The organism is Streptomyces sp. NPDC048636, assembly GCF_040650655.1.
GTDB lineage: Bacteria > Actinomycetota > Actinomycetes > Streptomycetales > Streptomycetaceae > Streptomyces.
Genome location: NZ_JBEZHR010000004.1, coordinates 115,344 through 173,014 on the forward strand (window position 1 = coordinate 115,344; position 57,671 = coordinate 173,014).

Here is a 57,671-nt window from a genome sequence, read left to right on the forward strand (position 1 = left end):
CGGCGGCGGCCGCCGTCGTGGCCGGCGCGGCAGGAGTCGTGCTGGACAGCCAGCTGGCGCTGCTCGCCGACTGCGGGCTGCCCGAGGAGCGGGTGGCCGCGCTCCGCTCCATGGACGGCTCGGAGACCGTGGTGACGGAGGGCCACCGTGTGCTGCGACGGCGCGTGTCCGCGCCCGGGACGCGACCACTCCCCGTCGGCCAGGACGGCTTCCTCGCGGCGCGGTTCGCCGAGCGCTGGCGCGACACCGCGCGGACGGTCCGCGCCATCACCGACGCCATCACCGACGCCATCCGGGACGCGGGAGCGGCGACGGGCGGGGACGAACAACTCCACGGTGGCGCCGGGGCGGCGGTTCCGGTGCCCGGGGCCGCGACGGACCCCCGGTGGGCGTTACGGCCCGGGGCGGTGCTGCGCCCCGGTGCGCCGATGACCCGTACGACCGGGACCCGGCTGCCGCTCGCCCAGGGTCCGATGACCCGGGTCAGCGATCAGGCCGGTTTCGCGTCCGCCGTGGCCGACGGCGGTGCGCTGCCGTTCATCGCGCTCGCCCTGGCCGGACGCGACCGGGCCCGCACCCTGCTGGAGGAGGCCGGGCAGGCACTGGCCGGACGGCCCTGGGGTGTCGGGGTGCTCGGATTCGCACCCGAGGAGATCAGGAACGCCCAGCTGGAGGCCGTGCTCGAGGTCCGGCCCAGCCACGCCATCATCGCCGGTGGCCGGCCGTCCCAGGCCGTGGCCCTGGAGCGGGAGGGCATCACCACCTTTCTGCATGTGCCCTCACCGGGGCTGCTCGGGCAGTTCCTGCGGGCCGGGGCCCGCCGGTTCGTCTTCGAGGGCTCGGAGTGCGGCGGCCATGTGGGCCCGCGGAACAGCTTCCCGCTGTGGGAGGCGCAGTTAGGGGTGATCGAGGACTTCCTCGACGGCACGGACGGTACGGGGGGCACAGGAGGGAACGCGGGCGGGGCGGCGGCGAGCGGACCGGACAGCAGGGACGGCGCGGACGGCACGGGCCAAGAGCATCGCATCGAGGTGTTCTTCGCCGGTGGCATCCACGACGAGCGGTCCGCCGCGATGGTGGCCGCGCTCGCCGCCCCGCTGACCCGGCGCGGTGGCGCCGTGGGCCTGCTGATGGGCACGGCCTACCTGTTCACCGAGGAGGCCGTGGCACAGGGCGCCGTCCAGCCGCTGTTCCAGCGCCAGGTGGTCGCCGCGCGGCGCACCGCGCTGCTCGAGACCGCGCCGGGACATGCCACCCGGTGTGTGCCCAGTCCCTACGCCGACAGCTTCCACACCGTCCGGAACGGGCTGCGCGAACGCGGCACACCGGACCGGCGGCTGTGGGAGGAGCTGGAGCGCCTCAACGTCGGTCGGCTGCGGATCGCCAGCAAGGGTGTCGAACGTGACGCGGGCGGCGCCCTGGTGGCGGTCGGCGAGGAACGTCAGCTCACCGAGGGGATGTTCATGGCCGGGGATGTGGCGGTGCTGCGCTCGGCCACCACCACCGTCGACGCGCTGCACCACTCCGTCACCTCGGCGGCGGCGGACTTCCTCGACCGGAGCACGGCCGCGCTCCGCGAGCGTCTCGGCACCGGTACGGATCGGCGGCGCGAACGGCCCCAGGCGCCACCGCCGCTGGACATCGCCGTGATCGGCATGGCCTGTATGTTCCCGCAGGCGCCCGATCTCGCCACGTTCTGGGGCCATGTGGTGGGCGGTGTGGACGCCGTGACGGAAGTACCCGTCGAGCGGTGGGATCCCGCCGTCCACTACCGGGGAGACGGCGACAAGGAGGGGGGCGGAGCCTCCAGCGGTACCAACTCCCGGTGGGGCGGCTTCCTGCCGCGGATCCCCTTCGACCCGTTGCGCTACGGCATCCCGCCGGCCTCGCTGGGCAGTATCGAACCCGTACAGCTGCTCGCGCTGGAGGCCGCGCGCCAGGCCCTGGAGGACGCCGGATACGGCGACGGCGAGGACGGCCGCGCCCTCGACCGCTCCCGCACCTCGGTGGTCTTCGGGGCCGAGTCGGGCAGCGACCTGTCCCACGCGCAGACGCTGCGTGCCGTCCTCCCCTCGTACTTCGGCGAGGTGCCGCCTGGTGTGGCCGAGCAGTTGCCCGCGCTCACCGAGGACGGTTTCCCGGGCATGCTCGCCAATGTGATCGCCGGACGGATCGCCAACCGGCTGGACCTGGGCGGCGCCAACTACACGGTGGACGCGGCGTGCGCGTCATCGCTGGCCGCCGTGGACGTGGCGTGCAAGGAACTGGTCGGCGGCACCAGTGACACCGTGCTGTGCGGCGGCGCCGATCTGCACAACAGCATCACCGACTACATGCTGTTCTCCTCGGTCCACGCCCTCTCCCCGACCGGGCGCTCACGCACCTTCGACAGCTCCGCCGACGGCATCGTCCTCGGCGAGGGCGTGGCGTGTCTGGTGCTCAAGCGGCTGTCCGACGCCGAACGGGACGGCGACCGCGTCTACGGCGTGATCAAGGGCGTGGGCAGTTCGAGCGACGGCCGTTCGCTGGGGCTGACCGCGCCACGTCCCGAGGGACAGCGGGCGGCGCTGGAACGCGCGTACCGCAACGCCCGTGTCTCACCCGCGGACGTCGGCCTCCTCGAGGCCCACGGCACGGGAACGGTGGTCGGGGACCGCACCGAACTCACCGTCCTCACCGAGGTGTTCGGCGCGGCCGGGGCCCGTCCGGGCAGCTGTGCGCTCGGCTCGGTGAAGTCCCAGATCGGGCACACCAAATGCGCCGCGGGGCTGGCCGGTCTGATCAAGACCATGCTGGGACTGCACACCGGAGTCAAACCGCCGACCCTGCATATGGAGCGGCCCAACTCCGCCTGGGACGGCGACAGCAGCCCGTTCGCCTTCCCCGCGGAGGCTCGGCCGTGGGTGGCGCCCGCCGCCGAGCGCGTCGCGGGGGTCAGCGGGTTCGGATTCGGCGGCACCAACTTCCATGTGGTGGTGGCGGCCCATGACAACGGCGCTCCCCCGCCACAGGGGCTCCGCGCCTGGCCCGCGGAGCTCTTCACCTTCCGTGGCGCCGATCACGCGGCGGCACTCCGCGCGGTGGCGGACACCCTCAGGCTGGCGACGGCGGCCGACACCGGCACCGCGCGGCCGTGGCGGCTGCGCGATCTGGCGCTGGCCGCGTCCCGGCGGTCGGACACCGAGCACACACCGGTGCGGGTGGCGGTGGTGGCCGAGGACGTGGAGGGGCTCACGGCGCGGTTGCGCCGGGTGCTGGCGGGCGAATGCGACCCAGCGGCCGGGATCCACGTATCGGGAGCGCCGGAGGCCGACAGCCCCGGCGAGGGTGGCGGTCCCGGCGGAGCTGACGGACCGGGCAAGGTGGCGTTCCTCTTCCCCGGCCAGGGCAGCCAGCGCCCCGGGATGTTCGCCGGACACTTCATCGCCTTCCCCGAGCTCCAGCGCCATCTGGAGCTCGGCCGCCGCCACGCCGACGTGCTCTATCCACCGGCGGCCTTCGACACGGCGGGGAGGGCCGCGCAGCGCGCCGCGCTGACCGACACCCGGGTGGCGCAGCCCGCCCTCGGCATGACCGGGCTGGCCGCGTACGACCTGCTCACCTCCGCCGGTGTGGTGCCCGATATGGCGGGCGGGCACAGCTACGGAGAGCTGGTGGCGCTCTGCGCGGCGGGGGCCCTCACCCCGCGCGCCCTGCTGGAGCTGAGCGCGGAACGCGCGGCGGCCATCGTGGCGGCCGCGGGCGACACACCCGGCGCCATGGCGGCGGTGACGGCACCGGCCGAGGACGTCGTACGGGTACTGCGGGACACCGGGCTCGACGAGCGGGTCGTCCTCGCCAATCACAACGCCCCGCGCCAGGTCGTGGTGTCCGGACCGGAGGAGGCGGTGGCCGAGGCGGTGGGTGCGCTGCGGGACGCCGGACACTCGGCCAAGACCCTCCCGGTGGCCTGTGCCTTCCACAGCCCGCTGGTGGCGGACGCCTCGGACCGCTTCGCCGACGTACTGTCCCGGCGGGAGCTGGCGCCACCGGAGTTCCCGGTCTGGGCGAACCGCACGGCCGCGCCGCACGGTACGGAGCCGGATGCCATCCGGGCGGAACTCGCCGCCCAGATCGGGGCGCCGGTGCGGTTCGTGGAGCAGATCGAGGCCATGTACGCGGCGGGCGCGCGGGTGTTCGTCGAGGCGGGCCCCGGCACGGTGCTCACCCGGCTCGTCGGGGCGATCCTCGGCGACCGCCCGCACCGCGCCGTCGCCTGCGACGGCGCGCGGGGCGACACCGTTACGGACGGACTGCGCGGTTTCCTCGACGCGCTCGCCCAACTGGCGGTGGCCGGGCTGCCGGTACGTACCGGCTGGCTGTTTCACGGCCGCGACGCCGTGGACGCCGGACGCGGCGATCCGCCGCGCCGGGCGGGCTGGACGGTCGACGGGCAGTTGGTCCGCACCGCCGCCGGTGACTTTCTCCCCGGTGCGCTCGCACCGGCCCGACGTGTTGTGGAGGCAACGGTGAGCCAGGTGGAACACACGGAGGGGGTGCGGGGCGGCCGGGACGCCCTGATCTCCGAATTCCTCAGGACCAGCAGGGAGATGGTGGCGGCGCAGCGCGATGTGCTCCTGACGTACCTCGGCGCCGCGCCGGAGACCCGGCCGATCGCTCCGGACACCGTTCCGGCGCTGGTGTCGGCGCCGGTGGCCGCACCCACTTCCACCGCGGCCACCGTACCCGTGCAGACGCCACCGCTCGCCGCCGATGACACCCCGTCCGTCCGGGAGCACACCGTGCCGGATGTGCTCCGCGCCGTCTCGGACATCATCAGTGAACGCACCGGATACCCGCTCGACATGATCGAGCCGGATCTCGACCTGGAAGCCGATCTGAGCATCGACTCGATCAAACGGGCCGAGATCGCGGGAGAGCTGGCCCGGCGGCTGGGCATGGCCGGTGCGAGTGCCCTCGGTGACGAGGAGCTGGAAGAGCTGGCCAAGGCCCGTACGGCCATGGCCGTCGCCACCTGGCTGACCGCCCGGCTCTCCCCCGCCACCGCCGAACCCGCGGAGCCGCCACGGCCCGTCGCCACCCTCGAAGCGACGGACACCGAAACCACCGACGCCCTCACCGGAACGGCGCCCCGCCGCTTCCTGTTGCGTCCGGTGCCGCTCGTCGCTCCCGACACCGCCGCCACCGCGCCCGCGCTGCTGTCCGGCACCCGCTTCGCCCTGCTCGGGGCCGCCGGTGAGGTGGCCGAGGCGCTCACCGCGCGGCTGACCGGATACGGCGCCGAGGCCGTGGTGTTCGACGCGGAACACGAGCTGGACGAGGCTGATGGCCGGGTGGACGGAGTGGTCCTGCTCGACCCGTTCACCGGCTCCGGCGCGCCCGTGCTGCCCGCCGCGTTCCCGGCCGTCCGGGCGGCGCTGCGCCGCCGCCCACGATGGCTGCTGGCCGCCCGCCGCGACGATCCGCTCGACCTCCGCGCGGCCGGGCTGCGCGGGCTGTTCCGTACGGTGGCCAAGGAGTACCCCCAGGTCGCGGCGGCCGTCGTCGACTTCCCCGCGGACGGGACGGCCACCGCGGCCACCGTCGCCGACGCGCTGATCGACGAGCTGGCCGCCGACGACCGCGCACCGGTCGTGCTGCGCACCGCCACCGGGCGGCAGGGTCTCGAGGCCGTGGAGTCCGCGCCGGGGGCGCTCGCCACCTCGGGCGCGGGCCCCGCGGGCGAGGGCGCTGCGGAGGCCGAGGCCCTGGGACTCGACCAGGACGCGGTGGTCGTGCTGGTCGGCGGTGGCCGCGGTATCACCGCACGTTTCGCCGCCACCCTCGCGACGGCGTCCCGCTGCCGGATCGAGCTGCTGGGCCGTACCCCCGAACCCGTGGGCTCCGAGGACCCGGCCACCGCCGGGGCCCGGGACGAGCCCGCGCTGCGCGCCGCGCTCGCCGCCCGCGGCGGCGGCACACCGGCGGAGATCCAGCGGGAGGCGGCCCGGATCCTGGCCGCACGCGAAGTGGCGGCCACGGTCGAGGAGTTGCGGAGCCTGGGCAGCCGGGTGCGCTACCGGTCGGTGGACGTACGCGACACGGCCGCGGTGCTCCAGGCCGTCAAGGAGATCCAGGCCGACCACGGACGGCTGGACGGCGTGGTGTACGCGGCCGGTGTGATCGAGGACCAGCTGATCGAGGAGAAGTCGGCGGAGTCCTTCCGGCGGGTGTTCGGCACCAAGACGGACGGGGCGAGCGCCCTGTTGGACGCGCTGGACAAGGTCTCGGCCGAGCCCTCGTTCGCGGTGCTCTTCGGCAGTGTCTCCGCGGTGTCGGGCAACCGCGGACAGGCCGACTACGCGGCTGCCAACGACGCGTTGGAGGCCATCGGGGCGCGGTGGGCGGCCCGCACCGGACGCCGGGCGCTCACCGTGCACTGGGGTCCCTGGGCACCGGCGGGCGCCCACCATGGAATGGTGACCCCGGAGCTGGCGCGGGCGTACGCCCGGCGTGGTATCGCACTCATCGACCCCGAGGAGGGTGCGCTGGCCCTGCTGCGCGAGCTGGCCTGGGGCGAGGAGTCCGTCCGTGCCGTCGTCCGCACCGCCTCGCGCTGGTGACCGCGGCCACGGACCGTGCGACGGACGGGGCCGCCGGGGCGGGCGGTGCCCCGCCGGTGGCCATCGTGGGGATGTCCGTGCTGTTCCCCGGCGCCCCCGGGCTCGACGCCTACTGGCGGAATCTGCTGGGCGGGGTGGACGCCATCACCGATGTCCCGGCCGGGCGGTGGGACGCGGCGTACTACACGCCGGGGAGCACGGGTGGCGGTGCGGCGGGCCCCGACCGGGTGTACTGCCGACGGGGCGGGTTCGTCGATGAGTTCGCCGAGGTGGAGGCCGTACGGTTCGGGATCACACCGTCTTCGGTGTCCGGCACCGAGCCCGATCAGCTGATCGCGCTGAAGGTGGCCGCGGAGGCCCTGGACGACGCGGGCGGCCCGGACCGGCTGCCCGCTCCGGAGCGGGTCGGTGTGGTCCTCGGACGCGGTGGCTATCTCACCCCGGGACTCGCCCGGCTGGACCAACGGGTGCGTACCGCACACCAGTTGACGCATACGCTCGCGGAGCTGCTGCCCGGACTGCGGGACGAGGTGCTGGACCGGGTCCGGTCGGCGTTCGTCGAGCGGCTGGGGCCCGACCGGCCCGAGGCGGCGATCGGTCTGGTGCCCAACCTGGCCGCCTCCCGGGTGGCCAACCGTCTCGATCTGCGCGGCCCGGTGTACACGGTGGACGCCGCGTGCGCGTCCTCGCTCGTCGCCGTCGACCAGGCCGTCGGGGAACTGGCCTCCGGCCGGTGTGACGTGATGCTCGCGGGGGGTGTGCACCACTGCCACGACATCACGCTGTGGAGTGTGTTCAGCCAGCTGCGCGCGCTGTCGCCGAGCCAGCGCATCCGCCCGTTCCACCGGGGGGCCGACGGTGTGCTGATCGGTGAGGGCACCGGTGTGGTGGTGCTCAAGCGGCTGGCCGACGCCCTGCGTGACGGGGACCGTGTCTACGCCGTCGTACGGGGCACCGGGGTGGCGGGCGACGGCCGTGCCGCGGGGCTGACCACCCCCGACCCCGGCGGCCAGACCCGGGCCGTGCGGCAGGCGTGGCGGACGGCGGGGCTGGACCCTCGCGAGCCCGGTGTGATCGGGCTGCTGGAGGCGCATGGCACCGGTACGCCCGCGGGGGACACGGCCGAACTGGCCACCGTTTCAGAGGTGTTCGGCCCCGGTGGTGATCCCGGCGGCAGCCGCGGCCGCCACTCGCCGGTCATCGGCTCGGTGAAGTCCATGATCGGGCACACGATGCCCGCGGCGGGCGTGGCCGGTCTGGTCAAGGCCGCACTGGCGCTCCACCACGGGCGGCTGCTGCCGACACTGCACTGTGACGATCCGCATCCCGCGCTGGCGGCCACCCGTTTCCGTACCCTCGACAAGGCCGAGCCCTGGGAGACCGGGCCCGGTGCGCGGGTGCGCCGGGCCGCGGTGAACGCCTTCGGCTTCGGCGGGATCAACGCGCATGTGGTGCTGGAGGAAGCGCCGTCGGCACCTCGGCGTCCCACTCCCACCCCCGCTCCGGCCACTGCCACCGCCGCCACCGCCGTGTCCGAACCCGAGCCCGTGCTCGCCCTCGCGGCCGCCACCCCGGAGGCCCTGGGCGAACTGCTCGCGGCGGACGACACCGCGCTGCGTACCACCGGTGCGGACGGCCACCGCACACCGGGCCGGGCCCGGCTCGGCATCGTCGCGCCGACCGCCAAACGGCTGGCCCTGGCGCGGCGGGTGGTGGCGGGCGGCCGGGCCTGGCGCGGCCGTGGCGACCTCTGGTTCACCCCGGCCCCGCTGCTCGGCGAGGGCGGCGAACGGCAGGCCGGTGGCGCACGCCGCGACGGCGGTACCGCAACGGGCGGTCTGGCCTTTGTCTTCCCCGGTCTGGAGGCGGAGTTCGCACCCCAGGTGGACGGCGTGGCCGCCTACTTCGGTCTCCCCGGCGCGGTCGCCCGCCACTCCGCCGAGACGGCGCGGGTCGGTGATGTGGGCCGCCACGGCGTCGGGGTGTTCGCGGTCGGACGGCTGCTCGACCGCGCACTGCGGACGATGGGTCTGGTGCCAGACGCGCTCGCGGGCCACAGCATCGGCGAATGGACCGCCATGGCGGCGGGCGGGCTCTGCTCCGGCGAGGCCATCGACACCTTCCTCGACTCCTTCGACCCCGACGCGCTCCGGGTCCCCGGTCTGGCCTTCGCCGCGCTCGGCGCCTCCGCCGAGCGGGTGGTGGCCGCCCTCGACGAACGGCCGTACGCCGGAACGGTGCTCTCGCACGACAACGCGCCCCACCAGTCGATGGTGTGCGGACCACGGGCCGCCGTCGAGGAGTTCGTCACCGCGCTGCGCGCCGAGGGTGTTATCGCGCAGGTGCTGCCGTTCCAGTCCGGCTTCCACACCCCGATGCTCGCGCCCTATCTGGAGTCCATCAAGGAGACCGTGGGCCGGTTCGAACTGCTGGCCCCGGCCACCCCGGTGTGGTCGGCGACCACCGCCGCGCCGTATCCGCGGAGTGAGGTGGCGGTACGTGAACTGTTCGTACGCCATCTGCTGGAGCCGGTGCGGTTCCGCGCCTTGACCGAGGCGCTGTACGCCTCGGGTGTGCGGGCGTTCGTCCAGGTCGGCACCGGGCAGTTGGCCTCGCTCATCGGGGACACCCTGAACGGCAGTGACCATCTGGTGGTGGCGGCGGGTTCGGCCCGGCGCGACGGTGTCGCCCAGCTGCGCCGGGTGGCCACCGCGCTGTGGGCCGAAGGCGCGCGCGTCGACCCCGCGTTGCCGCGGCCCGCCACGGTCGGCGGCGGAGAGCGACGGGCCACCGCGCCGCCGCCATCGGTGCGGCCCGCATCGCTGCCACCGGTACGGCTCGACCTCGGCGGTTCCCTGGTCTCCCTCGGCCAGCGGGACGCGGCCGCGCTGCGCGCGGAGCTCTCCGCCGCCCGGCCCTCCCCCGCACCGGGCGACGGCCGGTCCGGACAGCACGGGCTCACCGCCCTCGCCGGACACCACCCGCTGGCCTCCGAGCTCGACGCCCTGCTGCGCGAGACGGCGGACACGGCGGCGGAGGTCATGGTCGCGGCCGCCACCCTCCCTGCCACGTCGCACCACCTCCCGGCCGCGCCCGCCGCGCCCCGGAACACACGAGAGGTCGCGGCACCGCGCGACGCGCCCGCCACCACACGCGCCGTGCTGAGCGTGTCCACCCGGACCATGCCCTATCTGCTCGACCACTGCTTCTTCCCGCAACGCCCCGGCTGGCCCGACGAAACGGACCGCAGACCGGTGGTCCCGGCCACCACGATCCTCCAGCACCTCATGGACGCGGCGGAGCGGACCGCCCCCGGACGGCTGGCGGTCGCGGTGCACGGAGCGCGGTTCGACCAGTGGGTGGCGGCGGCGCCACCGGTCGAGGTGCCCGTCACCGTGACGCCCGACCCCGGCCGCCCGGACCACTTCGAGGTCACGTTCGGGGACGGCGCGCGCGGCACGGTGGAGACGGCGTCCGCCCATCCGGCCGACCGTCCCACGCCATGGCGTACGGATCCGGCCGACGAGCGGACACCCGACCACACCGCGGCCGAGCTGTACGACGAGCGGTGGATGTTCCACGGCCCCGCGTTCCAGGGCCTCACCCGGCTCACCGCCATCGGGGCGTCCCACGTACGGGGCACGATCACGACACCGTCGGCGCCCGGCGCGCTGCTGGACAACGTGGGTCAGCTCCTGGGCTACTGGATCATGGCCACGCGCACCGAGCGCACCGTGGTCTTCCCCGTCGCGCTGCGCGGACTGCGCCTGTTCGGACCGCCACCGGCGGTGGGCACCGCGGTGGAGTGCGTGGTGCGGATCGTGTCGCTGAGCGACACCGTCCTCGAGGCCGATATGCAGCTCCTCATCGATGGCGTGGTGTGGGCGGAGCTGACCGGCTGGCAGGACCGCCGCTTCGACAACCACCCCAGCACGGTGGCCGCCCAGCGCTTCCCGCAGCGCGACACGCTGTCCGGGGTGCGGCCCGGCGGCTGGGTCCTGGTCCATGAACGCTGGCCCGACCTGGCGTCCCGTGACCTGATCATGCGCAACCACCTGGGCGCGGCCGAACGCGCCGAGTACGAGCGCCATGCGCCACGCGGCCGCAGACAGTGGCTGCTCGGCCGGATCGCGGCCAAGGACGCGGTGCGGCAGTGGCTCTGGGAGCACGGGGAGGGCCCGGTCTTCCCCGCCGAGATCAGGATCCAGGAGGACGAGCGGGGGCGGCCCTGTGCCACCGGTGTGCACGGCCGGACGGTGCCGGAGCTGGAGGTGTCACTCGCCCACCGGGACGAGGCCGGGGTGGCCCTGGTGCGCGCCCGACCGCCGGGCGGGCGCGGTGTGCTGGGCATCGGTATCGAGGCGGTCATGGAAGCCGCCACCGGGATCCCGGTGGCGGGACGGGAACGGGAGGCGCTGGCCGCGGTGTGCGACGCGACCGGTGTGCCCGAGGACCGGTGGGCGGCTGCCTTCCGCGCCGCGCACCGGGCCGTGACCGCGGCTGAGGGGACACCGGCGGACCGGACACCACCGGAGACGGCCGTGGTCGAGGCCGGCCCCGGGTGGCTGGTGGCCGAGGTGTCCCCGTCCTCCGGTCCGTCGCGCCGCTACCGGATGCGGTGCGCGGAGACGGCCAACCCACCCGGGTTGCCGGTCAGGTACTACGCCGTGGCCTGGACGACCGGCACGGTGGACGACTACGAGGAGAACGCACTGTGACCATCGGTGAGCAGACGGCCCCACCCGTGGCGGACGAGCGGTCCGTCCTCGCGGATATCGCGGGGATGCTCCGGACCATGCTCGACGAATACGGCGTCGACCACATCGAGATCACCATGCAGACCCGCTTCACCGAGGACCTGGAGCTGGAGAGCATCGACCTGGTGGCCCTGGCGGGCAGCCTGGAGGCGCGTTACGGACAACATGTCAACTTCGCCGAGTTCGTGGCCGATCTGGAGCTGGACGAGATCATCGACCTGAGCGTGGGTCGCCTGGTCCACCATGTGGTGCGCACCCTGCGGGCCGCCGAAGGGGGCAGTTGACGATGGCGATGGTCCATATCGGCGGCCCCCGCGACGGTATCGAACTCCATGTGCAGCGGCTCCCCCCACCCGGGGGCCGACCGCCCGCCGCCACCGCCGTACTGCTGCACGGACTGCTCACCGACAGCCTGGCCAGCTACTACTTCACCGTGGCACCCGCTCTCGCCGCCGCCGGGATCGATGTGGTGATGTACGACCACCGGGGCCATGGGCGCAGCCGTCGCCCGGCCACCGGCTACCGGCTGGAGTCGTTCGTCACCGATCTGGAACGGCTGCTGGACCGGCTGGAGATCGCGGGCCCGGTCCATCTGGTGGGCAACTGCTTCGGCGGCACGGTGGCGTTCGAGTACGCCATCCGCAATCCGGAACGGGTCGCCGGACTGGTGGCGATCGAGGCGAGGCCCGCCACCGCGGCATGGGCCGTGGAGATCCAGAGCATCTTCCGCCGGATGGTCGCCGAACTGATCGAGCACGAGGCCGAGTCGATGGCCTGGATCACCGCGCACCGCGGTGCCCACACGGCCCGGCTGGCACGGACGGCGGCACGTCTGGTGCGGGCCACCTCCATCGCCCGGGACGTTCCGGGGAGCCGGACGCGCCATGAGGACCAGGTCCGTGCGGTGCGGTGTCCGGTGCTGGCGGTGTACGGCGCCGAATCCGAGCTGGCCGGGGCCGGGGAGTGGCTGGAGTCCGTACTGCCGGGCGCGCGTTCGGTGGTACTGCCGGGCCAGGGCCACTCCATCCTGGCGGAGGCGCCGGGGCCACTGCTCGATCTGCTGCTGTGGTGGCTTCTCGACCCCGCTGGCACACCACCGCTGTCCGTCCCGGGGGCGGGGCTCGTCCGCGGTCCGGTGGTGGCCGGGGCGGATGTCCGGTGAGCCGGTTCCTGTTCGTGGTGCCACCGCTCGTCGGACATATCAATCCCACCCTCGGGGTGGGCGCCGAACTGGCCGCCCGCGGCCATGAGGTGGCGTGGGCCGGGCTCCCGGAGGTCCTGGAGCCGCTGACGGGCGGCCGGGCGGCCGTCTTCCCCTGCGCTGGGCTCCGGCTCGGGGCGGGTGACGCCGTCCGGCCACCGGACATGCGGGGTCCGGGCGCGCTGAAATTCCTCTGGGAACGGTTCCTGGTGCCGCTCGCGGAGGAGATGGCCCCGGGGACCGAGCGGGCGGTGGCCCGGTTCCGTCCGGATGTGGTGGTGGCGGACCAGCAGGCCGTGGCCGGTGGTCTGGTGGCGGACCGGATGGGGGTGCGGTGGGCCACCTCGGCCACCACCTCGGCCGAGTTCAGCGGCGCCCTGGACGGGATGCCCAAGGTCGACGCGTGGCTCGAGGGACTGCTGCGGGAAGTGCGCGGGCGGATCGGGGACCCCCTGGGCACCGCCGATCCCCGTTTCTCACCGCATCTCGTCCTCGCGTTCACCACCGAGGAGCTCACGGGCCCAGCCACCGGCCGGGGCGGCGGGCGGATCCGCTTCGTGGGCCCGTCGATCGCCACCCGCCCGGCGGAACCGGACTTCCCGTGGGACTGGCTGGACACCTCGCGCCGCACCGTACTGGTCTCCCTGGGCACCGCCAACGCCGGGGCCGGGGAGCGGTTCCTCGCCGAATGCCGTGCGGCCGGGCGCCGGAGCGCCGGCCGTCTCCAGATGGTGCTGGTCGATCCGGCAGCCGATCCGGATCCGGACACCACCGTGGACCGCGATGTGCTCGCGCTGCCGTATGTGCCCCAACTCCCGCTGCTGGAAAGGGCCGACGCGGTCGTCTGCCATGCGGGGCACAACACGGTGTGCGAGGCGCTGTGGCATGGGGTCCCGCTGGTGGTGGCCCCGATCCGGGACGACCAGCCGGTGGTGGCGGCACAGGTGGTCGACGCCGGGGCCGGGGTGCGGGTGCGGTTCGGCAGGGCGACGGCGTCCCAGCTGTGCGCGGCGCTGGACACCGTGCTCGGGGAGCCCGGCTACCGGGGCGCGGCCGAGCGTATCGGCGCGTCGTTCCGCGCGGCGGGCGGCGCCCCGGCCGCCGCCGCACATCTGGAACGCCTGGCGGGAGCGTGCGCCGGGGACCACCAGACCACCGAGGAGGCACGATGAGCGACACCATCGAGGGGACCGGGGAAGCCGAGGGCGCCGAGCGCGGCAAGCGGTCCGCCCGTGCGGATCGCACGGCGCTCGTCACCGCTCTGCGACCGCGCTATCTGGCCGATACGGCCGAGGGCACGGAGCGGTTCTTCGAACCGCGCCGCACCGACTGTCCGTGGTGCGGATCGGACCGGCTGAGGCGGCGGCTGCGCACGGTCGACCGCTTCCAGCGCAAACCGGGCCGTTTCACCCTCGACATCTGCCGGGACTGCGCCCATGTCTTCCAGAACCCGAGACTCAGCGGCGCCGGACTGGAGTACTACTACCGGGACTTCTACGACGGGCTCGGGGAGCGCGACCTCGGCAATATCTTCGCCGGGCGGGAGAAGACCTACCGGCAGCGCGCCGAACCCCTGAGATCCTTCGCCCCGTCGCCGCGGAAGTGGCTGGACGTCGGCACCGGCCACGGCCACTTCTGTGAGGCGGCCCGTGCGGTGTTCCCCACCACCTCCTTCGACGGGCTGGACTTCACCGACGGCGTGGAGCTGGCGAAGCGGTCGGGGCGGGTGGACCGGGCGATCCGTGGCGCCTTCACCGAACTGTCCGAGGAACTGGCCGGGGAGTACGACGCGGTCAGCATGTTCCACTACCTGGAACACAGCACGGATCCGCGCGCCGAACTGCGGGCGGCACGGCGGGCGCTGCGGCCCGGCGGCCATCTGCTGATCGAAGTGCCGGACGCTCAGTGTCTGTTCGCGCGGCTGTTCGGCCGCTGGTGGCTCCCCTGGCTCCAGCCGCAGCATCTGCACTTCCTCCCGGTGGCCAATCTGCGCGAGGAGCTCACCCGGATGGGCTTCACCGTGGTCGTGGAGCAGCACCGCGAACCACATGACACGGTGGACCTGCTGGGCGCCGTGTGGCTGCTGCTGAATGCCATCGCCCCGCCCGAGGACGCCCCGTGGCTGAAGCGGCGCCCGGGCCGGGTGCGCTGGCTGGCGCGTTGCGCGGTCCTCCTGGCCGGCGTTCCCGCCCTGATCGTCGCGACCGCGCTGGACCGGCTGCTGATCAAACCGCTGGCCGGCCACTTCCGCCTGGCCAACGCCTACCGCGTCATCGCGCGCCGCGACTGAGCCGCGACTGACCGGAGGAAGGTGGCCGTGGGGTGGGCGGGGCCCGCGAAGAGGCGTCCCCCGCCCACCGGCCCCACGCACGGTCGCGCTTCCGCCGCTCTCAGAGTGGCTTCTCCAGCAGCGTGACCGGGTAGATGTGGCCGAGGCCGCCGTCCTTCGACCGCTCGCCCATCACCTTGTAGCCCGCCGTCTCGTAGTACTCCCGAAGCCGGGAGTTGCCGGCCAGGCAGTCGAGTCGGCAGAACGTACGGCCGGTGGCGGCGATACGGGCCTCGGCCTCGGCGAGCATCCGCTGTCCGGTGCCCGGGGGCGCGACACGGCGATCGGTCATCAGCCGGTGGACATAGCCCGCGTCCGGGCGCTGGGGTCCCCAGGCGGCAGGATCGTCCCACCACAGCTCCCATGCCCCGGCGATCGGACCCTGCCGCCCGAGGGTGGCGATCCAGACCTCACCCTCGCGCAGCCGGGCCCGGAAGTGCTCGGTGCCGAGTTCTCCCGGCTTCCACTGGTCGATGCCGTGTGCGAGCTGCCAGCGCGCCGCCTCGTCCCGCAGCCCGACCAGCGCCGGCAGATCACGCTCGTCCGCCCGCCGGAAACTCAACGACGCGTGTCGCAGCCCCAGATACGTCCAGGACACGCCCTCACGGCCGTGCGCATCCTCCCGGTGCGCGAGGTGCAGCACCTCCAGGCCGTGCTCTTCGGCGAGTGCGACGGTCTCCTCCGCGGAGACGGGAAACATCCGGCGCCCGGCGGGAACGGGGCCGTGGCGCAGCGACAGCATCATCCGTCCCCCGGCGGCGAGCAGTCCGGCCAGACCGGCCATCCCCGCCGTCCGTTGTGACCGGTCCAGATGCATCCAGACCGCGGTCAGCAGGATCAGGTCGAATCGACGATCCCGGGCACGCACTCCGGGCAGCCCGGGGAGGGCGTCGTCGATCCACTCGATGTCCGCGCCCGCGTGGATGTGGCGGCCCAGTGCGCGGAGCTCGGCGGTGGGCTCCACGGCGACGACGCGGTGCCCCCGTTCGGCGAGCGCCGCCGCGTCCCGTCCACTGCCCGCTCCGATGTCCAGCACCGAGGCGGGGTCCGTCGGAAGCAGATGCAGTACGTCCCGGTGCACCTCGGTGAAGGTCACACTCTCGTACTGCTCGGCAAGGGCTTCGGCGGCGTCGCCGTATCCCGCGGTGCTGTCCATGGCGAGCAGCCGCTCTTCGGATATGTCATGGTCCACAGCTCGGCACCCTATGCCCGCAAGGGTCCGGCTTTCTCAGGGCACGGGCTCGTCTTCGCCGGAGCCCTGGTGCAGATGGTCGAAGACGAGTCGCAGCGCCGTGGACAACTCCGCGCGCGCGTCGGGTGTCAGTGGGGAGAGGATCTCGTCCTCGACCGCGCTCGCCTCCGCCTCGAGACGTCGCAGCGCCTCCTCACCCTCCGGTGTGAGCCGTACCGACACCCGCCGACGGTCCGCCGGATCGCGGGTGCGCACGACCCAGCCCCGCTCGACCAAGTCGTCGACCACCCTGGTCACATCGCTCGGGTGGAGGGTGAGCCGGGCGGCCAGTTGCCGCTGGGACCGCGGGCCGAAGTCATCGAGCGCGGCAAGCACCGCCATATGCCAGAGCCGCAGTTGACGCGCGGCCATCCGCGCCCCGAGCCGCGCCCGGACGGCCTTGCCGACCTTCGCGAGCAGGTATGTGTCACGCCTCAGCAGGCTGGGTGGCGCAGTTTCCATGGAGCCCACGATATGGGGACCTGGCGACAATACCCGCTGGTAGGGTTCCGGCCATGTCCCGTCACCACCCCTCGCATGACCATTCTCCTGCCACGGATCCGAATGGCGGCGCAACACCTGGAGGCCCTCGGCCCGAGCCCAGGATGCCGGGTCAAGTACGCGCCGCACAGGTCTTGTTCTTCCTCGCGGCCGGGCTGTCCTTGCTGGGTATGGCACGCAGTGCGGCGACCGGCGAGGTGGAGAAATCCGGTGCGATCACCGGCATGAGCATCCCCGTGTTCATCGGCCTTGCCTGCGCCCTGCGGTTTCCGAAGCGCAAGGGAAGCACCCGGGGCAGCGCGACCACCGCCGCCGTGTTGATGTTCGCTGTGGGCGTCGGCACGCTGCCACGGCATCCTGTCGGGCTGGTGCACCTGGTGTTCGGCATCACCATCATCGTGCTGCTGTCGCTGCGCTCGTCCGGCCCCTGGTTCCGTCCCACGGCCCGCACCTGACCGGACTGACCGGGCGCGTCACCGCGGAGTGGTGTCGTCGTCTCCGCACTCCCGCAGGGCCCTGAGCGACCCGGCGTTGCGGTATCCCACCTGTGGGGCGATGTCCGTCTCGGTGAGGGACGTGGTGCGGCGCAGATGGTCCGCCCGCTCGGCGCGGAGCCGACGCACCACGGCGTAAGGGGTGGTGTCCAGCCGCTCCCGCACCCGGCGTTCCAGGGTCCGCCGGGTGGTGCCCAGGGCGAGGGCGGCGTCCGCGACCGTGATCTCGCGCGCCAGATTGGCCCGTACCCAGCGTTCGAAATCGGTGACCAGTGGGTCGTCGTCGGCGAGATAGCCGGTGACGGCCCGCATGCTGTCGGCGGGGCGTTCGTCGATGAGCAGGGCCGCGGCGGTGGTCCGGGCGAGCTGTGGACTGACCCGCGCCACCAGGCTCATGGCCAGATCGATATGGGCGAACGCCGCTCCGGCGGTGGTGATGGCTCCGTCGCGGACGACCATACGGGACACATCCAGCCGGACCCCGGGATGGCGCCGCCGGAAGGTGTCGTACAGCCACCAACTCGTGGTGGCCCGGCGGCCGTCGAGCAGTCCGGCCTCGGCGAGGACGAAGGTGCCCGTGCACGCGGCGGCCAGCTCCCGGCCTTCGGAGGCCCGGTCCCGCAGCGCGGTGCGCAGCGCCCGTACGTCCTCGCGCATCAGGGCGTCCACGAGGGTGGCGGGGCCGTCGGCGGCCAGTGCGGGGACGAGCAGCACATCCACCGTGTCGTCCGCCGCGCACTCCTCCAGGGTGAGGTCCACGGGAGCGAGCAGACCGCCCGCGGTCGGGACCGGCTCGCGGGTGGGCGACACCGTCACGGCGGTGATGGCGGGGATTTCCGGGTCGGTCTGCCGACGGGCGGCGTTCGCCGTCCGCAGGACGTCCAGAACGGTCGTGACCCCCGAGTCCCAGCAGCCCCGCAGCACGACCACTCCGATGTTCATGTCGCAGACGCTCCCTTCGATGTCGCATTCACCGCTGATGGCGTTCCTACGGTAAGTGCCATGCCACCGACCACACACCGTGCCGCCACCTGTGACCCGGAGCCGAAAGTGCTCGTGGACAGGGAGGACGCGGTACTCACGATCGCCATCAACCGGCCGGCGAAGGCCAATGCCATCGACGCCGAAATGATCGCCTCCCTGTCGCACGCCTACACCCGGCTGTCCGGTGACCCCACCCTCCGGGTGGCCGTCGTACGCGGCAACGGCCGCCACTTCACCGCGGGACTCGACCTCGCCTCCCTCGCCCCGCGGCTGGCGGCAGGAGGTGAAGGGCTCATCCCCGACGGCGGCCGCGACCCCTGGGGCATGTACGGAGAACCGGCGAGCAAACCGGTCATCACCGCCGTGCACGGCCGGTGTTTCACCGCGGGGCTGGAACTCGTGCTGAACGCCGATCTGTGCGTGGCCGCCGAGGACACCGTCTTCGGCCAGCAGGAGGTCAGCCGGGGGATCGTCGCCCTCGGCGGGGCGACCGTCCGCCTCCCCCAGCGCGCCGGGTGGGGCGATGCGATGCGCTATCTGCTGACCGGTGACACCTTCGACGCCCGGGAAGCCCGGCGGATGGGCATCGTGCAGGATGTCGTCCCGCCCGGCGAGCAGCTCGGCCGGGCGATGGCCCTCGCCCACCGTATCGCCGCACAGGCGCCACTCGCCGTACAGGCCACGCTCGCCGACGCCCGCCGGGCCCTGAGCGGACCGGTCGCGGAATCCGCCGCGAGCCTGCGCGACGACGTCGGCCCCCGCCTCTTCGCGACGGCGGACGCCACCGAAGGCATCACCGCCATGCTCGAACGCCGCTCCCCCGTCTACACCGGCGCGTAGGTCTCAACCCCACCTGCCCTCGCCGACCCGAGAAGACCGGAGACATCACCGTGCACGCTGTGATCGGCGCCCAGCCACACCACTACCAGCGCTTGAACCTCATCCCCGGCGTCATCCAGCCGTGGGAGGACGGACTGCGTACGGCCGCCGCCGACGGCACCTTCGAGTGGTGGTACTGCGACGCGCATCTCGACGACGGCTCGACCCTGACCGTCGAGTTCCACACCAAACCGCCCTACGTATCGCCCAAGGCTCCGCTCACCCCGTTCGTCCTGCTCACACTGACCCGACCCGACGGATCGCGGACCGACCGGACCTACCTCGGGGAGCCGTCGGAGTTCTCCGCGTCGGCGGAAGCCTGCGACGTGTCCATCGGCCCCCAGGTGTTCCGCGGCGGCCCGGACGGCTACACCATCCATGTCGAGATCGAGGACACCGTCGTCGATCTGACGCTCACCGCCGAGGTCCCGCCGTGGCGGCCGGAGACCGGCCACGCCTTCTTCGGTGAGAACGAGGAGCACTACATCGCCTGGCTGCCCGTCGTCGCCCGGGGACATGTCGAAGCCACCGTGACCTTCGACGGCGTGCCCCGCCGACTGACCGGCACCGGCTACCACGACCACAACTGGGGCAATATCGCTCCCCGCAAGGTGCTCGATCACTGGTACTGGGGACGCGCCCGGCTGGGCGACCACACGGTCGTCACCCTGATGTTCGTCAGCCATGAGCGCTACGGCAAGGCGGTGCTGCCCGCCGTGCTGGTGGCGGAGTCCGGACACGTGATCACCTCGGCGGTCGGCGCCGAGGCGGTCGGCTTCGCCGAGGACGAGGTGTTCGTCCATCCCGACAGCGGCGTCGAGGTGGCCGGGCGGCTCACCTACCGTGTCGGCGAGGGGAGTTCGGCGTACACGATCACATTCGTCCGCGACAAGGACACCTTCCTCCTCGACTTCGGCGCAGCCGGTGCCTATCACCGCTTCATCGGCGATGTGACACTGCGGCGCGAGCCCGCCGACGGGCAGGGGCCGAGCACGACCGTACGCGACCGCACCCTGTGGGAGCTGCTGCACTTCGCGGGCAAGGCGGGAGGGACGGACGGGGCGAGCGGGTCGGAGGAGGACGGCCACGGCCGCCTTCCGGTGATCGGCCATCAGGCTTGACCACGAAGTGGCCAGTGCGAGGCCCGGCCGGTCGAGGCGCCCTGGTCAGGGCATGTGCGCGCGGACTCCGGGCACCTCGGCCGGGCGCAGCGAGGCGCCCGGCCGACGCCACGGTCATCGGCTGGTACGCCCGCGCACTGCGCCGCGGTGGCCGGCCGGAGCCGGCATCCTGAGCCCGCCGCCACTCACCGCCAGCCCTCCTCAGCCCCGTTGGATCGCTCGCGTAGCGCGGCCACGGCATCGAAGAGGGCCCAGCCGTCGATCTCTTCGCCCGGGGGGTCCTCGGGACGCCACCCCTGGGCCAGAGCCTGGTCGAGCAGGGCCCTGACGGTGCCCGGCTCATGGAGGTTCAAGGCCCTCCCATCGGCGGTACCGACCGCCCCGGAGGGCATGAAGCACCCGTCCGGGACCAGCCTGTCGGGACCTGCCCGGAAGACGACACGGAGCCGCCCCCTCGCCTGGAACAGGCGGAGGACGAGGGTTTCGCGGCAGTCTTCGTACCGGCCGTCACCCAGTGCGTGGTGGGCGTGGTGCACCGACCACAGGAACGTCTTGTCGTTGACCACGAGACGCCGTGCCTTCTTCTCACTGCGAGCCATCCGCACACGATAACGAGGCTCCGACATGCAGGTTAGGTCACCCTAACTTCCACGTATTCTCTGGTCCATGACCTTCTGGGAGCTGCTGGGAATCAGCCTCGGTCACGCCGCGATTCGTCGCCGTACCGGTGGCCGGTGTGTACACGCTCCACCGAAGCGCGGACGGCGCGCTGGGCTTCTGGCCGCCGTGCACTGGGCGCGGTCTACTTCCTCTCCCTCACCCTCTTCGACCTTCTGGTGCTGGACTGGTGGCTGTTCTGCACGGTCCAGCCCCGCTTCATGGTCCTGCCGGGCACGGAGGGCATGCCCGAGTACCGGGACTTCGGATTCCTTGCGCGGGTCCTCGTCCCACGCCCCGTGCCCTGGCCGCTGCTGACCATCCCCGCGTACGGTGCGGCAGTTGGGACGATCGCGTACCTGATGGAGATCGCGGTCGGCTAGGCACTCTTTCTTGGATCATGTGCGGAGCCAGATCGTGAGGGCAGCGAGGGTGACGGTGCCGAGGTAGATGTAGGCGCGTTTCTCGTAGCGTGTGGCGACGCCGCGGAAGCCTTTCAGACGGTTGATGGCACGCTCGACGGTGTTGCGTTTCTTGTAGCGTTCGCTGTCGAACCCGGTGGGCCGACCGCCACGGGAACCGCGGTTATAGCGGTGTCTGCGCTGGTCGCGTCGTTCGGGGATGGTGTGTGAAATGCCGCGTCGTCGCAGGTAGCGGCGGCTTCTGCGGGACGTGTAGGCCTTATCGGCCAGGACCTGGTCAGGTCTCGTGCGGGGCCGTCCCGCTCCGGTGCGGGGGACGGACACCTGTGTCAGTACGCGCTCGAACTGGGGACCGTCACCGTAGTGTCCGGGGGTCAGGATGAGGGCCAGCGGCCGGCATCGTCCGTCGGCGACAAGGTGGAGACACGTCCCAGTCGATCCGGTCCGCGGCGTCCTCGGCGGCCTGCGCCTTCGACAGCAGCATCTTCCACGTTCCGTCCGCCGACCAGCGGCGATGGCGCTTGTAGACGGTCTCCCACGGCCCGAACCGCTCCGGCAGATCCCGCCACTGCACCCCCGTCCGCACCCGGTACAACACTCCGTTGATGACCCGCCGGTGATCACTCCACCGGCCCCCACGCGTACCGCCTCGAGGCAGGAACGACTCCAACCGATCCCACTCCGCATTCGTCAGGTCTCCGCGTCCCATGCAACCAGCCTGGACTCAACACCCCACCCCCGTCGGAAGATCCGAGGAACAGCGCTAGCTGTCACGGTTCGCCATGGCCTCCAAGGCGAGGCAGGTCGGTGTCTGGCCGGTCCACAGTGTGCCTGCGGTGCCTGATTCGACGTGCTCGGCGTACAGGCGGGCCTTGGCCTCGATCACCGCGAGGTTCTCCGTCATCTGGGCCAGTTCGGCCCGCACGCGGATTTCATGGGTGCGCAGGAGTTCAAGGCGTTGCTGTTCGTTGCCCGGGCCGGCGGCGACCAGCTCGGCGTAGCGCCGAATGTCGCTCAGCGGCATGCCGCAGGCACGGAAGCGGTTGCAGAGCTGGAGCCATTCGACGTCGAAGGCGGAGTAGCGGCGCCGCCCGCCGCTGCTGCGTGCCACCGAGCCCAGCAGCAGTCCTTGTCTCTCGTAGTAGCGCAGGGTGTGGATACCCAGTCCGGTGCGCTCGCTGACCTCGCCGATGGTGAGGCTCTCGTCAGTCATCCCCGCTCCCTTTCTTGACCTAGACCGAGGTCTAGATCGTAGCGTCGTCGTTGACCTCGAAGAACGACAATCCCGGAGCATGCACCATGTCTTTTTCCCTCGACCCCGAACTGGCCACGGTGTTCGCCGCCAGTGCCGGTGACACGCCGCCCGGGCCTTTGGCGCCCGGTGACTGGAAGACCTGGCGGGACAGCGTTGCTGCTGTCTATCCGGCCCTGACCTCCGGTCTCGACCGGCCCGAGGTCGGGCATCAGGTGTTCAGCGCGGCCACGCGGGACGGCGCGCAGATCGATCTGCACTGGTTCACCCCGTCCGGCGTCGCCGGTCCGACCGCGGCCGTCGTTCACGCTCACGGGGGCGGTCTGGTCGCCGGCGAGGTGGCGCACTTCGCCCCGTTCATCGCCCAGTACGTCGCCGCCGCCGGTGTGCCGTTCTTGTCGGTGGAGTACCGGCTGGCCCCGGAGGTGGCCGGCTCGACCCTCGCCGACGACGTGTACACGGGGCTGACCTGGCTGATCGAGCACGCGCACGAGCTGGGCGTGGATGCGGCCCGGATCGCGGTGATGGGCGAGAGCGCCGGCGCCACCCTGGCGGCGACCACGGCGATCCGCGCCCGCCAGGACGGCGTCGTCCTGGCCCGGCAGATCCTCGTCTACCCCATGCTCGACAACAGCGACACCCCACTCGACCCGCACCTGCACGCCTTCTCCGCCGACCTGTACACCCTCAAGAACACCGCCTGGCAGCTCGTGCTCGGCGACGCCCACACCGACGACGCGCCCGCCACGATCGTCCCGGCCCGCCTGGAGGACCACACCGGCCTGCCTCCGGCCTACCTCGAAGTCGGCGAGCTCGACGCCTTCCGGGACGAGACCGTCGCCTACGCCCAGCGGCTCTGGTCGGCCGGCGTCAGCGCCGAACTGCACGTCCTGCCCGGCCTGAGCCACGGCTGGGACCACTTCGCACCCGGCATCTCCGTGCACGCCCCGGTCTACGCCCGCCGCGTCGCCCTCCTGAAGTCCCTCTGACCAACGAACAGCAAGGAAAGACCATGAGCACTCCGGACCTGCGCAAGTTGTACCTCGACTACATCGAGGCCATCAACGCCCGGCAATTCCACCGGATGGCCGAGTTCGCCCACGACACCCTCGTCTTCAACGGGGAGCCGGTCTCACGGGACGACTACGTCGCCACGATGCGGCAGCACATGGACGCCGTGGACAACTTCGTCTGGCGCCTCGACGACCTCATCATCGAGGGCGACCGGGTGGCGGCCCGGCTCACCGACACCGGCACCCCGGTCAAGCAGTGGCTCGGACTGGAGCCCACCGGCCGGAGCGTCACCTTCACCGAATACGCCTTCTACCACTTCCGCGACGGCCGCTTCGAGAACATGTGGTACCTGCTCGACGCCCAGACCATCCAGCAGCAACTGACCGTCCGCGGCTAATGCTCTGACTGAGAAGGTCCGCCCTCGCCGCCCTCACGATCCGGCTCTGAACATGATCCGAGAAACAGCGCCTAGGACATGGATCACCCTGTGTCGCCCGCACATGATTCTGAGCAACATCTGAGGCGGAATCATGGCTTCGCTCACAGTGGGCGACATGCCCCCCTTGGTTGAATGGTTCCCCGCCGGGGCCGCTCGTCGGCCTTCGGTGATCCGCGAGCCGCAGAGGGGGAACGATGGGTCGGGGACACTCATTCCGCTTGGCCACCTGTGCCGTCGTGGCCGGCGCCCTTGTCGCAGGGGCCGGGTGCACCGGGCAGCGCGAGGAGACACCGGACAAGGCCATGTCGCCCCAGGCGCGGGCCTATCTGTCGAGGGCACTGGGGTTCATGGAGAAGAACTCCTACGTCCGCCGCAAGGTCGACTGGCCGCGCCTGCGCCATACGGCGTTCCAGCGAGCCCGGAACGCACGGACGCCGGCGGACACCTACGGAGCGATCCACTCGGCACTCAGCTCGCTCGGTGACAGGCACAGTTTCCTCTGGGAGCCGCAGGAGGTCAAAAGGCGGTCCGCAGCCTCGGCGAGGCAACGCGACCGACTGGAAGGGCGGTCGTTGCGGGGTCGCATCGGTTACATATCTCTCCCCGGCTTGATCGGCGAGGAGAAGGCACACGAGCAGTATGTGCGGCGAGGTCGCAAGGCGGTGGCGAAAGCGGACCGGGAGCGGGCCTGCGGCTGGGTGGTGGATCTGCGCCGGAACAGCGGCGGGGACATGTGGCCGATGCTCGCCGTCCTGGGACCGATCCTGGGCGACGGCACCGTAGGGACCTTCGTGGACGCCGACGGCAAGAAGACCCCGTGGGCGATCGAGAACGGCAGCCCGCGCAACGGCGACGCGCCCACTCACTGGGGAGACCCCGAGCCTGTCGCCAACAGTGACGCACCGGTCGCGGTCCTGACCGACCAGACAACGGGCAGTTCGGCTGAGGCTGTTCTGGTGGCATTCCGCGGCCGACCTGGCACACGGTCCTTCGGCGAGCCCACGTATGGCGTCCCCACCGGGAACGTGACACTGCGCCTCTCCGACGGAGCCGTCGTGGCGGTCATGACGGTCAAGGACGCGGACCGCACCGGACGGACGTACGACGCGCCCATCCCTCCCGACGAGTACATCCCCACCCGCCTGAGCGCCAGGGCCGCGGCTGGGGACCCAGTACTGGAGGCAGCGAAGAGGTGGCTGCTCAGGCGGCCCGCCTGTCGCTGAGCAGGGCTTCTCCACGGATCACCCGTTGCCGGGAGGACTCGGACGCTCCACCCGGGAGAGCCAGGCCGTGAGCAGTGATTCGAGTGTCCCGGCCTCCGCAGGGGTCAGCAGAGCCAGCAGATGGCGTTCGTTGTCCATGTGGTCGGTGAATGCCTGGTCGATCAGTTCGCGTCCGGGGCCGGTGAGGGCGACGATCCGGCCGCGCTGGTCGTCGTCGGAGCGGCGGCGGGTGACGAGTCCGGCTCGCTCCAGGCGGTCGATCCGCTTCGTCATCGCGCCGGTGGTGACCATGGTGTGCACGGCGAGCTCGCCGGGTGCCCGTTCGTAGGGCGCACCGGCGCGGCGCAGGGCGCACAGGACGTCGAACTCTCCCTCACTGAGGCCGTAGCGGCCGTACACGCGGCAGAGCTCTTCGGTGAGCTGACCCGCCAGGCGGTGCAGCCGGCCGATCACTCCCTGTGGGGAGACGTCGACGTCGGGCCGCTCGCGACGCCAGTCGGCCTGGATGCGGGCTACACGGTCCAGCGGGTGCCTGTCTGCCATGGACACCATAGTAGCTTCCCAGGAAGTTATATTAGCTTCCATGGAAGCTAATGCGCGATGGGTGGCGCTGACCGCGGTCGCACCGGTGGCGTGGGGGACGAACTACTTCGTCACGCACGCGTTCCTCCCCGCGGACCGCCCGCTGTACGGAGCCGCTCTGCGCGCGCTGCCCGCCGGGCTCGTCCTGCTGGCCCTGTGCAGGCGACGGCCACACGGCGTGTGGTGGTGGCGATCCGCGGTGCTGGGGCTGCTCAACGTGAGCGTGTTCTTCGTCCTCGTCTACATCGCCTCCCAGCTGCTGCCGACGAGCGTGGCCGCGACCGTCATGGCGGTGTCCCCGCTGACGATGATGCTCATCGCCTGGCCCCTGGTGTCCGAGCGGCCCCGCGCCGCCCATCTCGCCGGGGCCGGGGTCGGGCTCGCCGGGGTGTGCCTGATGCTGCTCACCGGCGCGGAAGGGGTCCGCGTACCGGGAGTGCTCGCCTCGGCGGCCGCCGTGCTGGTGTCGTCCTTCGGCCACCTCCTGACCAAACGGTGGAGCACCGGCACCGATGTGCTCGCCCCGACGGCCTGGCAGCTCACCGCCGGGAGCCTCTTCCTGCTCCCGGCCGCCGCGGCGGTGGAGGGCCCTCCCCCCGCGCTCTCCGCACCGGCGCTCCTCGCGTTCGGCTACGTCGCGCTGGTCGCCACCGCGCTGGCCTTCGCCGCCTGGTTCACGGGGCTGCGCCATCTGCCCGCGGGGACGGTGGGACTGGTCGGCCTGCTCAACCCGGTCACGGGTGTGCTGCTCGGCACCGTGGTGGCCGCGGAGGTACTGACCGTGCAACAGCTGTGCGGACTGGCGCTGGTCCTGGCCGGGGTCGTCCTCGGCCGGCCGGCACGCGGGCGGGCCGCCGGAGCGGAGCCGCCGCGCGGGGCCGCGCCTTCCGGGAAGAAGACACGGCCCCGGGAACGGCTCCGGTGACGTACCGGGTCAGGCCTTGCGCTGCATGCTCTCCCGGGCGGGGTTGCCCTGCTGCTCCGCCTTCGGGTCCTTCTCGTTCGCCTTGGCGCGCACGCCCTCCTCGATACGGGCGCCGATCGACGGGTCGATGTTGCGCCAGTACTCAAACGCCCGTTGCAGCACCGGCTCCGTGACCCCGTTGAGCAGATGCCCCACCACGTTGTCCACCAGCCGGAGGCGCGCCCCGTCGTCCAGCACCTCGCGCACCATGGTCCCGGGCTGGCCCCAGTCGTCGTCCTCCGGGTGCGAGACATAGGCCGCACGTGTGATCTCGCCGTCCGCGGACCAGCTGGGCGGGGTGCCGTAGCGGTCGGTGTCGGCCGCGGGTCCGCCCTTGGAGTTGGGCGCGTACACCGGATCCGTGGTGTTGCGATAGGCCATGGCCCCGTCCTTGGAGTACGTGTGCACGGGGACGATCGGTGCGTTGACGGGCAGCTGCTGGTAGTTGGCACCGATGCGGTAGCGGTGTGCGTCGGCGTACGAGAAGAGCCGGGCGAGCAGCATACGGTCGGGGCTCGGTCCGATACCCGGTACGAGGTTGTTCGGCTGGAACGCGGCCTGCTCGATCTCGGCGTGGTTGTCGGTGGGGTTGCGGTCCAGGGTCATCCTGCCGACCTCGATGAGCGGGTAGTCGCCGTGCGGCCAGACCTTGGTCAGGTCGAACGGGTTGAACCGGTAGCCCGGCGCGTCGTCGTACGGCATCACCTGCACATACAGCGTCCAGCTCGGATACTTCCCGTCGCGGATGTGTTCGAACAGATCGCGGGTGTGGTAGTCGGTGTCGGCCGCCGCCATCTGATCGGCCTCGTGCTGGGTGAAGAACTCGATGCCCTGGTCGGTCTTGAAGTGGTACTTGACCCAGAAGCGCTCACCGGCCGCGTTGATCCACATGTAGGTGTGCGAGGTGTAGCCGTTCATATGGCGCCAGCTGCGCGGGATACCGCGGTCGCCCATCAGCCAGGTGACCTGGTGGGCGGATTCCGGCGAGAGGGTCCAGAAGTCCCACTGCATATCGTGGTCGCGCAGATTGCTGTCGGCACGGCGCTTCTGCGACCGGATGAAGTGCTGGAACTTCATCGGGTCCTTGACGAAGAACACCGGTGTGTTGTTGCCGACCATGTCGTAGTTGCCTTCGCTGGTGTAGAACTTCACCGCGAAGCCCCGCGGGTCGCGCCAGGTGTCCGGGCTGCCGCGCTCACCGGCGACGGTGGAGAACCGCGTCACCAGTTCGGTCCTGGTACCGGGCTGGAACACCGCGGCCTTGGTGTAGCCGCTCACGTCGCCGGTCACCTGGAAATGCCCGAACGCACCACTGCCCTTCGCGTGGGGTTGCCGCTCGGGGATGCGTTCCCGGTTGAATTGGGCCATCTGCTCGATCAGATAGGCGTCCTGGAGCAGGACCGGCCCACCGGGTCCGACGGTGAGGGAGTGTTCATCGCTCTCGACGGGGATGCCGGCATCCGTCGTCGTCGGGATGCGGTCCGCTTTCGCCATCGCTGCCTTCTCCTTCGTCTCGCGGGCACCCGTCACAGGTGGTCAGCCCGCAGGTCAGAGGGGGTGGGCGGGTTCTCGGGCACAGGGCGCACACCGGCCCCGGAAGGTGGCCCCCGCTGCGTCCACGGCAGAGCGGTGCGTCCCGCTGCGCCGTGCGGCGGGGAGCCGTGCCCACCACGTACTCCACGTCCTCGGTACGACCGCAGTGTCGGCACACGAGGTGAGGGTGGTTGTCACCGACACGCCGACTTCCGCTCGCCGTCCCACGCTGAGATCCATATCCGGGCACGAGTGGCCACTTCCGGAACGCGTCAAACATGGTGAGCCCGTCGGGCGTGGTGAGCCCGCCGGGCCCGGCCGTCGCGGGCGTCAGGAGGGCCGGGGCGCGCGCAGTCGGCCGCGCTGCGCCAGCTCCTCGTCCCCGACGAGGACGAGCATGGGCTTGTCGGGCAGACACATCATGGTGACGAGGAACCGGACTGGTACATCCGTGCGAGCGTTGCCGTCCTGGTAGTGGATCACGTCGCCCCCCGGCTCCCAGAACGGCTCCCCCGCCCGGATCACCCGCTCGGGCTCGCCCTCCAGCTCGAACCGCATCTCACCCTCCAGCACATAGCCGAAGGCCGGTCCGAAGTGCCGGTGGGGCGGTGTGCCGGGGTCTCCGGGAGGAAATTCGACGATCACGGTCATGGCGTGCGCACCCTCCGGAACGACGGGTGGGCGCGCCTCCTGGATCACGGTGAGCGCGTTCTTCCATGCCTCGGATCGCCGGCCCCGGTCCGCTTCCGCCGAAGCGCGGGCCGTCCGTTCGTCGTGTGCCATCCCGCCGCCTCCTCTGGGCGTGGCTCGAACGACCACCCGGCCGCGATCCCGCGCCGGGCGCCGGAGCGGACAGGCGTCCCTACGCCACAGTACTGCGGCCGCGCATCCGCCACCCCTCGACCGGTCGGGCTGCGGCCGTCACACCGTCGGCCTACCGTGATCGGGGAAGGGCTCCGCTCCGGGAGCCACCGGAAGGTCGGCGAAGGGTGGGTGCGGCATGAAGTGCACAGTCCTGGGGGCGAGCGGCCTGATCGGCACCCAGGCCGTCGAGCGGCTGAAGACGGCCGGACACGAGGTGGTATCGGCCTCGCTGTCGACCGGGGTCGACGTGATCAGCGGCAAGGGCCTGGGGGACGCCCTCACTGGCGCCGAAGTGCTGATCAACCTGACGAACTCCCCCACCTTCGACGCGTCCTCCCTCGACTTCTTCGAGACGTCGATGAACACCATCGGGACCGCGGCGGAGGAGGCCGGTGTACGCCACTTCGTGATTCTCTCGATCGTCGGTGTGGACCAGGTGCCCCAGCTCGACTACTACCGGGCCAAGACCTTGCAGGAGGAAGTGCTCGCGAACGGGGCGACGCCGTACTCGATCGTGCGGGCCACACAGTTCTTCGAGTTCGTCGAGGGTGTCATGTCGTGGACGACCGACGGCGATGTGGTCCGTCTGCCGTCCACCCCCGTACAGCCGATGGCCGCCGCCGATGTCTCCGCGGCGGTCGTGGGGACCGCCTCCGGGGCCCCGTTGCGGGGGATCCGCAATGTCGCGGGACCCGAGGTGTTCCCACTCGACGAGCTGGGCCGGATCACCCTGGAGGCCCGGCCGGACGGGCGGCATGTGGTCACCGACGACAAGGCGGGCATGTTCGCCGAGATCGTCGGAGACGTACTCACCGCGCCGCAGGACGCCGAGATGGCGCCCACCTACTACCGGGAGTGGCTGGCGCGCGCCTAGGTCTCTTCCGGTGGCTCTTTGAGGGGCAGCTCGTGGCATATGCCGCGGGCTGCCCCTCGCGTTGCGACAACGCGGCGAGGTGCGGTCCGGGGGCTCCCGGACCCTGCGCCCGGCGGCCGTCGCCCGGCGGCATCCGCCCCGGATGGCCATGAGCGCGCGAGGGTTCCCCCACGGTCGTCGATGCGGCGCAGACTCTAGGAGTTCCCCCAGCCTTCCCGGACGAACAAGTCCTTTCTGACCTGGGCTTCAGTCCTGAGAGCTGACGATATTCAGATGACGTACGCTTCATGTCACGGCGCGGGAGTGGAGACTTGTCTCCGCCTCGCGGTCCCGAACTTCTGGGTTCCCCCGGCGACTTGGGCAGCGTCGCGAGGAGGTGGACGAACACAGTGAACTCACAACACGGACACGCCATGCGATACAGCCTGCTGGGACCCGTCGAAGTGGTCCGGGGTGACACCGCGTTGGACGTAGGGCCGCGACAGCGCCGACTGCTCCTCATCCGGCTGCTCATCGAGGACGGCCGGCCCGTCTCGGTGGAACAGCTGTGCCGGGACCTGTGGCAGGGGTCCCGGCCGACCGGCGCGGTGTCCTCGGTACGGGCGCACATCAGCCGACTTCGCTCGGTGCTCGACCCCGTGCGCAGCGGCCGGTCCACACTCCTCGTCAACGGCCCCGCCGGATACTCCCTGAGGGTCCCGCGTGAGGCACTGGACACCACGCGCTTCGAGGAGTCGGTGGCGCGCGCCCGTGACGCCATGCGCCACGGCCAACTGGAGGCCGCCCGCGAGGAGATCGACGGCTCGCTCGGCCTGTGGCGCGGTGAGGCCCTCGGCGACGCCGCCGGACACGACTTCGCCCTCCGCGAGGCGGCCCGGCTCGCCACCGCCCGCCAGGACGCCGAGGAGCTGCGGGCCACGATCCTCATCAAACAGGGCAACGTGGAGCGCGCCATCGCCGCCGCCGAGGCACTGACCCTCAGCGCCCCGCTCCGCGAGACGTCCTGGGCGCTGCTGATGCGCGCGCTGTACGCGGCGGGACGGTCGGTCGAGGCGCTGCGCCAGTACGAGCGCTTCCGCACCATGCTGGCCGCGGAACTCGGCCTCGATCCCGGACCCGGCATGCGCGAACTGCATACGGCCATCCTGCGGCACGACGCCGAAATCCTCGGCGAGACCAACACCGTGCGCCCCACGGTGGTACTGCCCGGCGGACCGGATCCGGCCGCCGTGCCGTTGGTGGGCCGGGGCGAGGAGACCTCGCGCCTCACCTCGCTGCTGCGCGCGGCGGCCGCCGGCCGCCCCCAGTGGGCCGTCCTCTCCGGGGAGCCGGGCTCCGGTAAGACCCGGCTGCTGGACGAGGTGTCCAGGATGGCCGCGGACACCGGATTCACCGTCGCACGGGCCAGCGGCGGCCAGTCACTCAGTGAGAGCCACGGCATCTCGCTCGTATGCCCCGCCACCCAGCTCCTGGAGGGGCTGGGTGGCGGGGAGCCCGCGGCCCCCTCGGGGCCGGGTTCCGACGGTGGCCAGCTGGCCACCCTGGTACGGGAACTCACCCGCGGGCCCGCCGTGTGCGTCATCGACGACCTCGACTGGGCCACACCGGAGTTCCACGGTCTGCTGCGCCGCCTCGCCGCCGTGCTGCGGGACACACCCACCGTCCTGGTGTGCGCCCTGCGGAACACCGACGAACCCGCGGCCAGCGGGCTGCTCGCGGAGCTGGCCCGCCACGGCGCCACCCGGCTGCATCTGGACCCGCTCTCGGCCACCGATGTGGCCGGGCTGCTCGCCGCCGCCGGGGAGCGCGCCACACCCCACGCCGCGGAGGCGCTGCACCGGCGTGGCGAAGGCAATCCCTTCACCCTGGGCGAACTGCTGAAGCTGCCGCCGGACCAGCGTGTCGGCCCCGGGGCGCGGGTGCCCGCCGCGGTGAGCAGTGTCGTCCACGCCCGGCTGGCCGAACTGGCGCCATCGGCACGTGAGATGCTCACCTATGCCGCCGCCGACGGCGAGCACCTGGACATCGGGCTGCTCGCCGAGGTCCTGGACACACCACGGGACCGGCTGCTGCCACTGGTGGACGCCGCCGTCACCGCCCGTGTGCTGGTCTGGGACGCGGACCCCGGTGAACGCCCCACAGGGCGTTACCGCTTCCCCGAGCTGCCGCGCGAAGTGGTGCTGCGCACGCTCACCCCGTCCACGAGACAGCTGTTGCACGCATCCCTCGCCCGTGCGCTGGACGGCCGTCCGGCCACCGATCCGCGACGCGTCGCCCGGCACCTGCGCGCGGCGGGTCCGATGGCACCGGAAGCGGCCGAGCGGGTGGCCCGGCCCGCACCGGAGCACGGGCGCTGAGACCCTTCCCCACCCCCGTCAACACCCCCACCGCCGCTGGACATGAGGTCCGCCGGCCAGGAGGAGAAGTCCATGTCCGATCAGCACCAGGCCGGTGGCGCCGAGGCGTCGAGCGGCCGCACGGCCGCGGGATCCGCGTCACCCGACCCGGAAGCCGCACCGGCTCGCGGTTCCTCGTCCGCCGAGGCGTCCGCGTCCGGTACGTCCGGCGAGGGATCCGTGGCCGTGCCCGACGCGGCGAGCATCGAGGCGCATCTCACCGGCAGGGAGCCGTCCACCACCGGCGGCTCCACCACCTCCGCCACCTCGTCGTCCACCCCGGCGAAGGGTGCGAAGAGCGCGTCCGGCGAGGAGGGTTCGTCCGCCGAGGAAGGTTCATCCGAGGCGAAGGGCTCGTCCGAGGCCGGGTCCGAGTCCGAGGTCGAGACGGGCGAAGGTGGCGAGGCGGAGGCGTCCGAACGCGGTGCGAACGAGACGGAGAAGGCGGGGACCGGGACACCGGACACCGCCGCCTCCGAGGGCGCGTCGGCCACCGGTACACGGTCCGAGGGCAGCGCCCGGGCGGGAGCGTCCGGCCGTGGCAACGGTGCCATCGCCACCGTCTCCGGAGAGGGACGCGCCGAGGGGCCCGCCGCCACCGCCACCGCCACCACGGGGTCCGGCGGGGGCTCCACCGACGCGGACGGCGGCTTCCCCGGCCGCCCCAAGAAGCCGCTGCTCGCCGGAGCCGCGATGGCCGGGGCCGTGCTCGTCGCCGTCCCCCTGCTCGTCATGGCCGTCTCGGACAAGGACGAGAAGAGCGAGAAGGTGGTCACGTCCGGCTCCTCGGACACCGTGCTGGACGACGACGGATCGCGGGCGGGGGCGTTCGTGCCCGAATCGCCCTCCCCGAAGAAGCCGAAGCCCAAGAAGTCGAAGAAGGAGAAGGCTCCCGCCGCCGTGAAGCAGGCGCCCCCGGCCGCGCCCAGCAGCCCGACGGCGAAGCCCAAGGCCAAGCCGCGCTCCGTCGCCAAGAAGGCGAGCAACCTGCCCCTTCTGAACAATGTGCTGATCAAGAACAACACGAACCAGACGTGTGCAGACATCCCCGGTACCGGCTACCAGGACGGGCCGGTCAACCAGTCGGTCTGCAACAGCACCATGCAGGACAACCAGCTCTGGGACGTGGAGAAGAAGTACAGCAAGGACGGTCCGGGCGGAGCCCCGCTGTTCCAGATCCGCAACGTCGTGGACGACATGTGCATGGACCTGCCGGGTTACGGAGGGGCCGCGGGTGCCTCGTACGTCACGGAGTACCCGTGCAACGGCACGAAGGACGACAACCAGCTGTGGTGGCTGGACAAGCAGAGCGACGGCCGCTACTGGATCCGCAACTTCGCCAGCAACAACCAGTGCCTGGACTCGTACGAGGCGGATTCCGAGACCCGCAACCTGATCATCTGGCCGTGCAACGAGGAGAGCCAGAACAACCACGAGTGGTACTTCACGCCCCACTGATCCGGTGGAAAGCCCGGCCGCTGCCGCGCCCCCGTCGGAGGGGGCGCGGCAGTTCGTGTGTCAGGGCCGCTCCCCCTCGGACGCCTGCTCTCCGGACGCCTGGCCCTCGGACACCGGGGTCTCGGGCGCCGTGTCCTCGGACACCGGGGTCTCGGGCGCCGTGTCCTCGGACACCGGGGTCTCGGGCAGCAGGACCTCGGACACCGGGACCTCGGACACCGGGACCTCCGGCATCCCGCCCGTCGTGGCCGTCTGCTGTGCCGCGGCCGCGAGCGCCTCGCGCAGGGCGTCGATGTCCACGGTCATGGACACCGGGGCGGAGGGGTTGAGGTAGAGCACATGCCCCTGCGGTATCCGGTCGACGAGCTGTGCCACGGGCACCAGTTCGTACCCGAACCGCCCGGCCGTGTGCAGATGGACCGGCGAGGTGAAGACGGGGACCACCGGCGTGCCGTCGGGGGCGGCGGCGGACAGCGGGCCGCCATCGGGGTTGGTCAGCACGGCGACCTCGGCCGCGGCGAGGCTCCGCGGTACCGCCTCCCCCGGTCCGTATCCGGTGGCCGCGAGCTGTACCGCCTCGTCCACCTCGTCGGTCGGCTCGGGCCAGCCCATGGCCTGGGGCGAGGGGCGGTACTCCTCGTTCTCGCGCCACTCCTCGATCTCCCCGTCCAGGCCGGACCTCCACTGGCCGACCACCGCCCAGCTCGGCGGCTCACCCGGTCCGGCCCACGCCGGGTCGACCATGCCCAGCCAGTGGTCGGGGGCCAGCCGCGCGGCCTCCTCGATTTCCTTGGGAACCGGCGGCGCGGTGTCGGCGGCGGTGTTGTCGTTCATGAGCTCCTCTGTGGGGTGTACGTAGGGTCGTCCAGTATGCGGCGCAGGTCCTCGGCCAGGGAGCCGGACGGCTCCATGCCCCGGGTGCGGAACCACTCGTCGATCAGACGCCGCAGCAGGTCCGGGGTCAACTCGTCCCCGGCGTCGAGTACGGCGTCGGGCCCCAGAGCCGCCAGGTGGTCCAGGATGTCGCCCAGCGTGTCACGGTGGTCCGCGAACCACGCCGCCGCCTCCGGGTCATCGGGCCCGTCGTCCCGTTCGTCGTCCCGGACTCCGGATGGCCAGCCGGCCTCATCCAGGACGTGTTCGTCGGGGAACCGGCCGTCGGTGGCCACATTCGTGCGCAGCTCCGCCTCGGTCAGCGGGGCGATATGCCAATAGCGGCTCCAGTTGTCGACGTAGTCGAGCTCCGGAGACTCGGGGGTGCCGCGCTCACGGAGGTGTTCCAGGATGAGCTGTGAGGCCGCCATGATCTCGTGCAGCGAGTGGTGGCCCACCGACAGCATCTCGGCCAGCAGGGCGACCCGCACCAGACCGAGGTCGATGTCCAGCCCCCACGCGTCGCGCATCTTCACGGCCTGCATCATCAGCCGGTAGGACGAACCCGAGGTCCCGGCCCGCACCAGGCCACCCGTGGTCTCGGCATCCGACTGCAAACGGCTGCCCATGGCCAGGTTCCAGCGGTTCCGGCCCGGGATCCACGGGACGCCGTCATCCGGCATCAGCTCCCGCTCCGCGTCGCTCAGCGGCGGCCGCACATCCGCTTGGGCCACCGCCACCCGCAGCATGCGCTCCGCGTCGGCGAGCAGCCGCGCCCGCTCGGCGGGCGGCAGCCCGCGGGCCTGCTCCCGCATTTCCTCGTAGGCCGTCATGGTGCTGGAGGGCAGCCGGTCGCCACGCTCGGCGCGGATGGGCAGCGGATCGGGGTCCGGGCTGCCGAGCAGACCGGAGATGGTCCGGGCGCCGACCCACAGCAGTCCCATGCGCTCCCGCAGGTTGCCCGACTCGACCACCGCGAGAAGCCGGTCCCATTCGGTGCCCACCGTGCCGTCGACGGTGGAGTCGGCCGAGCCGAGCCCCTGCCAGACACCGGCCGCCACGGCCCGGTCCCATACGGCGCGCACCATCACCCCCAACTGGTCGTTGGCGGCCGTGTGGTCGCCGAGATACCAGCCGAGGCGTTCCTCGAAGCGTTCGCCCTCCTCCAGGTACCGGATGCGCGACCGGATCCACTCGGGTGCGCGGTCGGCGGTGTTCCGGCGGTCCTCCGGGGCACGCCCCCTGAGCCAGTCCCGTACGGATTCGGGAGCGGCGGTGAGGGCGTCGGCGACCCGGCGGAGCGCCTGCTGGTCGGGGCTCTCCTCGGGACCGCCGGGAAGTCCGGCGAGGGAGCGGTCGCCGTCGAGGACGAGGAGGGCGGGGCCGTACTCCCCTCCGCCGCCGTAGTGCTCCATGGAGCCGTCCTCGCCCACCACGGCCACCGCGACGCCCAGCTCGCGGGCGGCCACCGCGGCGAACGCCCTTACCGTCGGCTCCCGTTCGGCCACTCCGTAGGAGGGGTCGGCCAGGGCGAGGCGGAACCGCTGGGCGGGGCTCAGCGTGACGTCCGCGGCGGGGATCACATCGCCGAGGAGGGCTCCCTGCATGCGCTGTGCGGCGGTCAGCTGCACCCCGATGGATTCGAGCAGGCTCAGCGGGAGCTCCCTGTCGCGGTCCAGCGGGGGCAGGGCGACGTCGGACAGGTCCTCGTCGGTGATGTGCCGCCCCAGCCAGTCGCGGAAGGAGTCGGCCGAGTCCACCCCGGCGGCCTCCAGTGCCGCGGGGGCCGCGTACTGGAGGGTGAACAACAGGGCGTCGAGGGGCCGGTCGCCGTCTTCCGGTGCGGCGTGCAGCACATAGGTCACACCGTCGAGACGCGCGGCGTACGGTCCGGTGCGCCGGTATGCGGCCACGCTCGCGGTGGTGTCCTGCGCGTCGGCGGCGGGCCCGGACCCGCGCTCACCGTCGGACTCGGACTCGGACTCGGACTCGGGCTCGGACTCGGACTCGGACTCGGACTCGGACTCGGTGACGGCGGTGACGGCGGTGACGGCCGAACCCTGGCGCAGCGGCACGGTCGTGTTGTCCTGGGCCCAGCTTCCGTCCCGGGTCGCCCCGTCGTTCGCGGAGGACGCGGAGGACGCGGTCCGCGTCAACTCGCCCGCGCTCCGCGGTGGTGAAGTCCGCTCGGGATCGGTGTGGCTGGTGACACCGGTCGATGTGCCGTCGGGAGCGATGAGGGCACGGCTGACGGTCTCACGTTTCCATGTCCCGGCCGGGGTTCCGGTGGGCACTTCCCGCAAGGTCACATGCGTGTACCGGACCCGGTGTTTCTGGTCGTAGCGGATCTCCCGCCGCACCACCTGGAAGGTGGTCTCCACGGGATACACCGCCTGCTCCCACCCGGGGATCCGGGCGAACGGCGCGATGGACCGCGCGGAGGACGCCTCCACCTCGTACAGGGCGTGGTCCTGCTCCCGCTGCTGTGCGGCAGCCGCCGCCAAGCTGGTCATGACGGATTCGGGCGAGGCCGAGTTGGCTCTGAAGGGCGGGCGGGTGAAGGTGAGACCGGGGACGGCGGTGCCCCCGGCAGCCGACTCCGCCCAGTAGACGCTGCCGCCGATGGGGGGCAGCAGGTTCAGCGCCTCGAGCGCCATGAGCCGGTGGATGACCAGTTCCCCGTGTATGCCGACGGCGAGTTCCGCGGCGACGGCCGCGGCCTGCTGGCGGAGGGTGGCCGCCCACGCCGCGCGGTCATGTGCCGTGGCGGGGAGTTGCCTGGCCTGCCGCAGCAGCGAACGGAACTCCCGGTCGCGCAGGAGCAGCAGCGGAAAGTGGCTCTCGGCCCCACCGGCGAGGAAACCCTGCTCGGTCAGGGCCACCAGGGCGTTGCGGAGGTGCCCCAAGGCATCCGGGCCGTCGAGGTACTTCGGGTCGAACAGCCGGACGTCGAGGCCGCCGGTCAGGTAGAGCGCGGCGATGTGCGCGGCGGTGAGTCCGTCCGGCACTGTGCGGACATCCTGCCGCAGCAGCCACCTGCGCAGGGCGGCGCGCCGCTCCTGCCCCGCCGCCGCCGTGGGCCAGGGCAGCGTCTCCAGGTCCTGAGCGGTCCACGGGCTGCCCGGTACACCGGTCAGCTGGATGATCGCGGCGAGATCGGCGGCGTTGCCCGTGAGCCACGGCGTGAGCCAGTCGGTGCGCCGCTGGTACATCCGGTGGTGAGGCAGGAGCAGGTCGCCGGCGACGGCGGCGTCGGCGTCGGCGTCGGCGGACCCGGCGGCCGACGCGGGTCCGGAGGTGATACGGCGCCGGGGCCGGAAGACGGCATCCGCCCAGGAGTACAGCTGGACCGCGTCGGCTTCGGCCGGGCGCGGCTCGGCCTCACCACGCACCTCGGCCCGGTGCGCGGCCTCGACCAGCTCGGCCAGCGAGTGGTTCCCGTTGGACAGATGGAGCGCGAACAGGGCGTTCCGCAGTCCCAGCAGCAGGCCCGGATCGGTGTGCGGCAGCCCGCGGAACGCCCGCAGCAGCCACTCCACGCCCTCGGCCCGGCCGTCGGCCGCGCGGTGACCGAGTCCGTCGTGCAGTTCCCGGAACCCGAGGAGGTTCGGGTCGTGCGGGACCGGTACGGGTTGGGTGGTGGGCATCTGCGAGAGGTTCAGGTCCGGACGGTCCCGCCACAGCCCACGGAGCGAACGGTCCTCGCCCCGGCCGCTGGGCGCGTAGGCGGCGACGACGAGGGCCCCCACCAGGTCCGGCACGGTGGCCGTCGACCCGTCGTCGAGCAGGAACGCCGTGGCGCTCTCGATCTCGGCGTCCGTGGTGAGGCCCGGTGAGAACGCGAGCGTGGCCGCACGGGCGCCGAGATGGTGCGTCAGGTAGCCGTGCAGGGCACGGACGGCCTTGCGCGCCGCCGTCAGCACGGCGGGGTCGGTGGCCAGCGCCCCGCCCAGCGCCTTCTCGTACTCCTCACTAGCCCGCCACCAGCGCGGGTCGGCGTAGAGGGATCCGAACCCGGACGTGCCCTCGCTCGCGGGGACGGCCGGGGGCGGCGCGGGCAAGGGTGCGGCCTGGTACTCCTCGACCGTGATCAGTTCGTACGCGATGCCCTGCTCGTCCTTCTTGACGGCACGGTCCAGGACACGGAAGGTCGCGCCGGGCGGAGAGAGGACCTCCTTCTCCAGGGGGTAGCGGGAGAACATGGTGATCTCCCGGCCCGTCGACCTGACGACCCGGACCAATGCCGGGTGGGAGCCCGACGGCACCGCCTTCCTCCTCAGCGTGTAGATCATCGCCCCTCCTTCGGTCAGGGCGGTGCTGCGGAAGAACGGCATCGTCAGCAGGTCGGCGCCGTACAGCGGCGACGGGACCGCGGGCCCCTCCAGCGGGCCGGGGATGCCACGGTCGCCCCACCAGGTGGTGCGGTTCACCGGCGGCAGTATCTCCAGTGCCTCCGCGGCCATTTCGATGTGCAGCCTCAGCTGAGGAAGGAGCCGGTCGGAGATCTCGTCGAGCGTGCGCCGCAACCGCTTCAGCTCGGGGCTCGGGGCCAGGTCGGGCAGGGACTCGAGTCGGGCCCACAGCTCGGCGAAGCCGGGCTGGGTGCGCAGGGTGACGGGCACATGGCCCGTCAGACGCTTCGGGTCCTCCCACCCCTTCTTGACGAGCTTCCAGGCGGCGTCCCGCAGCATCCAGCGGGTCACCGCCTCACCGAGCCGCTCCGCGATCAGCACGGTCTTCATGAGCCGGTAGTCGGACGAACTGTAGAGGTAGAGGGCGGTGATGTGGGAGCCGTGCAGTGCCAGAAGCGCCTGGTGGCCCTGTTCCCCGTAGCGATCCAACCACTCGTCCAGCGCCGCCCGGTTGCCGGTGTCGGCGAAGTCTTCCCCGGGCTCGTCCGACGTCGCGTCATCGACCATCTCGGCCAGCTGGTCCGGGATGGCGAGTGTTCCGGTCTCCTCCGGGGTGAACGACATGGCCGCGTCGTACCGCGTGAGGTGGGGAAGAGTCAGCTTGTCCTGGAGGTCGGCCCACCGCGAGCTCCGGTTGACGACCGACCAGGGGACGAGGTTGTCCCTGACCCACTGTTGTGTGCGCACCGCGTCCCGCTCGGACGCGAGGTGTTCCTCGGCCCCGCCCAGGCCGACCCAGTGCGAGGCCCGCAGGGCCTCGTGCAGTGACTGCAATTCCTTGGTAACGGTCCAAGCGATCACCGCGTTGCGGAAGGCGTACAGCTCCTGCTCGGGCGCCCCGATCAGCTGAAGGCTCTGCATCAGCCATAGCGCCGGCCCGTTCAGGCCGCCCACCCGGCGGAAGCCCCGTTCGTCGTAGCGGTTCCGGTCCACGCCGTTGGCACCCGGATGGATGGGCTGCCCCGCATAGCCGATCCGGCCGGGCACGGCCCGGCTGAGGGTGACCGGCGCAGCGGTGTTGGTGAGCGTGGCGTTGACGAACGCCTGCATCAGCTCGTCCAACGAGGCCTTGGAACCGGTCCCCAGAAGCCGCTTGGCAGAGCCCCGCTGTAGATCGTCGGGTGCGTAGAGTGCCTGAGCCGCCACCTGTGGGCCGTACCACTGGGAGAGGGCGTGGTGGAGTCGCCCGACGGCCTGCCGTGCGGCGGCGACCACCTTCGGATCCCTGGCAAGGACCTTCGCCACCGTGAATTCGAATTGCAGGCTGAGGCGCCGCCACTCCGGGTCACGGTAATAGCCGGTGAACCGGGGGGTGTCGGGAGCACCGGTGATCTTCCAGGACGGGATCTGCCACGAGCGGTCCACGGCCTCCGGGCCATTGATCTGCGAGGGGTCCGGGTAGGTGAGGTCCGGTTCGGCAGGTGTGGTGTCCGAGGACGTCACGACCGCGGGAGCCGTCCCGGATGCCGCGGACCCCGGCGGATGCTCCGTCACCCACCCCGTACGCCGACCCTGCCCATCCTCCAGCAGGTGAATACGCGCCGGACCACCGTCGGACGGCGTCGTCACGGCAACCCGGCCCGTCGCCACATGCGCCGTCAGACCCGTCACCCTGGCAATACGCCGCGCCCGCGCCCGCGCCTCCTCCACACTCCCCGGCACATCACCCGGACCACACGCCAACACCGTCACACTGCGGAAACCCCTCTCCCGCACCCCCTCCAGCAACCGCCCCACATACGACCCATCATCACGACGAACCCCACCCCCATCCGTCGCCAACCCCAACCCCTCAGCACCACCATGCGACCCGAAGAAGAACGTCCCCTCCGCACTCCCACCACCCGGCAACGCACCCGAACCCGCGACCAAAGCACCCGAAGCGTCCCGCTCCCACGCGACGAACTCCGCGGTCCCGTCCAGCCGCCCGTAATCCTCACGCCGCGACGCCCAATCACCCTCGTCGAACGACGTCGCACCGATCAGCCGGCCATTGCGACCGCGCATCTCTCGCGCCACCGGCGACTCGCCGGAGTCCGGTGAAGCCGGGGAACCGGCGGCGGGTGGGGCCTCTTCGGCCGAGATCAGCTCGTACTGGATCTGGCTCTTCTGGTCCTGCACCACCCGCCTGCCGGTGACGTGGAACACCGTCCCCGGCAGATGTAGGGCCTCGTCCTCATCGGGGTGCGCCGAGAAGGGGGCGATGTCCCGCCCCACGGAGTGTGCGACCTCCACCAGGGCGCGGTGCGAACCGTCGGGCAGGGCCCTGTCCGCCAGTGTGAACTTGCGCAGCGCTGTTTCCTGGTCGCGCGAGGTGCTGCGGAAGAACGGAACCGTGATGGTGTCGACGCCGTAGACCGGTCCGTCCATGGGCGCGTCGTCGAGCAGTCCGGGCACCCCGCGGTCGCCCCACCACACCGTGCCGTCGATCGGCGGCAGCAACTCCAGCGCCTCGATCGCCATGTCCATATGCAACGGCAACTCGTCGTACAGCCGGTCCGCCATCCGGTTCAACTCCCGCCGCAGCCGCGACAGTTCGTCGCTCGGGGTCGTCAGGTCGGACAGCTCCTCCAACTCCTCGTACAGCTCCTCGAAACCGGGCTGGCTCCGGAGGGTGAGCGGCACCATGAAGACCCAGCCCTCGTCCACCGCCTCCCGCACAACCCCCCACATGGCGAGACGTACGACGTGACGGCCCATCGCCGTACCGAGCCGCTGGCCGTTCAGCACCGCCTTCAGCAGCCGGTAGTCGGGCTCGCTGTACAGGTGGAGCGCCGTGATGTGGGCGGGCGTCAACCGCTTCAGCGCTTCGATGCCCCGGGCCTTGTGGCGCCGGAGCCACCCCCCCAATGCCTTGCCCTGGTCGGACCTCCCCCGGGGGAGGCCGTTGACCGCGGCATGGATGAGGGCGGTCATCCCCTCGGGCACAGCGATCCCACCCGTGAGTTCGGCGGAATAGCTCATGCGCTCGCCGTACAGGGCCTGGTGCGGCGGCAGCAGACCGTCCGGGTCCTCCGCGAGCCCGAAGGCGGTGTGCGCCCAGATGTGGAACCGGGCCGCGTCGGAACCGACCGCGGCACGTTCGGCCGCGTCCCCCACACCCATGCGATGCGACGTACGCAGGACCTCCGCCAGCGACTGGAGATCCGCCGGAACCATCCACGCCGCCACGGCGTCACGGAACTCCCGCAACTCCGCCGCCGACGCGCCCAGGTCCCGGTACGCCTCCAGCAACCGCGACGCCGGACCCCACACACCGCCCACCCGACGGGCACCGCGGCCGTCGTGCACCTCCCGATAGGCGCTCCCGGGGTTGAACCGCCCGCCGCCGGGCCGCGACAACGCCTCTCCCACAGCGGACGGCAACTCCTGGCCCGCGTACACCGCATGGGTGAACGCCGCCATCAGCTGAGCCACGGCCTCAGGGCCCGCCGGGAGAGAGCGCAACCGCTCCAGGGCGGCCCGGCCGTCCGCCGGAGCGGCGCCGGGCGGGAAGAACGCGCGCAGCGCCTCGGCCTCGCCCATCCGGGCGGTGAGGTCTTGGTACAGCCGGTCCACCGCCCGCCGGGCCGCGTCCGTGGTCGCCGGGTCCGACCCCAACCGCCGGGCCATGGCGAACTCGTACTCCACGCTGCGCCGACGCCATTCACGGTCGCGGTACATACCCGCGAACCGCACCGCACCCGGCGACCCGGCCGTCCGCCACGACGACACCGACCAGGGCGAAGAGGGCGAAGAATCCGAAGAGGCTTCCTCGTCCGGGTCGGAGCCGAGGTCCAGAGCGCTCAAGGCGTCGGTGGGGGCGGGGGTGGCGTTGATCTGGCTGCTGTGCGGATAGGCGATGGGCTCCGTGGTGCCCGTCGCCACCGGGCCCAGGTCCTCGTGACCGCCGTGATCGTCGAATCGCAGCAGTCGCACAGTGCCGTCAGGGTCGGCCAGGAGCAGGTCCACGGGCGCGTCCAGCTCGTTCACCAGATCCGAGACGAACCGCGTCGGATCGCCGCCCAGCGACCCGAATCCAGCCCGCAGCACCAGGCGGAAGCCGCCGGGCGCTTCGTTGCCCAGTCGTGGCAGCAGTGCCTCGGCGAGTTCTTCGGGGGCGCTCGCCGGGGTGCCGCCGGTCAGCTCCGAGACCCCGAACACCAGGGGACTGAGACCGTCGTCGGGCGCTTCGTGGGCCAGCGTGTCCCAGTCGGGTTCCCCGGCGGGGGGCCCGGACCGCGACGGGTCACCGGACGCGGCCTCCGAGCCGTCCTCGGACTCCTCGTCGCCCTGGGGCGCTACGGCCAGGGACGTCAGGGTGTCGATGTCCAGGGGCCGGTCCTGGCCTCGGGCCTCGGTGACGGCTGCGAGGAGCGAAACGAGGTGGTCATCGGTCACATCGTCCTCGGTGTCGAGGGAGAACACCTCCTGGGTGAAACCGACGATGGCTTCTGGGGCGCTCCGGCCCGGGAAGCGTGCCAGGGCCGGAGCGGTCAGCTCGTGGACGGCGACCAGCCGTTCCTGGTCGGCCGCGTCGGTGTCGGCCCCATCGGGGCCGAGGAGGGCCTGGGCGGTGCGCGCCGTCTCCTTCATCCGCCGCAGCCGCTCGCCCGGGGTACCGGTCGGCTCCACCAGCCCCATGGCGTCGGCCAACTGATCGACCGTGGCGGAGTTCGGGGGCTGCGCGGAGTCGGCGAACCCGTCCCAGCGCGCCCAACGCCGGTGACGGTCGAAGCGGACCATGCCCTCCTTCAGCCGCTCGGCGATCTCATCCACGGTGAATCCACCGAGGAACAGCGAGCGGGAGTCCATCAGCACCGAGGGCCGGAACCCCTGCTCCAGCAGGAACTTGTGCATGAGGACATGCACGTTGACCCGGCTGTTGGCGTCGGTGAACGGCTGGAGGATCTGGAGCGTCCGGGTCACCCGGGCGATCGCCCGCAGCTTCTCGTCGGGGCTCGCCGCGACCGCCACCTCGGCGTAGTAACGGTCCAGTGCGGCCTGGACGATCCCGCGCGCCTCCTGGGGGGTGTAGTCGATGGAGACCTGGCCGCCGTGGAGTCCGTGGTGGAAGACGACCAGCGGCTTGGGGCTCCCCGCCGGGTACCGGTCCTTGATGGAGACCAGCAGCGGACGCCCCAGCAGCACCTCGTCCTTGAGGTCCTCGGCGATCCCGTCGCTGCCGATCGGGCGCATCGTGGTCCGCCCGTGCTCATAGCCCGACCAGGTGGTGGCGGTGTTCTGCCCGGAGCCGGTGACGAGGTACCGGGTGGCCATGTTGTGCAGTTCCTCGTACGCGTCCGCGTCGACGCGGGACCAGTCGCGGCCGGTGCCGCCGCCGTCGAGGACTTCGCGGTACGCCTCCCTCATGCTCTGCCGGTAGCCGGGGTACTTATGGGCGTCCAGGTGTCCGCCCACGTCGTCGGGGCTGAGCCGGAAGGCCTCGGAGTGCACATTGGCGTCGATGAACAGCCGCCACCACGAGTCCTCCGGAAGCAGCGACGAGAGCGTGGGCGCGGCGGGGCCGGAGCCGGTGCCCGAGGCGGAGCCCGCCCGGTCGTGGTCGTCCGTACGGCGGTTGCCGTCGGCGATGCCCTCGGTCCGCGAGGTGCTGCCGGACGGGGACGGCCGTCGCGATGCCTCCGCGCGCGTCCGGAGCTCCCAACGGGCCTCGTCCAGGGCGTCCCGGATCTCCCGCAGTTGGGCCCGGACGGCGTTGTGGGCCCGGGTCTGCCGGACCAGCTCCCGGGTGGCCCGCCGCAGTTCCCGCTCGGCCCGGTCCTGGGCGTCCCGGGCCCGTTGGAGGTCGTCGGCCGTGGCGTCCATCCGCTCGTACGCGCTCTGCACGGCCTTCGCGGTCCGGACGGCTTCGGTGCGCTCCAGATCGGCGCGACGGTGCGCGGCGGCCGCGGTATCCACCGCATCGCCTGTGCTCCCCAGCGCGCGCACCGCGCCCTCCTCCCGGCGCAGCGCACTCTCCTCCCGGCTGGCCAGGGCGGCCTCGGCGGAGGCCGCCGTCACCTCGGCCGCCATCGCGCGGGAGTGGGCGTCGGCCGTGCCCCCGGATGGCCCGTCCTCGGCCGGACGCCCGCCGCGGGGTGTGTTGCGGCCGCCGGACCAGGTGTCCGGCCGGGTGTTCCGCCCGGTTTCCGTCCTGTCGGCCGCCGGACGCGGCCGGGCGACCAGGAACTCGGTCCCCCGCTGGTAGAGGATCACCGTCTCGCCGGCCTTGGGAGGACCGTACGTGCGGTTCGTACCGTCCTCGGACACCAGGATCAGGGTGATCCCCTCGGTGTGGGCGGTCAGTTCGGCCGCCAGCGACGCGGTGGCGCTGTCCCAGCGACGAGCCGCCCGCAGGTTCTCGCGCAGCAGGGCTTCCTCGTTCGCGCGGACCTTTCGTATGGCCTGGGGGACGCGGCCTCCGGTGCGGGTGAGATCGCGCCGCAGTCCGGCCCGCTGGGCGGCGTCGAGTTCGAGGGAGAGTCCGGCCACCTCGTCGGGGTGGAACACCGCCGCCGGATCGAGCCGGGCCCCCTCGGGCAAGGGCTGGGCGGCGACACGGTTGGCGAGGTTTCGCCGGAGCTGACTGCCCGGCAGGGCGGAGAGCTCGGTCGCCCCGGGCACTCCCCCTCCGGTGCCCCGGCCGGGCGTGGCGGTCCGGCGCCCGGCCGGGGCCTGGGACCGGGCCGCCACGACGGCGGCGTAGAAGCGGTTGCCGTCGCCCTCCGCCTCGACCAGGTCGTACACCTGCCCGTCAGGTCCCGTCAGGGTGCGGTGGTCGGTCTCGGCGTCGAAGCGGGACCGCTCGTCGCCGTCCTCGGTCGGGGTCCACGGGGGTGTGGTGTGCGCCGGGGACTTGACCGCGGCCTCGTCGGAAGGGGTGATCTCCCGCGGCGCCGGTGTGGGTGTGGGTGCCGGAAGGCCGGGCGCCGGTTCGGTGCCGGACATCGCTTCGGACAGGGCGAGTTGGTAGTGGCGCTCGTCACCCTCACCGCCCAGCCACAGCACGAGCGGCGGCGGGCCGGAGTCCGCGGTGTCCGTGCCGTCCGTGGCCTCCGCGGTGTCCGGGCCGTCCGTGCCGACCCTGGTGTCCGGAGAGAAGTGGTAGAAACTCCCGTCCGGCATCACCACACGCACCGGCACCCCGAACGTGCGGGCCGCGAGCAGCGGCCAGATGTCCGCGGCTGCGTGGTCCCAGCCGGACCTGCCCTCCGCGTCGCCGGAGCGCAGGAGTTGCAGATAGGCCAGGCCGAGCCGGTCGCCCGAACTCAGGCTGAGCGATTCCGGGATCACCCGGAGCGCGTCGAACTCCCGTCGCTCCGGTGTGTTGTCGCCCAGCTCGATTCCGGCGACGTCGACCTCATCGCCGGTGAAGGTGTCCGTGGTGTCCGGCGCCAGCACCTCGAGCAGGTCCGCGTTGCCCTGGCCGACGAGGCGGGCGGCCAGCAGTGCCTTGATGCCGGTGACCAGGCTCTCCCGGCTGGAGGTGTCCACACCCTCGCGCCGCAGCAGTTCGGGGTCGATGCGGTGCAGGCCCTCGGCCAGCGCGTGGAGGAACGACTGCCCGTCCCGTGGCACGTCGTGGAGGGTGAACCGCTCGCCGTCCGGGGCGACCAGCCCCGAGGGAGCGTCGCCCTCGTCCGGGGTGTAGCGGGGGGCCTCCGGCGTGGTATCGCCGTCGGTGTCCGTGTTCACGATGGGGTCCGTGAACGTCACCGCGGGCGGCTTGGGTGTTCCGTCGAGCCGGGCCCGACCGTCCTCGGTGGCGTTGAGCCGGTGCCAGCGGGTGAGCCGGTCGGCGGCAGCGCGCACCCGGTGGTATGCGGTGGCCAGCTGCTCGGCCTTGTTCCGCAACCCCTCGATCGTCTGCCGCGCCCGGTCGGCCTCTGCCCGCGCCGCGTCCCGGGTCGCGGTCGCACCAGCCGCCGCCCTGGTCGCCTCCCGTACGGCCAGCTCGGCGCGGACCAGGGTCCACTGGGCCCGGGTCACCTGCCGGGCGGCGTCGGCCCGCAGCTCGGCCGCGTGGACCTCGGCCAGGGCGACCGCCCGGTCGGCCTCGGCCAGCCACTCGCGCTCCACCTCGGCCCAGCCGTCGTGCTCGGGCGCGCTGTCCTCGGCCGCGGCGCGCTCCTCGGCGGCGCGGGCACGTGCCTCCTGTACGAGTGTGGTGGCCCGGTGGTCCGCTGCCTCGGCGGCGGCCCTGGCCTCGGCCAACGGCCGCTCCGCGCCGCGCTGGGCGTCCTGGGCCGCGGTGAGCTCCCGCTCGGCGGCGGTCAGCTCGCGCTCGGCCCGGGCCAGGTCGTCACGGGGTCCCGCACCCGTTTCACGGCGGGCTTCCCAGTACTTCTTGTCGGCCTCGACCCAAGCCGTCGACGCCTCCTGAACGGCCTCCCACGCCTTGGCCGCCTCCTCGGGGAACGAGGTGTCGTCGATCAGTCCGAGCTGCCGGGCCACGTCCTGGCGCACCCAGACGATGACGGCCGCCTCGGTCTCGTACGCCTTCTGTCCGGCCGAACCGAAGCGCTTGGGCCACCCCTTGCGGAACGGCGAGGTCACCGCCCGGCCGATGGCGCTGTCCTTGATGTGCCGTTGTACGGCGGCGCTGCTGAGCCAGGTGGTGGGGACGGCGAACAGGAAGGCCAGGTCCTCACCCTGGTCGACGCTCGTCTCCATCATGACGTCCTGGGTGTGCCCGCCGCCTTCCGTCCCGGTGCTGTTGGGGCCGGAGGCGGAGAGCCCGGGCCGCAACGAACCCGCGGGCGGGGCCGAGGCGCCGGAGCCGACGTCGAACGCCGCGCCGTATCCTTCCGATCCCGAGGCGGACGCGCCCCCGGCAGTGATCCGCCGTGCCAGGCGCTGGAGGTTGGTCCCGGGCGCCACCGTCATCAGTACGGCACGTTCGAAGTGCGGTTTGGCGTGCAGGACGAGAGCGCCGTCGGCACCGCCGACGAGACTGTCCTCGACCAGACCCGGCACCGGGTATCCGGCGCCGAGCGCGGAGAAGTAGTGGGCGGCGAGCACGGTGTTGTTCGTGCCCTCGTCGAGGCTGTGGGAGGAGCCGCTGTCCAGCCGGGTCAGACCGGTGTCCTTGGCCCGTACGAGGGCGTCGTCGCCGTCGTCGCGGAAGCCGATGTCGTAGGCGGCGGCGATCGCGAGGTATCCGGACGCGCGGACCTGCTCGACACCGATGACACCGCGGGCCTGGAATCCCTGAGTGGGCGGCTCGAACACACCCTCCGTGCCGTCGGGGAGGGTGGTACGCCGCCAGTCATCGTCCCCGTGCGTCGTCGGGAGGGTCACCCGGCGCGGTGCGGAGGGGGCGGGGAGTGCGGGCGGTCCGAGCGGGTCGTCGTGCGTGGCCGCCGCGGGGTCCGTGTCCGGGGACATCAGGCTGAGCGGTGTCTGCTTGCGGAGAGTGCCGACGTCCCCTTCCTTGACGACACCGCGCTTGCCCCGGAAGGAACGGGACGCCTCGCGCGCCCGGTGCACCAGTTCACGGCCGCGGCCCGCGGGCGGTGTGCCCGAGTCGGTGTCGTCGTCCACCTCCAGTGCGATGCGCAGCCGGTAGGAGGTGTCGTACTCGGCGTAGGGCTCACTGGTGGCGAACGCCCAGGTGTCCACGGGGTTGTCGGAGCCGCTGGTGGCGAGGGTCCGGCGGGCCGAGCCGGACTCGCTGAAGCCGGGACCGGCCGCCGACGCGTCGGGGTTGCCCGTGTACGCGCTCTCCGAGACGGACAGCCCGAAGTCCGGTCCGCGCGTCCGGCTCGCGCCGAAACCGGTGGACGAGATGGCCCAGAGGTTGTCCTCGAAGTCGGTGCTGTGTCCGAGCCGGTGGAAACGGGAGGTGCCGGCGACGAGCTGGACCCGCAGCCGCGCCCGTCGGGTGCCGATGCGCAGCCCGTCCCAGCCCCAGTGCCCGGTGCGGAGCGGCACCGTCTGGCCCGCGTTCTCCATCTCCCCGCGCAGGGCGCGCAGCAGCCTGCCCGACACCAGGCGGAGGACGGTGTCATGGTCGGAGTCGGGGAGCGACAGTCCGCGCAGCGCCTGGTCGAAGGAGGCCATCACCTTGGAGGGGTCGAGCTCGCCCAGGGGGTAGGTGCACAGCGTGTTCCCCACCAGCCAGGGCTGGGGCGACCAGGTCTGCGCGTCGTAGAGGGGTGCCGTGCCCCAGCCGTCGTCGATCAGGTCCAGGGTCACCGCGGTGTGCTCGGAGAGCAGCCCCATCCAGCCGCCGGGAACGTTGACCCGCTGTCCGGCCGCGTTCGCCAGGGCGCCCGGCACCAGGCGGCTGCCCGCGCCGGTCGTCCCGCCCAGCGCGCTGGACGCCACCGCGATGTCGTGCTCGGCGGTGCCGGACACCAGCACCTGGTGGCTTCTGTCCTGACGCACGATCTCATTGCTGACGGAGCGGCTCACGGTGTCCGTCCGGCCCCGGGCGTACGACCACGGGCTGAGGCTCAGCCCGTAGGACCCCAGCGGGCCTCGATCGCCCCGCTGCGGCTGGGCTATGGAGAACTGTCCGCCGAATACGAAGTTGTAGGTGACGGCGTTCTTTCCGCCGGTCAATGTGGCGCCGGTCATCTTCAGGGTGGCCGACATCGGCGCCGGTGGGGTCATCGCCCACAGCGCGGACACGGTCATCCGGTGGAAGAGGACACCGCTCCGGTTGAGGTACGGGCCCTTCGCCCACAGTTCGGTGGCGCGCCAGCCCGAGGGGCTGAGGGTCTGGTCGGCGTTGGCCGTCAGATACGGGGACTGGAAGGCGAGCAGTGCCGAGTCGTGGGGGGCCGCGCCGATCTGCGTCATATGCCACGAGCCGCCCGAGGCGGACTTGAGGGACTCCTCCGCCGCCCGGACCAGTGCGGCGTTACCGAGAATGCCGACCGTCACCTGCGCGTGGTTCTCGAACGGCTGACGGTTGCGGTCGACACCGGGAGCGGACGTCGCCAGGGCCAGCGCCTGTGAGCTCTGCATCGTGGTGGTGGTGATACGGCTGCCGAAGTCGCGGAACGGGTTGTCCGCGTCGTCCGCGTGCGGGTCGCTCTTGGGCATGTGCTCATCGAGGACGCTCAGGATCACCCGTCCGCTGACCGGGCCGCCGCCCACCGTGGAGCCGTCGTCCGCCTTGCCGATCAGGAGGGAGCTCTTCTCGCGGAACACGAAGGGCTGGGTGCCCAGCAGCCCCGCGGTGGCGATCCCGCGCATCAGGGCGGGCAGCCGCCAGTAGCCGCCCCGGCTGACGGTGATGGTGAGCCGGTAGCTGAAGAGGTGGGGCGGCCGGGTGCCGCCCACCGCCGTCTCGACGGCATTGCTGGGCCCGAACAGGCTGCTCTGGCCCTGGCCGCGCCCGCCGCTCAGACCGAGGAACGCGGTACCCCCGCGCCGGGAGTATCCCTGCGGGGTGGCGGCCACGGTGCGGAGGGTGAAGCTGCTTTCCACGCCGCCGTACTGGTCGTGGCTCACGCCGTGTTCACCCTCGAGCTTCTCGGTGCCCGTGGTGGAGTACTTGACGGCCAGTCCGTTCTGGGTGCCCTCGTAGTGGCGGCCGGTGAGTTCGCCGTCGACCCACAGATAGCGGTAGCCGCGCTTGAGGCGGGCGGTTTCGCGCAACCGGATGCGGATGCCCTGGGTGGTCAGCCCCTCCAGGTTGGACGCCATGCTGTGGTGCGAGACCTTGGTGTAGATCTCCAGGGTGTTGTTGAGCACCGTCTCGAAGTGGTCCGCGTCGCGCCAGCGGGGGTTGTCCGGGTCGAGTTCGCTCAGCGGGGCGACGAGCCCCGGATAGGCAAGGGCGGCCTCCTGCACGACCTTCTCGGCCAGCTGCTCGAGCCAGCTCTCGGCCGGCTCCGCGTCGGTGGTGTCGTGGGTGAACTCCTCGGCCCTGCTGGTCCCCAGGGTGGGCGGCGAGTCGGGGGTCAGATACGCGGGCGCCGTCGGCTCGGGCGCACCGCTGCGGACGCGCGTCCGTGTGCCGTCGTCCCAGCCCGCCAGCCGGCGTGCCTCGGCCCTCGGCATCTGGTCCAGGCTCCAGGTGACGAAGTGTCCCTCGGGGAACCGGGGGTTACCGGCCGCTTCGCGGTCACGGCCGCTGCGCCGGACGACAACGGTCTTCTCGACGAGGTACAGGCCGGTCGGGGAGTCCTTCACCGCGCCTTCCACCTTGTTGCCGCCCTCGCCACCGATCGTGGTGGCGCGAGTGGTCCGGTGGCCGTGCCGCGCGACGAAGCCGAGGATGAACCGCAGGTTCAGCTTGGTGCCCGCCAGGCCCAGCCACTGGAAGACCGGGCCCACAGCGGCCTGGAGCTCCTGCCCGTCGGTGGTGGACAGCGAACGTTCGCCGATGAGGGTCAGCCAGGCCATGTCCTTGAGCGCGGCGGCGGTCGTCTCGTCGATGAGGACCGCCCGCCGGGGCAGCGTGCGCACGGTGAAGACGCCCAGCGGCTTGCCCTGCTTGTCCTTGCCGAACAGCGGCGGCGTGGTCATCGTGCCGGCGCCCAGCAGCCGGGAATTGCGCTGGAAGTTCTGGGAGGAGAAGAACGTGTTGAGTTCACGGTGGGCGCTGGTCCCAGGAAGGGCCCCGATCTGTCCCACGGCCCAGTTCCGGATGTGGGCCACCGGGCCGAAGTCCTCGGTGACGACGAACCGGTGGTGCTGCTGTGTGCCCCGGTAGGTGATGAGCGGGGGGATGCGTCCCGGCTTCGACTCGGATATCGCGCTGTCCGCGAGCCGCAGCCGGAGTCCCCCGCGTACGGCGAAGCCGAAGCCCACCGGGGCGGTGCCGCCGTCCTCGGCCGCCGGTTTGCCACCTGCTTCACTGACGGTGAGCTGGTAGTAGACGTCGTCGAGGCTGGGGCGCGAGGCCCCGGTGAGGGATGCCTCGGTCCGGGACATGACCTTCCCGGTCAGGCTGTAGCCGACCGCGCGGCTGTGCGCGAAGCGCAACCCGAGCCGGGCGTAGACGCCGAAGGGCTTGGTCAGGGGCCACAGTGGTGCCAGCGGGTTGATCGAGTAGGTGGTGCTCTGGGACTGGTCGCCGCCGGTGAGGCGCTGGCCGCGCGTCTTCACCCCGATGCTCCGCGGTTGCTCGGCCAGGTCGGTGAAGCGTTCCCAGTGACCGTAGTGGCGCACCGCGAGGTGCACCACCCGGACCTTGCCCTTGGCGTCGGTGTAGGTGAACTCCCGGCCGTCACCGCTGAGTCCGCCGAGGTCCTCGCGGAGCGCGCGGTCGATCTCGGCCAGGAGCGCCTTCGCGGCCGGTGAGCCGGCGCCGCCCTTGCCCAGTCGGGTGCTCGGCCGGGCCTGTAGTTCGCGTGCGATCTCGCGCAACACCAGGTCCCTGCCGCGCAGGGCGAAGTCCCGGACCCCGAAGGCGGTGGAGCGGGCCAGGACTTCCTCAGGGAGCCCCGGCAGCAGGTCCCGGATGCCGTCGAGGTGTGCGGGCATCCTGCTGTCGTCGGTGAACCGGGCCTGCCTCCGCTCCCGTGCCGGGGGCGGCAGTTCGCGGTCGATACGGGGCGGGCGGCGCCGGTCCAGGTGCTCGTCGATGCCGAGGGGGTCGGTGGCGGGCTTCGTCCGCTCCGGGTCCCCGGTGGTCTCCCCGGGGGCGTCCTCGGGCGGCGTCTCGGGGGCGGCGGGGGCGGGCTCGTCGTCATGGGAGGACGTATCCGTCCGCGTGGTATCCACGGCGCCCGGCTTGACGTCGGCCCACGAATCCAGATAGGCCACTGAGGGCTTTCTCCGGTGCGGCTCGAACCGCAGCAACGGCTCCCCGCCGTTGTGCCGGTGTGCCGCGTTGATCGTGTCATAGATCTTCCGGCCGAAGGCATCCCTCGGGTTCCAAGCCAGGTGCATTCCGTGCATGACGCCCATGCGGGCTTTCTTCATCTCCGCGATGAGCGCCTCGTATTCGTCCGCGGGCAGCGGAGTGCCGTCGCGCCTGGTGATCCTCAAGATGTCGTGGTCCCCGGTGAGGAACGCCCAGTTCCCTCCGTCGGTCGCCTGCTGAACGAGTCCGTCGACCGTCCGGAAGCGCCCATCCCGCTCCAGCTCGTCCATGTGGGCGCGCAGTGTCCGGTACTCCTCCAGCCGCTGCCAGTAGCGAGCCCAGACGGGGGCGTCCGCCGGCACTCCTTCGGGCCGGCGGGGCTCGAAGAAACCGACCAGTCCGCGGTGCTCCTCCCGGGCGCCGAGCCGGACGTCGAGAGCGTTGATCGTCTTGGCCTTGATCTCCTCGGGCTTGGGAAGCGCGCCCAAGGTCAGCCACTTCACCGCCTCCAAGTTGGTCGGTCGCACGTCGATGACCACCTCGCGCTGGTCCGCGAACGCATGGAACGACAGCTGGTTGGCACGGGGCATTCCCCAGCCCGAAGCGACGGACTCGTCGGGCACGTCGGCCGCTTGTTCGGTCACGGCGGGAGCCGACATGACACGCGGCCGACGTGCCGGACCAGGCCGCAGCCTCACCCCTTCCGGCGCTTGAGCAGGCGCGGACGCGTTCCAGTCGTCTTCCGAGGGGTAGCGGAAGGACACCGCGGGGACCGGCCCACTCGGCAACTGGGTGGGCAGGATCAACCCGTACGGATGCTTCACCAGCCAGGAGGCGGGACTGCCGTCGGCCCGCTGGCGTACGTGCACCAGGGGCGTCGCGCCATCCGAGGAGAGGGTGACCGCGACCGCCTGGTCCAGATACCACACGGACAGACCGGTGGCCTCGGCCAGCTCCAACGCCGTCTGCTCGGTGTCCTTGCCCGAGCACGCCAGGATCATCAAGTCGGTGACGCCGGACAGGTCCAGCATGTCGACGTACTTGCTCACCTCGTCCGCGTCACCGGCCCGCGTCCCTCCCCCGGGCAGCGCCATCAGGAAGTCGCGCCCTCCGGGAACGGTGTGCGAAGTCCAGATATAGGGGTTGGAGACGGGCATCTTCTTCACTGTCCCCGTGGGACGCCCCGCCGCGTCCAGTCGCCACTCCACGTAGTACTTCACCGACGGCAGCTGACGGTAGACCTCGCGGCGTCGATTCCAGTCGACCTGGGTGAACGACGCCCAGCCGATCCGCCGACCACCGTCCTTGATCTCGTAGACCATGGTCCGTGAGTCCCGCCAGGCGCCCGCGGCGCCCGGGGCCGGCACCAGCGGTGCGGGCTGCGCGTTACCCGGCGTCTGCGGGGCAGCGGTGGCCGACGGCGGGGCGATGGCACGTCGGCGAGTCTGAGGTACCGGCTCGGTCTCCTCCAACTGGACATACAGATAGCGCCGACCGGTCTGCGTGTCGCGCCGGATCTCCTGGAACCGCACGCGGAGAACCGTCTCCGCCGGATACCGCACCTCCTGCCGGTCCGGGTGCCGGGAGAAGGGGGCGACGTCCCGGGCCGTGGACCGGGCCACGGCGAACAGGACCGGGTACCGGCCATCCGACCCGGTCTCCTGCCCGAGCACACCGGAGAGCACAGCCTCCTCGCCGCGCCTCGCCATATGGAACTCCGGCAGGCTGACCGCGTGCAGTTCCTCCGGCAGCCCCTCGGACAGATCACCCACGACCCATGTGCCCCACCACACCGGCGCGTTCACCGGCGGCAGCGCCATCAGAGCGTCGCCCGCCATGCCCAGATGCAGGGGAATCTCCGCCGCGAGCGCGGTGGCGAGCCGGTCGGTCAGCCGCAGCAGGCTCTCAAGGGCCTCGTCCCGCCGCTTCCCGTCAGGAAGGGACTGGATCCTGACGGCGGCGTCGGCGAAGTCCTGGTCGCGCAGGAGCAGCAGCGGGAAGTCGGACTTCCGCGTTCGGACCGCCTGCCGGACTACGGACTTGGCCTCCTTCCGCAGCAGCTCCGTCCCGTCCGGCCGGAGCGGATCGGCGAACCGCGCCTTGACCAGCGTCGCGTCCGGGCCCGAGAGCAGATACAGAGGCAGGATGTCCCCCTCGCGGAGGAGGTCCGGTACCGAACCACCATGCCGCTGCCGCCAGCGCTCCAGTGCCGCATGCCGCGCGTTGCCGTCCGGGCCGGGGGAGTCCGGCGCCCCGCTCAGCGCCTTCCAGATCCCGCTGATGTCACCCCCGGCGGCCAGTTCGGTGAACCGTCCGGTGAACTGGTGGTACAGCGCGTGATGGGGAAGGTAGAGCGTCTCCATGAAGGCATCGGGATCACGGTTCTTCCGCGGTGCCAGAAACGTGGCGAACGAGCTGTATGTATGGGCCGCGTCATCCCAGAACTCCACGCCGGAGTCGAAGAGGCCGGGCTCAACCTCGTGGGAGGCCTCGATGATCTCGAACAGCGAGCGGCTGTAAGTGGGCAGGCACCAGCCGAGCAGGGCCTCGCGCAGTCGCAGCATCTCCTCGTCCGACGCTCCGGTCTCGTCGCGGTAGGTGCTGAGTAGATGCGTCACCCCGCCGGCCTGACCCGTGACCAGCGGGTAGCCACGGGTTTCGTGGATTTCGCGGTACCAGGGGCCGTTCTTGTCCACCGGCTGCGGGGAAGTCGTTTGTGGGTACTGAGACGCGATGGCGCCCCACAGTGCACGCATGACCTCGTGCAGCGTCATCCCGGAGTCCGGATCCCGGAGGCGGCGCGTCTTCCGACGGGCGGTGTCCGGGTCCTCGCCCGGAAAGAACACCTGTGCCGCCCGGTCACGGCCGAGGCGCGCGGAGAAGTGGTGATACAGGGACCTGACGGCCTCCCGGGCGGTCTCCATCACCTCGGGATCCGCGGCCAGCATCATTCCCAGGCGCTTCTCGAACGTCACCGCCAGGCTCTCCCACGCGGGGTCGGTGTACGAGCCGCTGAACCGGGCGCCCTGCCTGGCCGGGTCCAGAAGAGCCGCACGGACCTTCTCCGCGGCGAGAGCACTCGGATCCTGCGGCTCGGCCTCCCGCCACCTCGGCTCCGGCATTCCAGGGGCGCTGTAGATCTCGGGTTCGGCCCTTTTGGGCGAGATGGAGAGCCCGGTGGGGGGTGCGAGATTGCCACGCCTGCTCCAGGTGGCCGCCTGTTGAGAAGGAGCGGCCGACCCCCCGGCACCCGACTGACACGCGATCATCAGCACGCGTACCTGGTCGGGGACACGCAGACTCTCCATCACTTGCCCGATATGACGGCCGACCTGTGTGCCGTCCACTCGCTTCAGGCCGTACCGCGTCACCGCCATAAAGGACTTGTTGTCGCTGTGCGATACCCAGACGCCCGTGTTCCTGACCGGCCAGGGCAGGGGTTGGCGATCTCCCGCCTTCCCCGTGTCGGGGTCATACACTCGGTATTTCCGCGCTTCGCGCAGGCGAGGGAATTTGTCCTTCTCCTTCAGCCACATCGGCAGGTCGATGGAGGCCATGCCGAACCAGCGGCCGTCCCGGGTGCGCAGTTGCCGGGTGACGATCTCGCGGTCCCACTCCTGCGCCAGCGGCTGCGGGACCTCCTCCAAGGTTCGGTGCATATACCGCCTGCCGGTCGCCCCGTCGCGGCGGAGCTCACGGCGGATCTCCCGCAGCACCATCTTCGAGGGGTACAACACGGTGCGCTCGGCGGGCCTGCGGGCCAACGGGGAGACATCCCGGCCGGTGGAGTCCACCACCTCCCACAACACCGGGTAACCCTCCCTCTTCCCGGCGGCCGGATCCAGCAAGGAGGCGAGCGCTGTCTCACGGTGCGTCGTCGCATGGTGCAGCCTCGGCACGCTCACCGTCCGCCACTTCCCGCCGCCGTGCTGCGCCCCGTCCAACTGCCCGGACTCCCACGACGCCCACCACACCGGTCCGCTGACCGGCGGGAGCACCGCCGCCGCCTCAGCCGCCATCTCCGCGTGCGCCCGCAGTTCACCATGAAGCCCGTCCACCAGCTCGACGGCCCGCTCCTCGAGCTTGCCACGGACATCCGCCAGTGCGTCCTCGGCCCCGGGATCCCCGAGGAGCCCCTCCGCGACCTGTACCAGATCCCGGAACCGCCAGTCCCGCAGGAACAGCAGCGGCAAGGACTCCCTCAACGCGCCGCCCTCAAACGCCTGCGCCACCAGCGAGCGCGCCTTCTCCCACAGCTCCGCCTTCACCTCCAGCTGATCGGGAGCCTCGGGACCGGCCAGGAACTTCTCGTCGAGCAGCCGCACATCAACCCCACTGGCCAGCTGCAACGCCGCCGCGTGTCCCTCCTCGACATTCGCGCCCAGCAGCCCGAGCGAGCGATGGCGCTGTGTCCACGCCCTGAGGGCCTCGCGCCGCTCCCGCCGCGCCGCCACCCCCGGACCGCTCACATCGGTGCCGTCGAGGTATCCCGACTCGATCAGATCCCTGATCTCCTCGGCACGGTCGTCTCCGATGACTTTCGGGGCGAACCAGTCCGCTCGCGCGAGATACATCCGCTCATGAGGCATGTGCAGGGCGCTGTCATCCCAGCCCCCCCGACTGACCGGGCTGAGGGACCCGTCCACCCATGCGTAGATGCGGGCTGCCTCGACCACCGTGTCCGGCTCGGTCTCCTCGCGCACCCCGGCCCGGTGGGAGGCGGCGAGGATCTCCACCAGTGTGTGATCGCCGGCCTCGGGCAGGACCCAGCCCATCATGGCTTCCCGGAACCGAAGCACCTCACCATCAGGCACGTTCAGGAACTGGTGGACCATGAGCAGCCACTCGACATCCTCGGCCGG

Annotated in this window: 27 protein-coding genes and 1 pseudogene (2 of these 28 cut by a window edge); 17 read left to right on the top strand and 11 right to left on the bottom strand. The window is 71.9% G+C overall.

All coding sequences use genetic code 11. The features are described from left to right. From AB0C66_RS13610 to AB0C66_RS13635, 6 genes are all read left to right on the top strand, one after another. Positions 1-6,602, top strand: partial view of an SDR family oxidoreductase gene (locus AB0C66_RS13610; protein ID WP_362436800.1) — the 3' portion only. Its footprint begins 601 nt before the window's first position; only the last 6,602 of its 7,203 coding nucleotides appear in the window; its start codon lies off the left edge, out of view; its stop codon occupies positions 6,600-6,602. Next, entirely contained in the window at positions 6,599-11,320 is a 4,722-nt protein-coding gene (locus tag AB0C66_RS13615) for a beta-ketoacyl synthase N-terminal-like domain-containing protein (RefSeq protein ID WP_362436802.1), read from the top strand. The genes AB0C66_RS13610 and AB0C66_RS13615 overlap by 4 nt, the downstream gene beginning before the upstream one ends. A gap of 65 nt (positions 11,321-11,385) precedes the next feature. Next, positions 11,386-11,643 carry an acyl carrier protein gene (locus AB0C66_RS13620; protein ID WP_362437376.1) on the top strand — a complete coding sequence of 86 codons (258 nt, stop codon included), beginning with the start codon at positions 11,386-11,388 and terminating at the stop codon, positions 11,641-11,643. A 2-nt stretch (positions 11,644-11,645) separates the two neighbouring features. Continuing rightward, positions 11,646-12,521: an alpha/beta hydrolase gene (locus AB0C66_RS13625; RefSeq protein ID WP_362436804.1), complete on the top strand. Its 876-nt coding sequence runs from the start codon at positions 11,646-11,648 to the stop codon at positions 12,519-12,521. Further along, a complete protein-coding gene (locus tag AB0C66_RS13630) occupies positions 12,518-13,732 on the top strand; it encodes a glycosyltransferase (protein ID WP_362436806.1) in 1,215 nt (404 codons plus the stop codon). Before AB0C66_RS13625 ends, AB0C66_RS13630 begins: the two co-directional genes overlap by 4 nt. Next, positions 13,729-14,850, top strand: a complete 1,122-nt coding sequence (locus AB0C66_RS13635; RefSeq protein ID WP_362436808.1) for a class I SAM-dependent methyltransferase — start codon at positions 13,729-13,731, stop codon at positions 14,848-14,850. The genes AB0C66_RS13630 and AB0C66_RS13635 overlap by 4 nt, the downstream gene beginning before the upstream one ends. Positions 14,851-14,950: 100 nt before the next feature. Here the strand turns inward: AB0C66_RS13635 and AB0C66_RS13640 are convergent, their stop codons facing one another. Beyond that, positions 14,951-16,081, bottom strand: a complete 1,131-nt coding sequence (locus AB0C66_RS13640) for a class I SAM-dependent methyltransferase (RefSeq protein ID WP_362436810.1) — start codon at positions 16,079-16,081, stop codon at positions 14,951-14,953. A gap of 36 nt (positions 16,082-16,117) precedes the next feature. After that, entirely contained in the window at positions 16,118-16,582 is a 465-nt protein-coding gene (locus tag AB0C66_RS13645) for a MarR family transcriptional regulator (protein WP_362436812.1), read from the bottom strand. 209 nt (positions 16,583-16,791) lie between these two features. Between AB0C66_RS13645 and AB0C66_RS13650 the strand changes: the two genes are divergently transcribed. Then, entirely contained in the window at positions 16,792-17,076 is a 285-nt protein-coding gene (locus tag AB0C66_RS13650) for a hypothetical protein (RefSeq protein ID WP_362436814.1), read from the top strand. Between the two features lie 18 nt (positions 17,077-17,094). On the opposite strand, the gene AB0C66_RS13655 is transcribed toward AB0C66_RS13650, so the two are convergent. After that, on the bottom strand, positions 17,095-18,057 hold the full coding sequence (locus AB0C66_RS13655) for a DJ-1/PfpI family protein (protein ID WP_362436816.1): 963 nt from the start codon (positions 18,055-18,057) through the stop codon (positions 17,095-17,097). A gap of 60 nt (positions 18,058-18,117) precedes the next feature. Between AB0C66_RS13655 and AB0C66_RS13660 the strand changes: the two genes are divergently transcribed. Next, entirely contained in the window at positions 18,118-18,939 is an 822-nt protein-coding gene (locus AB0C66_RS13660; RefSeq protein WP_362436818.1) for a crotonase/enoyl-CoA hydratase family protein, read from the top strand. Between the two features lie 50 nt (positions 18,940-18,989). Next, the gene (locus AB0C66_RS13665) at positions 18,990-20,099 is read left to right on the top strand and encodes a hydroxyneurosporene dehydrogenase (RefSeq protein WP_362436820.1); all 1,110 of its coding nucleotides are present in this window, start codon (positions 18,990-18,992) and stop codon (positions 20,097-20,099) included. A 185-nt stretch (positions 20,100-20,284) separates the two neighbouring features. Here the strand turns inward: AB0C66_RS13665 and AB0C66_RS13670 are convergent, their stop codons facing one another. Beyond that, the gene (locus AB0C66_RS13670; protein ID WP_362436822.1) at positions 20,285-20,698 is read right to left on the bottom strand and encodes a hypothetical protein; all 414 of its coding nucleotides are present in this window, start codon (positions 20,696-20,698) and stop codon (positions 20,285-20,287) included. A gap of 135 nt (positions 20,699-20,833) precedes the next feature. Here AB0C66_RS13670 and AB0C66_RS13675 point away from each other — a divergent pair, with 135 nt between their 5' ends. Then, the gene (locus tag AB0C66_RS13675) at positions 20,834-21,139 is read left to right on the top strand and encodes a hypothetical protein (protein ID WP_362436824.1); all 306 of its coding nucleotides are present in this window, start codon (positions 20,834-20,836) and stop codon (positions 21,137-21,139) included. Between the two features lie 15 nt (positions 21,140-21,154). Here the strand turns inward: AB0C66_RS13675 and AB0C66_RS13680 are convergent. Both AB0C66_RS13680 and AB0C66_RS13685 read right to left on the bottom strand, forming a co-directional pair. Beyond that, a pseudogene (locus tag AB0C66_RS13680) lies at positions 21,155-21,887 on the bottom strand (IS5 family transposase). A 54-nt stretch (positions 21,888-21,941) separates the two neighbouring features. Beyond that, the gene (locus AB0C66_RS13685; RefSeq protein ID WP_362436826.1) at positions 21,942-22,391 is read right to left on the bottom strand and encodes a MerR family transcriptional regulator; all 450 of its coding nucleotides are present in this window, start codon (positions 22,389-22,391) and stop codon (positions 21,942-21,944) included. 86 nt (positions 22,392-22,477) lie between these two features. On the opposite strand from AB0C66_RS13685, the gene AB0C66_RS13690 reads away from it, so the two are divergent. From AB0C66_RS13690 to AB0C66_RS13700, 3 genes are all read left to right on the top strand, one after another. Next, positions 22,478-23,419 carry an alpha/beta hydrolase fold domain-containing protein gene (locus AB0C66_RS13690; RefSeq protein WP_362436828.1) on the top strand — a complete coding sequence of 314 codons (942 nt, stop codon included), beginning with the start codon at positions 22,478-22,480 and terminating at the stop codon, positions 23,417-23,419. A gap of 23 nt (positions 23,420-23,442) precedes the next feature. Then, positions 23,443-23,841 carry an ester cyclase gene (locus AB0C66_RS13695; RefSeq protein WP_044566523.1) on the top strand — a complete coding sequence of 133 codons (399 nt, stop codon included), beginning with the start codon at positions 23,443-23,445 and terminating at the stop codon, positions 23,839-23,841. A gap of 389 nt (positions 23,842-24,230) precedes the next feature. Continuing rightward, positions 24,231-25,106 (top strand): S41 family peptidase, encoded by an 876-nt coding sequence (locus tag AB0C66_RS13700; protein ID WP_362436831.1) that lies wholly within the window; start codon positions 24,231-24,233, stop codon positions 25,104-25,106. A gap of 18 nt (positions 25,107-25,124) precedes the next feature. Here the strand turns inward: AB0C66_RS13700 and AB0C66_RS13705 are convergent, their stop codons facing one another. Further along, a complete protein-coding gene (locus tag AB0C66_RS13705) occupies positions 25,125-25,649 on the bottom strand; it encodes a MarR family transcriptional regulator (protein WP_362436833.1) in 525 nt (174 codons plus the stop codon). Between the two features lie 40 nt (positions 25,650-25,689). Here AB0C66_RS13705 and AB0C66_RS13710 point away from each other — a divergent pair, with 40 nt between their 5' ends. After that, the gene (locus AB0C66_RS13710; protein ID WP_362436835.1) at positions 25,690-26,613 is read left to right on the top strand and encodes an EamA family transporter; all 924 of its coding nucleotides are present in this window, start codon (positions 25,690-25,692) and stop codon (positions 26,611-26,613) included. A gap of 9 nt (positions 26,614-26,622) precedes the next feature. Here AB0C66_RS13710 and AB0C66_RS13715 read toward each other — a convergent pair whose 3' ends face one another. After that, the gene (locus tag AB0C66_RS13715; protein WP_362436837.1) at positions 26,623-28,146 is read right to left on the bottom strand and encodes a catalase; all 1,524 of its coding nucleotides are present in this window, start codon (positions 28,144-28,146) and stop codon (positions 26,623-26,625) included. Positions 28,147-28,515: 369 nt separating this feature from the next. After that, on the bottom strand, positions 28,516-28,968 hold the full coding sequence (locus tag AB0C66_RS13720; protein ID WP_362436839.1) for a cupin domain-containing protein: 453 nt from the start codon (positions 28,966-28,968) through the stop codon (positions 28,516-28,518). A gap of 217 nt (positions 28,969-29,185) precedes the next feature. On the opposite strand from AB0C66_RS13720, the gene AB0C66_RS13725 reads away from it, so the two are divergent. The 3 genes from AB0C66_RS13725 (at position 29,186) to AB0C66_RS13735 (ending at position 33,777) form a co-directional block, all read left to right on the top strand. Next, positions 29,186-29,923 (top strand): NAD(P)H-binding protein, encoded by a 738-nt coding sequence (locus tag AB0C66_RS13725; RefSeq protein WP_362436841.1) that lies wholly within the window; start codon positions 29,186-29,188, stop codon positions 29,921-29,923. 413 nt (positions 29,924-30,336) lie between these two features. After that, positions 30,337-32,280 (top strand): BTAD domain-containing putative transcriptional regulator, encoded by a 1,944-nt coding sequence (locus tag AB0C66_RS13730; RefSeq protein ID WP_362436843.1) that lies wholly within the window; start codon positions 30,337-30,339, stop codon positions 32,278-32,280. A gap of 72 nt (positions 32,281-32,352) precedes the next feature. Then, positions 32,353-33,777 carry an RICIN domain-containing protein gene (locus AB0C66_RS13735; protein ID WP_362436845.1) on the top strand — a complete coding sequence of 475 codons (1,425 nt, stop codon included), beginning with the start codon at positions 32,353-32,355 and terminating at the stop codon, positions 33,775-33,777. A 60-nt stretch (positions 33,778-33,837) separates the two neighbouring features. Here the strand turns inward: AB0C66_RS13735 and AB0C66_RS13740 are convergent, their stop codons facing one another. Both AB0C66_RS13740 and AB0C66_RS13745 read right to left on the bottom strand, forming a co-directional pair. Beyond that, positions 33,838-34,611 carry a type VII secretion system-associated protein gene (locus AB0C66_RS13740; RefSeq protein WP_362436847.1) on the bottom strand — a complete coding sequence of 258 codons (774 nt, stop codon included), beginning with the start codon at positions 34,609-34,611 and terminating at the stop codon, positions 33,838-33,840. Beyond that, positions 34,608-57,671: the 3' portion of an enterotoxin A family protein gene (locus AB0C66_RS13745; protein WP_362436849.1), read on the bottom strand. The gene runs 16,713 nt beyond the window's last position; 23,064 of the gene's 39,777 nt are visible here — the last part of the coding sequence; its start codon lies beyond the right edge, outside the window — the gene reads right to left on this strand; the stop codon is at positions 34,608-34,610. Before AB0C66_RS13745 ends, AB0C66_RS13740 begins: the two co-directional genes overlap by 4 nt.

Excerpts from the sequence above, each read along its gene's own strand:
- AB0C66_RS13710 (WP_362436835.1), top strand. The coding sequence starts at position 25,690 with ATGGAAGCTAATGCGCGATGGGTGGCGCTGACCGCGGTCGCACCGGTG.
- AB0C66_RS13635 (WP_362436808.1), top strand. The coding sequence starts at position 13,729 with ATGAGCGACACCATCGAGGGGACCGGGGAAGCCGAGGGCGCCGAGCGC.
- AB0C66_RS13695 (WP_044566523.1), top strand. The coding sequence starts at position 23,443 with ATGAGCACTCCGGACCTGCGCAAGTTGTACCTCGACTACATCGAGGCC.
- AB0C66_RS13725 (WP_362436841.1), top strand. The coding sequence starts at position 29,186 with ATGAAGTGCACAGTCCTGGGGGCGAGCGGCCTGATCGGCACCCAGGCC.
- AB0C66_RS13705 (WP_362436833.1), bottom strand. The coding sequence starts at position 25,649 with ATGGCAGACAGGCACCCGCTGGACCGTGTAGCCCGCATCCAGGCCGAC.
- AB0C66_RS13650 (WP_362436814.1), top strand. The coding sequence starts at position 16,792 with ATGGCACGCAGTGCGGCGACCGGCGAGGTGGAGAAATCCGGTGCGATC.
- AB0C66_RS13620 (WP_362437376.1), top strand. The coding sequence starts at position 11,386 with ATGCTCCGGACCATGCTCGACGAATACGGCGTCGACCACATCGAGATC.
- AB0C66_RS13625 (WP_362436804.1), top strand. The coding sequence starts at position 11,646 with ATGGCGATGGTCCATATCGGCGGCCCCCGCGACGGTATCGAACTCCAT.
- AB0C66_RS13645 (WP_362436812.1), bottom strand. The coding sequence starts at position 16,582 with ATGGAAACTGCGCCACCCAGCCTGCTGAGGCGTGACACATACCTGCTC.
- AB0C66_RS13685 (WP_362436826.1), bottom strand. The coding sequence starts at position 22,391 with ATGACTGACGAGAGCCTCACCATCGGCGAGGTCAGCGAGCGCACCGGA.
- AB0C66_RS13715 (WP_362436837.1), bottom strand. The coding sequence starts at position 28,146 with ATGGCGAAAGCGGACCGCATCCCGACGACGACGGATGCCGGCATCCCC.
- AB0C66_RS13720 (WP_362436839.1), bottom strand. The coding sequence starts at position 28,968 with ATGGCACACGACGAACGGACGGCCCGCGCTTCGGCGGAAGCGGACCGG.
- AB0C66_RS13740 (WP_362436847.1), bottom strand. The coding sequence starts at position 34,611 with ATGAACGACAACACCGCCGCCGACACCGCGCCGCCGGTTCCCAAGGAA.
- AB0C66_RS13690 (WP_362436828.1), top strand. The coding sequence starts at position 22,478 with ATGTCTTTTTCCCTCGACCCCGAACTGGCCACGGTGTTCGCCGCCAGT.
- AB0C66_RS13735 (WP_362436845.1), top strand. The coding sequence starts at position 32,353 with ATGTCCGATCAGCACCAGGCCGGTGGCGCCGAGGCGTCGAGCGGCCGC.
- AB0C66_RS13660 (WP_362436818.1), top strand. The coding sequence starts at position 18,118 with ATGCCACCGACCACACACCGTGCCGCCACCTGTGACCCGGAGCCGAAA.
- AB0C66_RS13730 (WP_362436843.1), top strand. The coding sequence starts at position 30,337 with ATGCGATACAGCCTGCTGGGACCCGTCGAAGTGGTCCGGGGTGACACC.
- AB0C66_RS13700 (WP_362436831.1), top strand. The coding sequence starts at position 24,231 with ATGGAGAAGAACTCCTACGTCCGCCGCAAGGTCGACTGGCCGCGCCTG.
- AB0C66_RS13670 (WP_362436822.1), bottom strand. The coding sequence starts at position 20,698 with ATGGCTCGCAGTGAGAAGAAGGCACGGCGTCTCGTGGTCAACGACAAG.
- AB0C66_RS13655 (WP_362436816.1), bottom strand. The coding sequence starts at position 18,057 with ATGAACATCGGAGTGGTCGTGCTGCGGGGCTGCTGGGACTCGGGGGTC.